Below are 42,924 nucleotides of genomic sequence, written 5' to 3'. Positions count from 1 at the left end.
TTCGGTCCTTGTTCGCCCTTCGGTTCTTGTTCACCCTTCGGTTCTTGTTCGCCTTTCGGGCCTTGTTCACCCTTCGGTCCTTGTTCACCTTTCGGGCCTTGTTCGCCCTTCGGTCCTTGTTCGCCTTTCGGTCCTTGTTCGCCCTTCGGGCCTTGTTCGCCCTTCGGGCCTTGTTCGCCCTTCGGGCCTTGTTCGCCCTTCGGGCCTTGTTCGCCCTTCGGGCCTTGTTCGCCCTTCGGGCCTTGTTCGCCCTTCGGGCCTTGTTCGCCCTTAGGTCCTTGTTCGCCCTTCGGGCCTTGTTCACCCTTAGGTCCTTTAAAGTTAGGATCGTTCTTCAAACTGTCCTTATCCAACGTAACCAGCGTATATATGGTTCCATCTTTTTCAATTTTTTGTGCTTTCAACCCGTCCCCGAAATCCATACGGAATGCGTTAAGCGGCATACTCCATGCTACTTTTCCCGGAGTATATGTATTCTTTACCACGTTTCCGCCGACATACACCGTCATCGGTACGGTCGCCAACGCTTTCAGCTGTGCCACGTTCACTGCGTCGGTATCTGCTGTTCCTGCCGCTACATTGATAATCTGTCGGCTTTCAATAATTCTGTTTCCTGCCTTATCGACTCCGTCCACACCTACACTGACAGCCGCTTTGGTGGCTCTCCATGTGGCTTCCAGTTTATTCTTCGCTTCCAGATCCTTTACGAAGTCTTGATGCTCTCCTTTCCATGTGTCAAGAGCCGCTTTCGCAGCTTTTCTTTTTTTCCCTGACCTTTTTGCGTCAAAATATGCCTTTGTCAAATTGTCGTATTCCACTTTTGATGCATTGATTGTTGTTGTCCAGTTATCATAGTCCGTTTTTTTGTCCAGCGCTTTCACTACATCATCAAGGGTCGTACCACCGGCAGATGCCAAATAGCCAACGGTTCCTGCTTTTCTGCCGGCTACTGTTCCTTCACCCAAAGCAACGCTTCCATTTACCAAGGCTATTGCTTCACGTCCTAATGCCATGGAATCGGTTTCTTGTGCTATTGCTTCACGTCCTAATGCCATGGAATCGGTTTCTTGTGCTATTGCTTCACGTCCTAATGCCAGGGAAGCTTCCCCTCGTGCTATTGATAAAGCTCCTAATGCCGTGGCAGATTTCGCTAGTGCCATTGCGTTACCTCCTAATGCCGTGGAAAACTTCCCATATGCGTCTGCAGTACGTCCTAATGCCGTGGCAAAGTCACCGTTTGCGATTGAGTCAGGTCCTAATGCCAGGGCCTCGTCCCCGTCGACTACTTGTGCTTTCCATCCTAATGCCAGTGAAGCTTTCCCTAGTGCTTGTGCTTCACATCCTACTGCCGTGGCAGATTCCCCTTGTGCTTGTGCTATGAATCCTACTGCCGTGGTACCGACATTTTGTGCTTGTGATGAAGCTCCTAATGCCGTGGCAGAGTCCTCTTGTGCTTGTGCGTCAGTTCCTACTGCTGTGGCAGAGTCCGCTTGTGCTTTTGCTATGAATCCTACTGCCGTGGAATCTTTCGCTTTTGCTATTGCTTGATCTCCTACTGCCGTGGACTCTTTCGCATTTGCGCATGCTTGAGCTCCTACTGCCGTGGCAGATTCCCCTTGTGCGTATACGAAATATCCTAATGCCATGGAATGGGCCCCTTGTGCTTTTGCTCCCACTCCTATGGCTACCGCACCTTGTCCTTTCGCACCGTCATTATTCCAGTTCGAATCTGCATCTTTATCCGCGCTGTCGACGGAGAAGTAGTGGACTATTTTCTTTTCTGTTTCCAGTTTTTGCAGGACAGCATCATAGACAGCCTGCTGATCCGGGGTCAGTGCCGCAACAACAGGTGATATACCTGCTGTCATAAAGCTCCCGAGGAGTGCCGTAAGAACTAAAGATTTCAGAAGTTTTAAGTTTCCTTCGGACGAAGAGCTTTTCCCGTGTCCCTTAGCAATTTCAGAAGCTACCACCCAGGTATTTCTGACTTTGCTCCAAACCAATTTGTAAATTTTATTCATACAATTTCTCATTTACAAGTGAAATCAGAGATACTCCCCAAAAATATCCCTTAAGAAATAAAATTTCCGCGGTTTTATTTTATTCCATCAGCAAAATTTAATCAAAAATTGCTTAATTTATTTTATGAAAAATATTATCAGTTGTCAATATATATGTTACACTTTGAAAAGTATTCCGACACAACTTGGTTAGGATTTTTAAATTAAGACTAGTCTTTACGGTTTTATTATATCCGGCTTCATGCTTTGCTACTTGTCTTATCAATTCTTGTTCGCTTGTAAAAACTTTTCTTCCATAAAGAATTTTTCCATCTTCTCTATGACTTCGCGCAACGTTACCATTCTGCCACGGTGCGTATGGTCCGGTCCTTCTTAACTCCATATGTAATGCTTTGACTATCTTTTCAAATGCACTATCCTTAGCGGTTCGATCCTCATCATTTACAAATTCATAGCCATTGTCTACTTGAATCATGCGAATGGGAAATCCCATTTTTTCCTCAATTTCCACTAGATATTTGCTCGTTTCATAGGGGCTCTTTTCTTTTACTATTTTCAGCACGCGTTTCCTGCTGTATTCCTCTCTTCCTGTTATTTGATACTATCTATTCCCGTAACTTGGAAAGCAAATACATTCATCCGGAACATATTTTATATCAATTTGAACTGTATCCCCCGGATAGTTGCCGTCCATTCTCTCGTATTTAAAATAACTTTTTCGGCGGATTATCAGCTTCTTATATCCTTTTTCTCTGCACCTCACGTAAACTTCGGCCAACCCATACACGCCGTTACGTCTTAGCAGCCGTTGTATTAAAGCCAATTCTTCTTTTTTTATGAGCCTTAGGACTACTATGCGGTCTTCTTGATGTAAGTGCCGGGATCCTGACGGTTCCATCATATTTTTTTAGATGAGAGGTCTCCTTTGCTACTTTTATGGTTGTGGTAAATCCTATTGTATCAAAGTACCTCTCTTTTTTTCTTTATTTCTATAACAGATATCTTATCACCTTACATACAAGAAAACCGGTGACCGATGCGGCGGATATATCTTTTTTTTTGCAGGACACCGTACGCCCCGCCAAACGATACCTTCTCCCTATATGCGGCATCTTCCCGGATATAATAACCCCTCGGCGTTGTTGTAAGAACAGTAACGCCGAGGGGTATTCATACGTGCAGTCAAAGTCGTATTTTACTTTATGTTTTTCATTTCTTCCGTCAATACTGCCGCCAACCGTTTTACACCTTCCACAATGCGGTCTTCCGGCATATTGGAATAATTCAGCCGAAAATGATTGCGATGACCGCCGTGCGGATAAAAAGGACCGCCCGGCACATAGGCCACTTTTTCCGCCAAAACCTTAGGCATCAACGCGGTTGCATCCATTCCTTCCGGCAGCGTAACCCACGTAAACAGGCCGCCTTCCGGATACGTAAAGGTAACGCCTTGCGGGAAGTATTGTTTCATCGTCTCACACATTAAAGTCCGTCTTTTTCCATATACTTGTACCAAATTTCGTACATGCTCATTAATATCATACCGCTTCATATAGTAATACGCCTGTCGCTGCGCAAAGGAAGAAGATTGTAAATCTACCGCCTGCTTTAATTTTACCGCTTTATCTAAAATTTCCGGAGATGCCGCCATCCAGGCAAGCCGCAAGCCGGGCATAAATATCTTTGAAAAAGAACCGAGAAAGATAAGTTGCCCCTTCGTATCCAGGGATTTCAAGGCCTTCATTTTTTCTCCGTCATACCGCAACTCGCCGTACGGATCATCTTCAATAATGGGAAAATCGTAGGCGCCGACCACTTTCATGAATGCCTTGCGCCGTTCTTCCGTCCAGGTAATCCCCGTAGGATTCTGAAATTCGGGAATGACATACATCAGTCGCACCGCCTTGCCGTGTTCCTGTAAAATCTTCTCCAACGCCTCCGGAATAATGCCCTGTTCATCCGTCGGCACTTCTATAAAGCGGGGGTGCTGTAAGGTAAACGCATTAATAGCGCCCAAATACGTGGGACTTTCCACCAGTACCACATCGTCCGGATCTAAAAAAATTTGCGATAATAAGGATAACCCTTGCTGCGATCCGGAGGTAATCATCAACTCTTCCGCCGAACAGTCCACGCCGAACGCCGTTTTCATATGTTCGGCAATTTTTTCCCGTAACGGCAAGTAGCCTTCCGTCGTACCGTATTGTACCGCCTGCATCCCTTCTTTTTCCAAAATTTCCGCATCCACTTTTTTCAATTCTTCAATAGGAAAAAATTCCGGTGCCGGCAACCCGCCGGCAAAAGAAATAATTTCCGGTTGCGTCGTCAACTTTAAAATCTCACGTATTTCTGATGCCTTTAACCCGCTTGCCAATGTTGAAAACTTCATACATCGTCACTCCTTTTTTTTGATTTCCCTACGTATTTACGGTATGTTCAGTATAGCACATTTATTACTTTTATTCAATTTTAATATTCCATAAAAATATACTCATAATTCGTATAAGCCTACAGTTTTCCCATATATATGCCGCCGGTACGCCATAATTTTATTTACTATAGTAAATAAAAAACTATCCTTCGTCAAGTAGTCGAAAAAAAAAGAAAGACCGACATACTGTCGATCTTTCCGATCCGTACTGTTTGAATTTTGTTCTTAGTCTACTTTCTTGAAGGAGCCTTTATCGGCACCGCACATCGGACAGATCCAGTCATCCGCCAAATCGGCAAACTTAGTCCCTGCCGCAATCCCGCAATCCGCATCGCCTTCCGCTTCATCAAAAATGTAACCGCAAACAGTGCATTCGTATTTATCCATGATAAACAACCTCCTAGAAAAATATACCTAACAAATATTCATTATTTCTTACCTAAAATTATAATAGCATATCCGGTCTTTTTTGGCAACTGTATTTTCTATATTTTTTCAAAAAATTTATAGTTGTCTTTTTATTTGTGAACGTAATATTTATTTAAGATAATCAATTTCATTATCTGTTTTATCACGATTTCATTCGTATCACCTATCTTTTTTTTACCCTTGTTTTTCTCTTTTTTTAGTCGCTGTCGCTTGCTGACGGACAATAAAAATCGCTAAAAAAAAGCCGTTCCGGTTTTATTACTACCGGAAACGGCTCGACTGTTATTTATTAATATTAATTATTTGTTTTATCACTGTGCCCGCACATGCGTATTCAAATCAATAATCCCCGCTGCATACGGTGCAATTTCATACGGATTAAAAAGAAAATGAATATTGCGTTGCCCATCGACGTAAAAATTTTGCGGCAACGTCTGTAAGCCTGCAAAGTCCGGTGCCAACGCATAGCCGCTCTGTCGCAACATGGCGTTAATCTTGGCCAAGGTCAACTGCGGCGCCGTTTCATCATTCAGCATATATTGCCACTGTACCTGCTTTCCCGTTGCTACATTAAAGGTCACGCCGTGTTTCCACGAAAGCGGATGGGCATCTCCCTGTGTATACGACATGCCCGTATCAATAATCGATACATAATCGCCGTCATTCAGCATAACTTGGTAAGCCCGCTTAATGCGACTATTGTCGGTCTGTCCGTCAAAATGCAGTGCTTCCCTATCTTTTTCATTTAAAAAATACTGATTCATCCGCAAGCCGGCCAACGCGCTTTCCGCTTCTATAGCCGGGTATATATACGTAAACTCGCTGCCGCCGCGACGTACGAAAATCGCTTCCTGCGGCATAATTTGTGCCGGCGCCGCAGCCGTCGCCAAGACGGCACCTGCAGAAAAAATAGCGCATACTGCCGCTAATATTTTTTGTTTTTTCATCTGTCACACCTCCTGTTTTACCCAGTATACTACAAGTCATTTTTTTTGGCTATAGGGTACTGCTTTCTTTATACGGACTTTGCCACACCGGTTAATTTTCGTTTTTCATCCGTCCCCAACCGAAAGAACTGATACACATTTTCCGCCACTTGTCGATTCATTCCCGGCACGGCCGCCAACGTTTCCACATCCGCCTGTTTCATTTCCTCCAGGTTCTTAAACGCCTGCCAAAGCGCGCGGCGCCGTTTCGGGCCGATCCCCTCAATGTGATCCAAAATGGAAACCAGTGCCCGCTTACCGCGCAAAGTACGATGATAGGTAATGGCAAACCGATGCGATTCATCCCGTATGGCCTGTAACAACTGTAATTCCGGCGTGTGATGGCTCAATATAACGGGGTGTGTCGTATGTTCTGTAAACACTTCTTCCAGCCGCTTTGCCAAACTGATCACCGGGGCTTCACAACCGGCTTGTCGAATCACCGGCAAGGCCGCATGTAATTGCCCCAACCCGCCGTCAATGACGATTAAATCCGGTACGGGCCAATCTTTTTCCCCATACCGCCGCCGCATAATTTCGGCCATGGACTTAAAATCATCCGGCTTGCCCTGTACCGTTTGCAATTTAAACCGCCTGTACTCCCGCTTAGCCGGCCGGCCGTTTTCAAACACCACCATGGAAGCCACCGTTTCCAGACCTTGTGTATGCGAAATATCAAAGCACTCCATCCGCAAAGGCAGTCGCGGTAAATCAAAAATTTGCGCCAACGCTTCTACGGCGCCCATGGTTTTATCCCGATCATGCTGCCATTGCAACCGTCGCTGGGCCAACAACAGCCGCCCGTTTTCTTCCGCCATGGTCAATAATTTTTTTTTCATTCCTCGCAACGGAATCGTTATCCGTACGGAGCGACCGCATCGCTTTCGCCACCGTTCCGCATACGCCCGGGGATGCGCTAAGGCGGCCACCACAATTTCAGCGGGGATTTCGCCGGCCGCGGCATAGTATTGATCCAAAACGACTTCGGTCAGCCGACTTTCCCTTTCTTCCGCACCGTTTTCCAGTGAAAAGGTTTCTCGTCCCAATAGCCGCCCCTGTCGTACGATATACACTTGTACGCACGTTTGCCCCGCTTCACTGACCAAGGCGACAACATCCATATCGCCGCCGCCTACCTGCGTGACATGCTGTTGTCCCTGAATCACCGTTACCGCCTGTATTTGATCCCTATATGCCGCCGCTTTTTCAAATTCCATGCGCGCTGCGGCCCGATTCATTTTTGCCGTCAACGTGACAACCAAATGTTTATCCCGTCCTTCCAAAATCGCCAACGCCTGCCGCACGGCCTGCGCATAATCCGCCTGCGTAATCTTTTGCGCACACGGAGCCGGGCAGTGCCGCAAATGGTACTGCAAACAGGGGCGATCCTGTCGCATGGTCCGACACGAACGCAATTGAAACGTTCGCTGTAGCAGCGTAATAATCCGATGCACGGCCTGCGCATCGGCAAAGGGGCCGAAATACCTCGCCCCGTCTCGAATCATACGGCGGGTCATAAATACCCGGGCATACGGTTCCTGTACGGTAACCTTAATATACGGATACGTTTTATCATCCCGCAACATGATGTTATACCGCGGATGATGCTTTTTAATAAGCGTGTTTTCCAATAAAAGGGCTTCCATTTCATTGGCCACCACCATCGTTTCCACATCCGCCGCCTGCCGCATCATTGCCGCCACTTTCGGCGAACGACGTGCATCCTGTCGCAGATACGAACGCACGCGATTCCGTAAGGCCACAGCTTTCCCGACGTAAATAATTCGTCCCTGCTCATTTTTCCACAAATATACACCCGGTTGTAACGGCAACTGCCGTATTTTATCCAACACCGCCTCACTCAACATCCTGCTTTTCTCCCCGGCGCATCCATTTTTCGGTCCGTGCCAATACGGGTTTTAAATAGTTGCCCGTATAGGAAGTACGTATACGACAAATCTCTTCCGGCGTACCGGCGGCGACTATCGTGCCGCCGCCGTCCCCGCCTTCCGGGCCCAGATCAATCACATAATCCGCCGTTTTAATGACATCCAAATTATGTTCAATAACGACTACCGTATCGCCGCCCTGCACCAATCGCTGCAACATTTCCAATAATTTATGAATATCGGCCGTATGCAGCCCCGTAGTAGGTTCATCCAAAATGTACAACGTACGACCCGTACTGCGTTTGGACAATTCCGCCGCCAATTTAATCCGCTGCGCTTCGCCTCCCGATAAGGTGGTAGCCGCTTGCCCCAATTGTATATATCCCAGCCCCACCTCTTGCAACGTCTGCAATTTACGGGAAATACGGGGAATGGCGGCAAAAAATTCCCTCGCTTCGGCAACCGTCATTTGCAACACTTGCGAAATCGTTTTTCCTTTATACTTCACTTCCAGCGTTTCCCGATTATATCGCTCGCCATGACATACTTCGCAGGGCACATACACATCGGGTAAAAAATTCATTTCAATCCGTATAATGCCGTCTCCGCGACAAGCTTCACAGCGACCGCCCTTAACATTAAAACTGAACCGCCCCGCCGCATAGCCGCGAATTTTAGCCTCCGCCGTTTGACTGAACAACTGCCGAATCGGATCCAATACACCCGTATACGTTGCCGGATTGGAGCGGGGCGTACGGCCGATCGGCGACTGATCGATATTAATGATTTTATCAATATTTTCTACGCCCCGTAAGGCCGTAAAAGCTCCAGGTCGGTGAATCGTACCGTACAGCGCTTCCGCCATGGCTTTATATAAAATATCATTGACCAGCGTCGATTTTCCCGACCCGGAAACGCCGGTCACTACGGTCAATACGCCCAAAGGAAAGGTCACATCCAGGTTCTTCAAGTTATGTTCCGCAGCTCCCAGGATCGTAAGCGACTTCCCGTTCCCCCGCCGTCGTACAGGCGGCAACGGGATATACTTCGTGCCGGTAATATATTGCCCGGTTACCGAGTCCGCACACTGTTCAATAACGGATACCGGTCCCTGCGCCACAATCCGACCGCCGCCGCTGCCGGCCGCCGGTCCCATATCGACTACCCAGTCCGCCGCTCGTATCGTATCTTCATCATGTTCCACTACAATTAACGTATTTCCCAGATCGCGTAAATTCTTCAAGGCTTGTAATAATTTATCATTGTCCCGTTGATGTAAACCGATAGAAGGCTCATCCAAAATATACAACACGCCCACCAATCCCGAACCGATTTGCGTCGCCAACCGAATCCGCTGTGCTTCTCCGCCCGACAACGTACCGGCCGACCGCGACAACGTCAAATACGACAATCCTACATTCTGCAAAAACTGCAATCGCGCTTTAATTTCTTTCAGTACTTGTTTGCCGATCAACGCCTGCCGGGGCGTTAACGACAGCTTTTTAAAAAAGGACAGCAACGCCTGCACCGACAATTGTGTCACTTGCGAAATGTCCAACCCGCCCAGACGAATCGCCAATGCTTCCGAACGTAACCGTGCCCCGTGACACGTACGACACGGCGTAACCTGCATAAAGCGGGCAAATTGCTCCCGCATCATATCCGTCGAAGCTTCACCGTACCGCCGCCGGACCATCGGACAAATTCCCTCAAAGGGCACGGAAAAAGTCTTACTCCGACCGTGTAAATTTTTATAAGAAAACACGCAAAGTTCTTCGGTTCCCCAAAGGAGTTTCTGCTGTACCGCCGGCGACAAATCGGCAAACGAAGCGTCTAAAGAAGCGCCGTGTTGTTCTAAAAATGCCGCCAACTGCCGCATAAACCATGAATCGGGATTGTTCGACAAGGCGGCGACCGCCCCTTGAGAAAAAGCTTTGTGACGATCGGGAATCACCAACCGTTCTTCCACTTCCATCGTACTTCCCAAGCCCGAACAGGCGGGGCAGGCGCCGAAGGGACTGTTAAAAGAAAATAACCGCGGCTCTATTTCCGGCAAACTCAGATGACACTCCGGACAAGAAAAATGCTGACTGTACGTCAATACTTCCCCCGTTTCCACATTAAGCACCCGCAGAATGCCGCCGCTCAATTTAGCCGCCGTTTCCAAAGAATCCGTCAGCCGCGCGGCAATGGAATCTTTCATTACCAACCGATCGACAATGACTTCAATCGTATGTTTTTTATTCTTTTCCGGCGTAATATCCTCACTTAACCGATAAACCTCCCCGTCAATGCGTACGCGCACATATCCGTCTTTAATGAGCCGGGTCAAAAGTTTCCGGTGCGTTCCCTTTCTCCCTTCCGCCACCGGGGCCATGACCATTAGTTTGGTTCCCGTCGGCAAGGTCATCACGGCATCGGTCATTTCCTGTATGGTCTGTTGCCTGATAGGCTTGCCGCACTGCGGACAAAATGCCTCTCCCGCACGGGCATACAGCAACCGTAAATAGTCATAAATTTCCGTTACCGTTCCCACTGTAGAACGGGGATTTCGTCCCGTCGTTTTCTGATCAATAGAAATTGCCGGCGACAGCCCCTCAATATAATCCACATCCGGTTTATCCATTTGCCCTAAAAACTGTCTGGCATAAGCGGATAAAGATTCTACATACCGTCGCTGCCCTTCCGCATAAATCGTATCAAAGGCCAGGGACGACTTTCCCGACCCGGACAAACCGGTAAACACGGTTAACGTCCGACGAGGAATTTGTACATCAATATTTTTTAAATTATGTTGTCTTGCTCCTTTAATGGTAATATACGTATCCGCCATCCTTCTTACTCCTTTTGCCGGGTCATAGAAAATACGGCTTTGCGATCCGGCCGTTTTACTTTCCGCTTATACCGAGCCTTCGGCATATCCCGCCCCCGCAGGGCCGGCGGTAACGTATCATCTTGCGAAAGATCCGCCAACTGTTGCCGCAAGCTTCCCAAGCGATCGCGCAATACCGCCGCCTGTTCAAACTTCAACTGCTTGACCGCTTCGTTCATTTGCCGCGTTACCGTACGAATAACCTTTTGCAAGGCTTCCGGCGTAAGCGGCGCCTCTTGTTGCGCACCGTACGGTCGAGGGGCTTCCGCCACCTTCGTCAGCTCGATTAAATCTACCACTTCTTTTTTTACCGTCTGCGGCACAATATGATGTTCCTTATTATAAGCCTCCTGTACGGCACGGCGTCGTGCCGTTTCCGCAATAGCCCGCCGCATGGAATCCGTCATGCGGTCGGCATACATAATAACCTTTCCCCGGGCATTGCGGGCCGCCCGTCCCATGGTCTGAATAAAAGCGGTATAGGAACGTAAAAAACCTTCTTTGTCGGCATCCAAAATAGCCACTAAGGATACTTCCGGCAAATCCAGCCCTTCACGTAATAAATTAATCCCCACCAGCACATCAAACTCGCCGGCTCGCAAATCGCGAATAATTTCGGCGCGCGCAAAGGTCGCAATATCCGAATGTAAATACCGGATACGGACTCCCATTTCCCGCATATACTCCGTTAAATCTTCCGCCATTTTCTTCGTCAACGTCGTGACCAGCACCCGTTCCTTTCGCTCCGTTCGCAAGCGAATTTCTCCCAACAAATCATCCAGTTGTCCGGCAATCGGACGGACTTCAATCGTCGGATCCGTCAACCCCGTAGGCCGAATAATCTGATGGGCCACATTCGTCGCCGCTTCCATTTCATACGGTCCCGGCGTGGCGCTGACATAAATAATCTGATTAATACGTTCCACAAATTCTTCAAACCGCAACGGGCGATTATCCAGTGCCGAAGGCAGCCGAAATCCGTATTCGATTAAATTTTCCTTTCGCGATCGGTCGCCGGCATACATAGCACGTAACTGCGGTAAGGTTACATGCGATTCATCCACCATAATCAAATAATCTTCCGGAAAATAATCCAATAATGTATACGGCGTTTCTCCCGCTTTTCGCCCCGCTAAATGGCGAGAATAATTTTCAATCCCCGAGCAATAGCCCATTTCCATCATCATTTCTATGTCATACCGGGTCCGCTGCTCCAATCGCTGCGCTTCCAACAGCTTGCCGTCCCGCTTCAGCTCCTGTAACCGTGCCGCCAATTCCGCCTCAATCGTCGCCACCGCCCGCGTCATCTTTTCCTTCGTCGTCACATAGTGACTGGCCGGATAAATCGCCACATGTTTGCGTTCGGCCACCACCTCTCCGGTCAAAGCGTCCACTTCGGTCAACCGCTCAATTTCATCGCCGAACATTTCAATTCGCACGACTGTATTATCAAACGACACGGGAAACACTTCAATCGTATCCCCGAGTACCCGAAAGGTCCCGCGTTGCAAGGTCATTTGACTCCGTGTATATTGCACGGCTACCAATTTACGTAAAATCTCCGTCTGTTCTTTTTCCTGTCCCAACCGCAAAGATACGACCAGTTCACTGTAATCTTCCGGATCGCCCAACCCGTAAATACACGATACGGAAGCCACAATAATGACATCCCGTCGTTCAAATAAACTCATGGTCGCCGAATGGCGCAGCTTATCAATCTCATCATTAATGGCCGAATCTTTTTCAATATACGTATCGGTGGCGGCAATATACGCTTCCGGCTGATAATAATCATAATAACTGACAAAATATGCCACCTCATTATTCGGAAAAAACTGCTTAAACTCGCTGCATAATTGTGCCGCCAAGGTTTTATTATGCGCAATAACCAAGGTCGGCTTTTGTACAGCCTCAATTACCTTGGCCATCGTATACGTTTTCCCGGTCCCCGTTGCGCCCAGTAATACCTGCGCCCATTGCCCGGAACGAATCCCCGCCGTCAACGACGCGACGGCCTGCGGTTGATCCCCGGTCGGAGCATACGGTGCTACCACATGAAACGGTTGCGAATCGTCATAATCCTTACTTAAATGTGTGTGTATATCCATGATGTTACCTCGAAAGCATTAAAAAATAACTATTATTAATTACTAAGTATATCATGGTACGTTGCTACTGTATAGTAAAAAGCCCTTTCCCCGGGCCCGGAAAAAACGCGGTCCATCCGAAGATGAACCGCGTTTTTTTCCTCTATCGTGCGGCGCACAGTGTACGTCCATTTAAAAATGATACGTTCCCTGTACCCGCAAATAATCCCCCAACGTAAACCGTTCCGGTCCATAAAGACTGTCCCGCTCATGAATCCCTTTAACGCCGAACGTATAGTAAGCCGCCAGAGAAAGATTTTTCTTCACCGCATAGTCACTGCCGACCGTAAAGCAGGATACACCGTCCAAATACCGATCCGGGACACTTTCCGTGCCGTTGCCGCCAAAGAAAGAACCGTGTTGGAAATATTTGTAATCTAAAAACATATGCCAACTTCCCGGACGCCGCCTGTCATACGCGCCGCAATCCAACCGATAGACCATAAAATAGGGAGCGTTACCGTCCGTATGCCCTTTTACAGTAAACACATTACTATGTTCCGGATGGTCATATACGGTAGATCCGTTGAGATACCGCGCCAAAGCCGTATAATTTTGCCCCGCTTCCGCGGAAACGGTAACCTGCGGCAACACTTTGACTTGTATGCCCAAGCCGATAACCGCCGCCCGCGTACGGAAGGTGCGGGGTACCACACGACCCGCTTGTACGGCACTCGTCGTGTACGCCGCATCGCCGACAGAATGCAACCCCCATACCTGCCAGCCCCAATGCCGATTCACTTGCCGTTTGAGTTGTACAAATGCGGCCCGTTGCAAAGAGGGCACGGCATCCTGTTGCAATATCATACCGTCTTGTCGCAGGCGATAACCTTGTTTACCTAAGCATTGCAAGGGCAGAGAACTGTCATTTTCCGGTTTCCATCCTTCCGGACCGGCCAGCCGTAACAAAACGGATTTCATTACCGGTGAAATCGTCGCTTTTTCCCATCCGTATACCGGCTGTTCATGCTGCACGGCCTGTACTTTTTCCCATGCAGTCGTGCGATCATATATAGAAGTCCGAGCCTTTTCCAATGCTTCTTGCCGACTTATTGTTTGAAATTCTTCCTTCCGTACCTTATCAAAAGCAATACCCCCACGTTGTCCTATAGAAGTTATGCCCAAATCCTGCAGCACGTCCTTACCCTTATACATACCGTAGCCGTAAAATTCCGTTTGTATCGTATACATTCCCGGTTTTATGATACCGGACTGACTGATATAACGCTTACCGTTGAAAGGCGTCTGCTTAATCTTATTTTCTGTATTCTCAAAGGCCGTTTGTCCCCATTTCCGCATGGTTTGTATATCCTCAATAGACGCCGTATTGCCGGTTGCCAGCGGAATAACTGCCGCCAAAAACGTTTGTTTCTTCCCTCGCGCATCGGTGAGCGTTATTTTTTCCCACATATAAGTATTTACCTCATATTGCCCCAAGGTAGCCAATGCGGACTTCGTCTTTTTTTGATACTGTTCATCGCCGTACGCATCCATCACGGCTTTATACTGTTTAAAAATCTTATATTCTTCCGCAAAATTTCCGGCTTTCACTAACGCTGCATATAAGGACCCGTAATCTTTCGTATATACCGCCCCGTTTTGATACCTTTCCGAGGCACTCGCATTCAAGGGCTGTATACCCAACCACTCCGATTTTGTCGGCGGTCGATAAAACGTGCCCCATAACGCCCGGGAATAAGCGGAATCTTTAATTCCCGTTTGTTGTGAAAAATCGCCGTACCCGACGCGAACTTGCATTCCCTTTCCCGTCCTGACGATCCGTACGCCGTCAAAGGTCTGTCGGAACCAATAGCCGCTTAGCCCCAGCGGTTCCTGCAAACGACCGACGGCGATATCCCACGTATTATCCCGTCGAGTAATTGCCGCCGTATCCACATGTTGCGCATTCAAGCCGCGCGAATCACTTGTATCATACGCCGTATCGCTCCCGGGCATACCGTCCGCACTGCCGGCAAGCGTCACATACGACCGTCTTCCCAGTTTTGCCGTCGCCTCTACTGACAGCCGCTGCGCAAACCCGTGTCCGCCTTTTTCCGCATAATTTTTATAAGCCGATCCTACCGTTGCCTGCGTTGTGACCCGTACGCCTTCAGGCTTATCCTTACCGGTAAACGCCTGCCACCGCACAGCATACGCGCCATGAACTTGCACTCCTGCCCGTTGCGGCAACGCCGGTTGGCCGATAAACCATGAACCCGCAGACGCCGCCGGACGACCGGACGTGCCGTTAGTCTTCCGTGCCGTTTTCGTCCGCACTTCACCGCCATCCAAAGAAAACCGTGCTCCCACCTTGTACGTCCGCGCCGACATCGCTTGCGCATCATCACGATGATCAAATAGATTATCGATCCCCACATATACTGCCGCCGCCGGATTTACCCGCTTTTGAATCAGCAAATTCCAGATACCGAAGGTCTTATTCTTATACGTCTGCAATTTTTTAGAAGAAAAGGTATATTCCAGTTCCTGATACCCCCGCCGGCCGGTGTGCCGCGGATCGGGAACGGTCGCGTCCTCTACTAACCGTTCTCGCCTATATCCCTCCGGCGACCGATGAAATTCATCCGTTAATTCCACATAATTGCCGTCATGACTGACTGTATTACTGTCCAACATATGTACATAATAGTCGCCCCAAAGCGTCGCTTTCCAGCCGTTATGTTCATATCCCAACGACACATCCACTTTATGCATCGGTTTATTTAACAAACGTTTCGGCATGTCCGGATCGCTCTCATTGATCGCCTGTACATACGTATATCCCAATTTTGCCCGCCAATGATGCAAAAACCGGTGTGCCAAGGAAAGTTCCACGCCCGTTATATGCGCCTGTCCCAAGTTTTTAAAACTATAGAGCATGTCCGGCGGCATGAGCCACGTATGCACGTCCTGCTTTCTGAAATGCAGTAACTGCCCCGTAAAATACACACTCATGTAATTTTTTATCCGATGATGAAACACATTGATCCGGGCTTCCGTATGCGGCGTTTCTTTTTCCCAGGCCACATCGAAATTAAGCGACGTTTCCGGCTTTAAATAAGGATTGCCGAGCCAATAAAATCCCAGCTTTCCCACCCCCAAATCATAGGGAGTGCCGCCGTACATTTCCCAATTGTAATACAATTCTCCCATACCCGGTTCCGCATAAGCCGTACCGACGTTCGCTTTTATGCGCGTATGTCCGTCTGTATCCAAGGCGCGGGTCAAGCCGATATTAAAAGAAAGGTGTGAGCCGAACAAACTGCTTTGATCCCGGCGTACAGACGACATGACCGTAGTCCCCGTCCCGATTTGCCGGAGATCCGACAGGAAAATATAGTGTTTAGTAAGTGCCGCCTTGCCGATAGTAAGCTGATTGTCCCGTTTATTATGTTCTTCCATAAACGTCTTTCCGTGCCACGTCAACGGAAACGCCCCGTCCTCCAATCCCTCAGGGTGAAAGGCATAATACCGGCGTACCATCTTATCGTCATCCCAGTCCCACTCACCGTCCTCATCCTTTTCTAAAATCTCTTTGTTACGTTTACCATTTTCCCGGCGAAGCTCCTCGGCAAACGCAGCTTTTCTTTTGTCTCGCTGCGCCTGTACTGTCGGATCTTCATTCTCGTCCTCTTCCTCTTTAGTATAATCGTCATACGTATATGCCGGTGCGAGGGAACGGGTTCCCTGCCGATACCCATACTGATCATAGACTAAATCCACACCCATATGACCGCTTTTATCTTTATAAAAAGGCCAATCATGTATATTCGAAGCAGGTTTTCCCACCCCTTTTTCCGTATATAAATTCTTATCATACTCCCACGGATCAATCGTTACCGCATGTGTCACCGGCGCATCCGACAAGCGGGCGCCTTCTCCTTCTTCCCGCGCATAGCCGCCGCCCCACGACAGAAGATGAGATGCATTGATTTGCGTCTGCGCCGCTACTTTTATCGTGCCCTGCGTATGCTGTAAGGTATCTAAATACACCAGCGTATTTTTCCCTTCAAACGGCGAAAAGGCGGCTTTGGAACCGATGGCCGTATCCGCTTCATGCAACTTCGCATACTGCATTTCTATTTGCCACTGCGTTTTTCCCCGACTCCGGTCTTCATAATATACGGCATACGTATTTCGGTTTATATTACGCGTGTATAATACTACCGGTTCCGGACTGTCATCTCTATGTTTTACAAACCGTTTCATATCTTCCCGCACCGTATCCGCAGCCATATGCAGCACTTTATCTTTCGCCGGTGCATACGAAACGAGCAGCCCCGTATTTTTAATATCACCATAATACCGCAAGGACGTACGGAAATCGCCCGCATAATTTATCGCCCCGCGAAATACCTTTTCACTATATATGGGCGCAATCGTTCGCCGACCGGCATACAACGCAAGCCGCCCCTTGCCGGTGCTCCCGCTGTCGGCACGTAAAAAATAATTTCCATACAGACTCCCGTCGGAAGCCGCTGCTTTTCGATTTTCCGCTCGTACTGTAAACGCCGCTTTTTTTGCAGCCTTTTTCGTAACAATATTCACTACCCCGCCCATGGCATCTGCACCGTATTTTGCCGAGGCGGCTCCCTGTATCACTTCTATCCGTTCTACATTGTCCGTTCCCAACCGTTGTAATTCATCACCGGCGCCATTATATTTGTCAACATTCCCCAAAACCGGTTGTCCGTCCACTAAAAGCAACGTATGTCGCGGCTCCGCCCCGCGCATGGACAACGTAACCCGTCCCATGGCATCCACTGTACGCACCATACCCGGCTCACTGAAAATCACTTCTTCTACCGATTTTGCCGCTTTATTCTCTATGTCCCGCTTACCGATAATCGTTGTCTCCAACGATTCCGACCGGGCCGCCGCCGTCGCCGCATCGGTCTTTACCACCACATCTTGTGTTCTCCCCGCATCCGTATACGCCGCCTGCACACCGCTCCCTAGAGTCAGTATGTACGCCGTCACTAACAAGGACAAGGAAGCATATGTATACTGTTTCATGACATACCTCGCTTTATATATTGAAAATAATTATCACTTTTAAAGTATATCATAAAACACGCTGTTTAACCACTCCTCTTACTGCGCTTTCCCTTTCTCCGCTGAAAACACCTTTCTTCTTCCGATTAACACCTGCGAAAGGTGCGACGACAGAATGTTATGTTCCCTACAAACGCCCCTTCTGCCGTCCCGTCACCGCCGGTATCCGCTCCTGCAAGGGATACACCTTATTACGTTCTATGCGTACCGCCTTTTTCCCGCAAAAAAAAGGTGACGAGAAATTTCTCTCCTCACCTTGTCCCTATGCCGCTCCTAAAAGCAACGCCCCGAAACGCTGCCATCCGTCTCCCGAACCGGTATATTCGTCCTTCGCCTTACCGCCTTCAGCCGCTGTGCCGTCGCTATATACCCGCCTGCTTTCCGGACACTTACCGCCTTTATTCTGCAGGCAGCGAACTTTTCAGGACAAAATCTCGTTTATAGTAATCAATCAATCCTTCTTTTTTCATTTTACTTAATTCGGAAGATAATGCACTCCGATCAACCGCCAAAAAATCCGCCAATTCTTGTCGGTTAAACGGCAGAGAAAAATGCGCCGCACCCTGTCGGGTCGCTTCTTCCGATAAATAAAACATCAGTTTCTTACGCATAGATCGTTGGGAAAGGTAATGAATTTTACGAGTAAGAAACATATTTTTTCTTGCCAAAATGGCCAGTAAATTCATCATGACCCGTTCTTGTGAAACCGCCGCTCTGGAACGGCAACGCCATATACGAAAAACATCAATAAAAAGCACTTCCGTCACGTCCGTACTGACTACCGATACAGTAGTCGCCATCTCCGGTTGACAGGCAAACGCCTCTCCGAACATTTGCGAAGGCGTCAAATGCGCAACAATATTACGGTTGCCCCAGTAATCTTCCTGCACAATGTGCGCGGCGCCGGACAAGACAATGCCCACATGCCGAATATGATCCCCTGTAAAAAATATAAAATTTCCCTTAGTATATCGTTGCAGTCGCGCTTGCATATCATGTAATAACAGAAGAATATCCGTTTTGGGAACTTGTTGAAATAAAGCGGTACGTTCAAAAATAGACAAGAATTTTTCCATCTGCCACATTCCTCCCCTATAGTGTATGTATTTTAATTGTACTATGGTATGAACAACAAAGAAAGACTTCTTCCCATATATGAAAAAAATTTTTATTCCCCCCATCTTCTAAAAAATAAATGAATGCCGCACGGCTGCCCTACCGATGTGTGTCCCTTGCAAATAAGTAAAACAGCCCGCTTATAACTAAGCGGGCTGTTTTACTTATTTGCCTATGTGTAGCACTCAGGGGGATGAGGCTATGCTCTTAGAATACAGATGTTTTCTAAAAAAAACAATAAAATCCATACGAATAACGCCTTTTTCCTACTCAACGGCAATATACCGCCACCAACGCTTCCCGGCAAGAAAAAGCGACCCGTATCCGACGATACCGGTCGCTTTTCCTGTGCATCTATAGTAAAGGAGAGTCATCCGCGGCTTATACACGCATCGTTTTGGTTTCGGCAAAACGTTGATGCCAAGATAAGGCTTCCGACAAAATATGCGGTGTATTGGCATGTTTCGTCGTCCCCATTGCCCGCTGAAAATAATCCGACAACATCGGTCGATAGTCCGGATGAGCACACTGATTAATAATCTTTAATGCCCGCTCTTTCGGACACAAGCCGCGTACATCGGCTAACCCTTGTTCCGTAACAAAAACATCCACATCGTGTTCCGTATGGTCAATATGAGAACACATGGGAACAATAGAAGAAATATCGCCGTTTTTCGCAATGGACTTGGTAAAGAAGAACGTTAAATATGCGTTACGGGCAAAATCTCCCGATCCGCCTATACCGTTCATAATTTTTGTCCCCAACACGTGGGTAGAATTAACATTACCGTAAATATCAAATTCCAACGCCGTATTCATGGCTATCACGCCTAAGCGTCGAATGACGCCGGGACTGTTGGATATTTCCAAGGGGCGGAAAATAATTTTTTTACGATATTCATCAATCCGATCATAAAACCGTTGCAGACCCTTTTCCGATAAAGTCATCGACGTGCCGGAAGCAAAATCCAGTTTTCCCGCATCAAACAAATCAAAAATCCCTTCTTGAATAACTTCCGTATATACCGTTAAGTGTTCAAAATCGGACCGGCACAGTCCTTGAATAACGGCATTCGCCACCGAACCTACCCCCGATTGAAGAGGTAAAAGATGCTTCGGTAACCGTCCTGCCGCCACTTCTTCATGCAAAAAGCGAATCAAATGCGCACTCATCGCTTCAAATTCGGCATCAGGAGGTGCCAATTTTGCCGGTTTATCCGGAATATCGCAGGGCACAATCGCCACAATTTTTTTCGGATCACACACAATATACGGAACCCCGACACGATCATCCGGATGAACAATAGGAATAACGTCCCGATGCGGAACCGGCTGTACGTCATACACATCATGAAACCCTTTCAACGCTTTGGGCTGGGTCGTATTCACTTCCACAATAATCCGGTCCGCACAATCCACAAATGCAGTCGTATTACCGAGTGAGGTGGTCGGAATCAAATACCCTTCTTCCGTAACGGCACAAACTTCCACAATGGCCATATCCAGCTTTTGAAAGAATCCGGAACGAACCATTTGTGACATATGACTTAAATGCAGATCCTCATATTGTACATCGCCGGCATTAATCTGCTGCCGCAAAGTGCTGTTAGTTTGATACGGAAGACGCTGTGCAATGCCGTTGACCGCCGACAACGCACCGTCTAATTCGGGACCTACCGAGGCGCCGGTCCATAAATTGATTTTAAATTTTCTTTTTTAATCCGCTCCGCCAATGCCAAGGGAACGGCCTTCGGATACCCTGCGGAAGTAAAACCGCTGGTTCCGATCGTCATTCCGGGCTTAATCAACGCCGCCGCTTCCTCCGGCGTTCGCACTAATTTCTGCAATTCCCTATTTTCAATTCGATCCGTTATGTTCATTTATACCGCCGCCTTCCTATTTCCCGTAATTACGAGCCAATTCCGAATTTTTATCCACTACTTCGGCATTAAATGTACGAATATCTTCGGGAACTTCCGGTAACGCATCCGCCGCCGCCTGCGTACACACGGTTGTACCGTGTGCCACATAGCGACCGGCCGGAATATGCACCCCGATAACTTGTGCCCCGTGTCCGATATACACATGGTCCGCCACCACACTGCCCACGACTGCCGCATTAAACCCGACAAATGTATCATGCGCCACTACGGAAGGACCGTGAATAACACAGCAATGACCGCAAGATACATGGTCGCCGATATAAATGGAATACGAACGTCCGTTTACTTCCTGCCGTTGTCCCATTAAGCCGTGTAATACCGCGCCGTCTTGAATATTACTGTGCGGGCCGATAAAAATCGGCATCCCTTCGTCGCCTCGTACAGAGGCCCCGGGACAGACCATAACGCCCTCACTGATTTCCACGTGCCCGGTCACCGTGGCGGTATCCGCAATATATGCCGTCGCCGCCACGGACGGCGCTTGTTCGCAAGTAGACCAATATGTTTTCGGTGCCTTTTGTAACATGTCATTTCCTCCTTGTCGCTAAATCAATCCCAACCAATGCCAATAGGTAAAGACGAAAACCAGTAATACGACTAATGAAATAATCGTAAAGGGTATCCCCATCTTGATCATGTCCTTTACTTCAAAAGCCTGTGTTGCATAAGGAATCATTGCTTGTGGAGAGTGTACCGGCAAAATAAAGGAGAAATACACGGTCATGGTCGCAATAAAAGCCATTCCCCACATAGGCAACGCGCCATTATGCAGACTTAGCAAAAACCCGATTACCGTAGGTACCAAAGCCGCGGCCGAAGATGTCGTACTGGCAAATGCAAAGCGAATAATCAGCAAAGCCGCCATAATGGGTACCATCATTAATAACGGGGGTAAGTGTTCCAGATGTAAATTACCTAACGAAACCTCGGCCAGCCAAAGGGCCGCTTCGGTATGCAACAATACATTTCCTAAGGAAATACCGGCGCCGAAAAGTAAGATCGTGCCGGCATCGACACGCTTGCACAAGTCTTTCCAACTGCCGATTCCCACGCCGGGAAACAACATGGCCAGAACGGATAAAATGGACACCGTATTGGCGTCAATATGATGGATTCCCTGGGTCATCCAAAAAAGAATGGTCACGCCGAAAATAATGGCGATTTTTTTCTCTTTTTTCGTCATCGGTCCCAATTCGACCAGTTTTTTTTCAATAAACTCCCGTCCGCCCGGAGCTTCGTCAAATTCAAACGTATTCAACCGAGTTACTAAAAAGTAAAAAATAATCAGCAAACTAACGGCATAAGGGGCAGCATAGATAAACCAATCCAACCACGAAATTTCATGATTCAACTGACTGCCGATAAACGATAAAGCTACCGGATTGGGAGCGCCGGAGGTCAATAAAAGCATCCCCGATACAGAGGACGTAATCGCTACGGTAACTAACAGCATGCTCCCGAATTTACTCTTCAAATCCAGTCCCAACGCTTCTACCAATCCGACGGCAATCGGCGTAATCGTCGCCGATCGGGCCGTCATGGACGGAATGACAAAACACAATAGTGCCATAAGCGCAATAATGCCGGCAAAAATATTGCGTACTTTAGTACCGAAAACACGTAATACCTGATACGCAATACGCCGTTCCAACCCGCAATGAATAATGCCGGCGGCCATAAACAGGCCCGCCGCCACCAACACCCAGCCGCCGTTAATAAAGCCGCTGAGCGCCAGGGGAATAGCTCTTCCGGTTCCCAGTAAGGGGCCCGACACGCCTTGTGCCGGCGAAAAGCCTAAAAACAAAGTTAAAAAGGCAATAATCGCCACGGCACTGACAGGGTAGGAAACCGCCTGTGTGACCCACATGATCACGGCAAATACCAATACACTGAGTGCCGCTTTGCCGGCTCCCGTCAGCCCCGGTACATCCGGCAGGAAAAAAATCCCCACCATCAATGCCAAGGCCGCTACAATAATAAAAATTTTTTTCTTGCTGAGCATAAAAAACCTCCTTCATATAGATTCCGCGTATATCCTGTTATCACTATAACAAGGAAATATTTAAATTCTCAACAAGAATCGTACTAACGACAAAAAAACCATGACAACCGCCAAAAAACCGGAAGAATCGGTGTTCTTTTTTTCACAAATAAAAAAAAAGAAAGAGGTTCTTCCTTCCGGAAGAACCTCTTTCTTACGACGTCTTACGCTTGTAAAATTTTTGTCAGTAATTGATTGACAACACCCGGATTGGCGCGTCCCTTGGTTTCTTTCATAATTTGTCCTACCAAGAAACCGATCGCTTTTTTCTTCCCGGCCTGATAATCGGCTACGGATTGCGGATTGGCGGCAACAATTTGCCGTACAATCGTCTCTAATTCTCCGGTGTCCGTAATTTGTACCAACCCTTGTTCTTTTACTACCGCTTCGGCAGTCTTATGAGAATTCCACATTTCCGGCAATACTTTTTTAGCAATTTTACCGGAAATCGTACCTTTATCAATCAATTGCAGTAATCCTGCCAAATCCGCCGGCGATACGGGAATCGAAACCATCGTAATGCCCTCTTCATTTAATTTCTTGGCAATATCGCCTAAAATCCAGTTCGAAGCGACTTTGGCATCGGCACCGGCGGCCACCGTTTCTTCAAAATAATCGGCCGTCGCCTTTTCCCCCGTCAATAACGCCGCATCATACGCCGACAACCCCATTTCCGTTTGAAAACGCCGCCGTCGTACATCCGGCAATTCGGGCAATTCCTTCCGTACCGCTTCAATATATGCCGGGGATACTTCAATAGGAATTAAGTCGGGTTCCGGAAAATAGCGATAATCGCTGCTTCCTTCTTTTATACGCTGTAAAACCGTAATTCCCTTCGCTTCTTCCCAACCGCGTGTTGCCTGTTGAATCGTACCGCCGTCTTCCAAAATTTGCGCCTGTCGTACAGCTTCATATTCAATACCTTTCTGTACGCCGCTAAAAGAATTAATATTTTTTATTTCCGTCTTCGTTCCCAAAGTATCCGAACCGACGGGACGAATCGAAATATTGGCATCACACCGCATACTGCCTTCTTCCATGCGGCAATCGGAAACGCCCAAATATTGCAAGATGGAACGAAGCTTTTCTAAATATGCCCGCGCTTCTTCGCCGCTGCGAAGATCCGGTTCCGATACAATTTCAATCAACGGCACTCCCGTTCGATTGTAATCGACGCAGGAAGAATCGGACGTATCAATAGTCGCCCCGCTATGTACCAATTTTCCCGCATCTTCTTCCATGTGAATCCGAGTCAAATGAATACGACGCTGTTTACCGCCGACTTCAATATCCACATACCCGTGCAGGCAAATAGGCAAATCAAATTGAGACGTTTGGAAATTTTTAGGCAAATCGGGATAATAATAATTTTTTCTATCAAATTTACTGAACGGCAATATATCACAATGTAACGCCAAGCCCGCTTTTACAGCAAAATGCAACACTTCTTTATTCAACACGGGCAAGACCCCGGGAAGCCCCAGGCAAACAGGGCATACATGCGTATTCGGTGCCGCTCCGAACGACGTACTGCACCCGCAAAAAATCTTTGTTTTTGTTTTTAATTCGGCATGCACTTCCAAGCCGATAACGGATTCATATTTCATGCTGATGTAACCTCCCCGACAGGCGACTGTTGTTGTAAGTCCGGCCGCTCCTGCTCAAATGTATAGGCAACACGGAGCAACGTTTCTTCCGCCAACGCTTTGCCGATTAATTGCATGCCCACGGGCAAGCCGTCTTGATACCCGCAAGGTAAACTGATTCCCGGTAAGCCGGCTAAATTCAACGTAACCGTGCATACATCGCCCAAATACATAGCCAACGGATCTGCCGTATGTTCGCCTATTTTAAAGGCGGTTCCCGGCGCCGTCGGGGTCAACAATACGTCACATTGCCGCAAAGCCTCTTCATAGTCCCGTTTAACCAAGGTTCGTACCTTCATGGCCCGTAAATAATACGCATCATAATACCCTGCACTCAACACATAAGTACCTAATAAAATACGGCGCCGCACTTCCGGACCGAAACCGGCGGAACGGGTTTTTTCATACATATCTACAATATTTTTTCCCGGTACGCGCAAACCGAACCCGACCCCGTCATACCGAGCCAAATTGGAGCTGGCTTCCGCCGGCGCAATAATATAATAAGCGGCCAAGCCATATTTCATATGCGGCATTTTGACATGCACAATTTCCGCCCCCAACGACTTATACGTTTCTATCGCTTCCGTCAATGCCTGTCGACAACCGTCGGACAACCCGTCTCCGAAAAATTCGTCGGGAATACCGATTTTCATGCCTTTAACATCCCGAACCAACGCAGTTTTATAGTCGTTATGTTCCCGCTTAATGGAAGTGGAATCTTTTTCATCATAGCCGGCAATGGCATTCAATACAATAGCACAATCCGTTACATCTTGTGTTAAAGGGCCGATTTGATCCAAAGAGGAAGCATACGCAATCAATCCGTACCGGGAAACCAAACCGTATGTCGGTTTCATGCCCACAACCCCGCAATACGCGGCCGGTTGACGAATCGATCCGCCCGTATCGGATCCCAAGGCCCATACACATTCACCGGCACCTACCGCCGCCGCGCTGCCGCCGGACGAGCCGCCCGGTACATAGTCGGTATGGCGGGGATTATGCGTCACCTGAAAAGCGGAATTTTCCGTTGAACTGCCCATGGCAAATTCATCCATATTGGTTTTTCCCAAGCTTATATAATCTTGGGCCGCCAATTTTTCAATAACCGTCGCATGATACGGAGCCTTAAAATTTTCCAGCATGCGGGAAGCGCACGTAGCCTGCTGCCCGCGAATACAAATATTATCTTTAATCGCCGCCGGAATACCGGCCAATTCGGAAACGGGCTTACCGGCTTTTATCTTGGCATCCACTGCCGCCGCCGTTTGTAACGCCTCTTCCCGCGTATCCGATAAGAATGCCCGGATTTGCGGTTCTACAGTATCCTTATGTTTTAAATAAGCTTCCGTCAACGCCACCGCCGTGAGTTCGCGCTGTACAAGTTTTTCATGCAAAGCATGTATCGTCATATTTTTCACGCTATCCCTCCTTAATCCTGCAAAACTTTCGGTACCTTAAAATAGCCGTTTTCCGGTTCCGGCGCATTTGCCAGCGCCGCTTCATGAGGCAGGGACTCGTGCGGCACATCTTCCCGCATAACATTACGCATCGTAACGGCATGGGCCGTAGGCTCCACATCCGTTATATCCACTTCCTTCAATAAATCCATATACGATAAAATATCACTCAGCTGTTTTTCAACAGCATCCACTTGGTTCTCTTCAATGTGAAGTCGGGATAACAGGGCAATTTTTTGTATTTCTTCACCGGTGATTTTCATATAGACACCTCTTAACCAAATATAATAGTCATTTACAACTTAAAATTATACCATTTTTATAGGGATACGGCTACTCTCTGTTCAGACGGTCACAAAATTCTTCTTCGCCTATTGTAGGTGTTCCCAAAGCTTTCGCCTTATCATACTTACTTCCCGGATCCGCCCCGCACACCACTAAGGTCGTTTTTTTGGTAACGGTTGCTGTACAACTGCCGCCGCGGGCCGAAATCGCCGCCTCCGCTTCTTTACGGGAAAAATGCTGCAATTTTCCGGTCAACACCACGATTTCACCGTCAAAAGACGTATTAATGAGTTGCCTTTTCTTTTCCGTCATACCGACTCCCGCAGCGGCTAACTTTTGTATTACCCGTACTTTTTGCGAATCCGCAAAATACGCCGCCACGCTTTCCGCAATTCGCGGCCCGATCGTTTCCACCGCCGTAAGCGTCGCTATATCGGCAGCGGCTAAGGCCTGCATGGAGCCGAAGGTTTCCGCCAAAATACGCCCCGCTTTAGCGCCGACAAAACGAATTCCCAACGCAAACAGCAGGCGGCCCAAGCCCGCTTCTTTAGCCGCAGCAATGGACTGTAATAAATTATCGGCCGATTTTTCACCAAATCCTTCTAACGGCAATATCTCTTCTTTGTGTAACAAAAAAAGATCCGCCACATCATGAATCAGGCCATGGTCAATTAACTGCTTGACAATCGCGGTCCCCAACCCCTCAATATTCATTGCCGGACGCGAAACAAAATGCGCGATTTGCTCCGCCACCATTGCCGGGCATGCGGGATTTACACAACGTACCGCCGCTTCTCCCGCTTCCCGTTGTACCTGTCCGCCGCAACTCGGACATTGCGTCGGCATCACAAAGACGACTTCCCGCCCGGTCCGTGCTTCCATAACCGGTCGTACCACTTCCGGAATAATTTCTCCCGCTTTTTGAATCAGCACCGTATCCCCGATGCGAATATCTTTACTGCGTATATACTCTTCATTATGTAAGGTAGCGCTCTTAACCGTCGTACCGGCCAACCGCACCGGCTGTAACTCCGCAGTCGGAGTCAGAACGCCCGTACGTCCTACACCGACACGAATTTGCAGCACCTTCGTCCGAGCCTGTTCGGGAGGAAATTTATAGGCAATTGCCCAGCGCGGAATTTTTACGGTATTTCCCAACATTTGTTGCTGAGCAAAAGAATTTACCTTGATCACCATGCCGTCGGTCGCATACGACAAGGTATCCCGTCGCGTATCCCACGTGTGAATATACGCAATCACGTCTTGTATATCCGTAAACGTTCGGTACTCCCGATTGACCGGAAAATGCAAGTTCCGTAAGGTCTGCAATAACGCTTCCTGACTTTCCGGCCGCCAATCGCTCGTACCTCCCAACGCATAGGCAAAAAAAGACAGCTTACGCTCGGCCGCCACTTGCGGATCTTGTTGACGCAACGAACCGGCGGCGGCATTGCGCGGATTGGCAAACGGTTCCAACTCGTCCGCCGACCGCTGCTCATTTAAGGCCCTAAAAGCGGGTATAGGCATGTATACTTCGCCGCGAATTTCCACATGGTCGGAAAGGTCCGAAATATGCAGCGGCACGGTGCGAATTGTCCGCACATTATGCGTAATATCCTCTCCTACATGCCCGTCGCCGCGCGTCACGCCCCGTACAAACCGCCCTTTTTCATAAATCAAATTGACCGCCAGACCGTCAATCTTTAATTCGACCACATACGCGACCCGCTCTCCCGGCAACTCTTGCCGCACGCGGGCATCAAACTCCCGCACTTCCTCATCACTGAACACATCTCCTAAACTTAGCATAGGCCTGTCATGGGTATATTTCGCAAAGGTGCCGGATATTTTCGAGCCGATACGCTGCGTTGGCGAATCGGGCGTTACCCATTGGGGATACTTTTTTTCCAACGTTTCCAATTCCCGGTATAACATATCGTACTCATAATCCGATACGGTCGGCGCATCCAATGTATAATATTGATAGCTTAATTCCGCCAACTGTTTCTTTATTTCCGCCAATCTTACTTTTTCTTGTTCTTCCCGTTTCGTCATCTCAGCCTCTCCTCACATTCTATACCTTTTCCAAAGGGGCGTACTTTACGACCACCTGTCGCAATCCTTGAGACGGAAACTGAATTTTTAATTGCATCCCTTCTCCTTCCCCGATAACGGCGACAACTTCCCCTTTTCCCCAAAGACGGTGTTGTACCGTATCGCCGACATGAAAATCCGTCGACACAACATTTTTTTTCGGTAAATGGGTCGTAATCGGTTTCGATAGAATAGATACCCGTTGTGTCCCGGCAACACTGAAATTTTCCCGATTTCCCGTTCCCGTACGGGACAGGCCTGCCGCAGGCTTATGTACGGTCATTAAATGAGGGGGAATTTCCGTCAAAAACCGACTCGGCAAATACGACGTAATACGCCCGTACATGGCGCGTGTAACCGCATTGGTTACATATAACTGCCGTTCCGCCCTGGTAATGCCGACATATGCCAACCGGCGTTCTTCTTCCACCGCCGCCGTCGACATTAATGTCCGCGCATTCGGAAACAGGCCTTCATCCATGCCGACCAAAAAAACCACCGGAAATTCCAGCCCCTTGGCCGCATGTAAGGTCATTAAGGTCACATTGGAATCATTTTCCGAAAAGGAATCCACATCGCTGACCAAAGCCACGTTTTCCAAAAAATCCTGTAAATTGCCGTCTTCGTTCGTTTGCAAATAATCCTTGGCGACGGACAATAATTCTCCCACATTCGCCTTTCTGCTTTCGCCCTGCACCTCATGCGCCGCTTCCTTTTCCAATAAAGCGGCATAGCCCGTATCATGCAATACGGCTTCCAGCAAGGAAAACACATTCAATTGCGTCGCTTTTTCCGCCAAATCGCACATAAGTGCGGTAAAATCGGCAATAGACCGTTTCGCCCGTGCCGTAATGTCGATCTCTTCCGCTTCCGTCAGCGCCATAAAAAACGAAATTTGCCGGTCTTCCGCATACGCGCCGATCTTCTCCAACGTCGTCTTGCCGATATTGCGTTTGGGTACATTGATAATGCGCAACAAACTCACGCTGTCCTGCTGATTTTGCAACAACCGTAAATAAGCCAACACATCTTTTACTTCCTTACGATCATAAAACTTCGTTCCCCCTACCATGGTATACGGCACAGCATGGCGCATTAATTTTTCTTCCAGTACCCGGGATTGCGCATTGGTACGAAATAAAATCGCCATATCCCCATACGGTTCGCCGCCGATTTCATGGCGATTATATATACAACCGGCCACATATTCCGCTTCGTCATGTTCGGTTTGCGCCGCATAATGAATGATTTTTTTCCCTTCTTCGTTTTCCGTCCACAATACTTTTTGCGGCCGTTCTTCATTATTTTCAATGACCGCATTGGCCGCCTGTAAAATCGTTTTTGTCGAACGATAATTCTGCTCCAACTTAATGGTTGCAGCATCCCCGTAATCCCGGGTAAACTCGATAATATTCCGAATATCCGCACCGCGCCAGGCATAAATACTTTGATCCGCATCGCCGACCACACAAATATTCCGCCATTTTTCCGCCAATATCTTGGTCAGTAAATACTGAGCCCGGTTCGTATCCTGATATTCATCCACTAAAATATATTGGAACCGCTGTTGATATTTTTCCCGTATTCCCGCATCTTCTTTTAATAACCGCACAGCGTACGACAATAAATCGTCAAAATCCAACGCATTGCTTTCTTTTAATTTTTGCTCATACAGACGAAAAACTTCCGCCACTTTTTGTTTATAAAAGTCCGCTGCCTGACGGGAATATTCCGACGCCGTATATAGTAAGTTTTTCGCTTCCGAAATCGTCCCCAATATAGTGCGAGGAGGAAAATTTTTTTCATCTAAATTCAGTATTTTGACACATTCTTTGACCACCGTCAATTGATCGGTACTGTCATAAATCGTGAAATTACGCGTATAGCCGAAATGTCCGTCTATTTCAAAACGCAATAATTTGGCGCAAAACGAATGAAACGTACTGAGCCACATGGATTTTGCCGTTTCGCCGACTAACTTTTCCACCCGTTCCCGCATTTCTTTCGCCGCTTTATTCGTAAACGTAATCGCTAAAATACGATACGGCGCTACGCCTTTTTCCAACAAATACGCAATCCGACAAGTTAATACTTTGGTTTTTCCCGAACCGGCGCCGGCGGTAATCAATAAAGGGCCTTCAGTTTGACGCACCGCTTCCGCCTGTCTTTCATTCAGCCCTAAAAACATAGATTCCATTTTCTCCTCCTATACGGTCAAAAAAAGTCTCACCTTATGATGAGACTTTTTTTCTGTACTTTATTTCATCGCATCCAATAAAGGCGGCACAATCTGTTTTTTACGACTCATGACATGAGGTAAAAAGACTTCCTGTTCTACAACATCTTTGGAAAAAGCTTTGGCCACCACCTCTTCCATGGGACCGGCAAAAATAAAGTTCGTCGCTTCTTCTATAATACCGGTAATCATTAAAAAGGAAGCGGAAAAATCCTTCGATGCCCGCAGCCGTTCCAAGGCCGCCAATAATTCGTTCTTTTGTGCCAACAAATCCGACGTATCCATCACCTGTACCTGTGCAACGGTAAACGTATGAACCCCGTCGGAAAATTCTTTCATATCATTGTGTACAATCTGATCGGGCGTCAAATCGGAAACATTCGCACCGGCTTTGAGCATTTCCATCCCGTACGTCTGTATATCCACGCCGGCAATATCGGCCAATTTGGCCGCCGCTTCTTTGTCCTCTTCCGTACAGGTAGGCGAACGGAACAACACCGTATCGGAAATAATCGCCGACAGCAATAATCCGGCAATTTGTTTCGGCACGGCAATTCCCGCCTGTTCATATAACGCCGTAACAATGGTCGCCGTACAACCTACCGGACGGAACAAAATAAATATGGGGCCTTCCGTCATTAAGGTTCCGCCAATACGATGATGGTCCACGACACTGACAATTTCCGCTTCCTCAATACCGTCAATAATTTGTTTCCGTTCATTATGATCCACCAGCATAACTTGCTGCTTATCCGCTTTTTCTACACATCCGGCACAAATCATGCCGATATACCGGTCCCCGTCAACAACAACATAATGGCCTTCTTTCGGCACATCATGCCCGTTATGCGCCGGCGAAAAAACCGTTTCCGGCATATAGACCAAATCTTTAATACGACTCAATTCTTCGCCTGTAACCGTTTTAATAAATTCATCCGCCAAAGCGGCTTTGGCCACCACGCCGACAAACCGCTCCCCGTCGACTACGGGCGCTTCTTCCGGATGGTACGCGGCAAACCATTGTGCGGCATCTTTCAAACTGGCGGATACGGGCAACGGCGGAATATCCCGCCGTACGGCCTTGCCCACTTTCACATACAAATCGGTCACCAAAGGCTGCGGTTCCACCTTAAAATACTGCAAGGCAAACGCGGATTCTTTATTTATTTCTCCGGCACGTACAGGAATCGCATTTACCCCCTGTAATTCCTGTAACTTGGCATACGCAATAGACGTGCAAATGGAATCCGTATCCGGACTTTTATGGCCGGTAACAAAAATCTGTTTGGACAACAAAATCACCTCATTTAAACTTCTAACTGCTATGGTTCCCATTATACCATATACCCTTCCTCTTCGGTAGTATATACGGCAGAATCGTCGTACCGTAAAAAAAGAAGGGGTTCCGAAGAACCCCTTCTTTTTTTATCATAAGTAACTACTATGCGGATAGCTTAGTGATGGCAACCGCCGCCGCAATCACTGCCGCACCCACAACTGCAAGAATTTTTCTTCTTATAAACATTGCGTGCAGCTGCAGCAATAGCAGCAAATACGATAATTCCTACAATAATGTTTGCCATAATAATTACTTCCTTTCACTACTACTCTTATTTTGCACTCTTCTTGGCACCCGCCGCCTGTTCTATAGCTTCTACAACAGCAAGCGGATCATTTTTTTCCGGCGTTGCCGGTTTCTTGAAGAACAACAAATAAATGAAAATGAGCGCTACAATAATAGCCGCTACCGTAGCCGGACCGAACGCACCGGTCGAAACCCACAAACCGAAACGATAAATCATCAAGCAAACGGCATACGCAAATACGCATTGGTATATAACTGCAAACCAGGAGTATTTAGCGGACATCATTTCACGACGCATGGCGCCGACGGCAGCCATGCACGGTACGCACAAGAGGTTAAAGACCATCAGGCTGTATCCGGCCAACGGCGTGTACGTATTGTGAAGCGTCTGCCAAATGGCAACGCTGTCATCGCCGTCAACACCGGCAAAGCCGTACAATATCCCGAAAGTGCCGACCAGGTTTTCCTTCGCCATCAACCCGGTAATGGAAGCAACCGTGGCTTTCCAATCGCCGAAGCCGAGGGGAACGAAGATGTGCCCGATAACCTTACCGATGGAAGCCAAAATCGAATTACTGATGTCGTCCACCATCGCTAAATGCCAATCGAATCCGGACAGGAACCAGACAATAACCGTAGCCAATAAGATAACCGTACCGGCCTTCTTAACAAATGCCAGGGCCCGATCAATCATCGTGCGAACAACATTCAACGGACTCGGAATATGGTACGCCGGCAATTCAATAACAAACGGCGTCGGATCTCCGGCAAACAATTTGGTTTTCTTCAAAATAATACCGGATACGACAATCGAAACCATCCCCAAGAAATATGCCGACGGCGCGACCCAGGTAGAATGCGGGAACAAAGCGCCGGTGATCAGTGCGATGATCGGCAACTTGGCGCCGCACGGCATGAACGTGGCCGACAATACGGTCAACCGCCGGTCATTATCGCTTTCAATCGTACGCGAAGACATAATCCCCGGAATCCCACAGCCCGTCGATACCAGGACCAGAATAAAGGATTTACCGGATAAGCCGAACTTACGGAAAATACGGTCCAAAATGAAGGCAATACGCGCCATATAACCGCAGTCTTCCAAAATAGCCAAACAAATAAACAAGACCAACATCTGCGGCAGGAAGCCGAGCACCGCACCGACACCGGCAATAATACCGTCCATGATCAGCGAATGCAACCATGCCGATAAGCCGATATTGGTCAATGCCGGATCGACAATCCCCGGAATAATATCGCCGAAGAGATGGTCGTTAATCCAGTCCGTACCGGCGGTCCCGATCGTGGAGATAGATAAATAGTACACTAAGAAGATAATGCAGACGAATATAGGCAGCGCCAAAATCCGATTCGTAACAATCTGATCGACACGGTCGGAAACGGTTAAGCCGTTCTTATTTTTCTTAACCAAACACTGTTCGATCAACTTGGCGATGTATTCATAACGGGCATTCGTGATGATCCCTTCGCTGTCATCGTCTTCCTGCGTTTCACAGTCCGTAACGATAGTATCGATTTTGCTTTTCGTAGCCGCATCCAAGTCCAACGCTTTCATGATTTGTTCATCACGTTCAAAGACTTTCGTCGTATACCAACGCATGCCGTCTTTATCCGCTTTATCCGCAATCAAAGCGCCGATTTCATCCAACTTGCCTTCCAATTCCGGCGTATACGTATGATGAGAAACATGCGGTTTCTTTTCCTTGGCCAATTCTACAGCCCGTAATGCGGCCGCTTTAATGCCTTCCCCTTTTAAAGCCGAAATGGGAAATACTTCACAGCCCAGTTCATCTCCGAGCTTTTTCATATCAATCGTATCGCCGTTCCGTTTAACAACGTCCATCATGTTCAACGCCAACAGTACCGGTACGCCCACTTCCACCAACTGCGTAGTCAAATACAAGTTACGTTCCAAGTTGGACGCATCGACGATATTCAAGATAACATCCGGGCGATCGTTAATAATATACGTACGTGCTACAATTTCTTCCGTCGTATACGGCGACAACGAATAAATGCCCGGCAAGTCTTCTACAATAACATCTTTATTGTAGCGCAGACGTGCTTCCTTTTTTTCAACCGTAACGCCCGGCCAGTTCCCTACGTGCTGGACACTCCCCGTCAAGGCGTTAAACAATGTCGTTTTCCCCGTATTAGGGTTACCGGCAAGTGCAACTCTAATTGTCATAATTCCCTACTCTCCTTTATAAAATTTCTACCATTTCCGAATCGCTCTTACGAATACTGAGTTCATAACCGCGTACTGTAAGTTCCAACGGATCCCCCAATGGTGCGGATTTCCGGACAAATATTTTTGCACCTTTCGTAATCCCCATGTCCAAAAGCCGGCGTCTTAACGCGCCGTCACCACGTACTTTCGCAACGGTGACAGTTTCTCCGACAGCCGCATCTCGTAAATTTCTCATGCAAGCCTTCTCTCCTTTCATACTTCGAGGATAATACGATTAGCCATTACTTTATTCATGGCCAGCCGCGAGCCCTTTACTTCGATAATCAAGTTACCCGCAACTTCATTAACAGCTTTTACCGTGGCACCTACAACCAGCCCCAGATCCGCTAAATGGTGTATATCCTTCGGTTTCCCGTGAATGGATTTTACGACACCGCTTTCGCCACGTTGCAACATTGATAATGGCATCTTCGCTTCCCCCCCTCTTCAGTAATATATCGGAAGCACTGCCCCGTTTCTTCCTACTTGTAAAGACGAGCGTGCTACCCCTTTAATAATAATACATGAATTATTCCGTCTTTTGTGTTCTGATATTGACTTCTTATCCTATTATTTTTATTCTAAAATATAAGGTAATCAAAATGAAATTCAACATCAGTGACATATAAAACATTGTATGGTATAATCAAAATCAACAAACCGACCTATAACGAAAAAAAAGAGAGGGGGGGATCCTGATGACACCGGAAGAGTGGCAGGCCATAAAAAAACGAGATACCGCCTATGACGGCAAATTTCTATACGGCGTGACGACTACCAAAGTCATTTGCCGTCCTTCCTGCGCTACCCGACATGCCGTGCCCTCTCATATTGTCATCTTTTATGACCTTCCTTCCGCTCTGCAGGCCGGCTATCGTCCCTGCTGCTGTTGCCGCCCCGACTGCCCCGAATGGAAAGGCGCCAAAAAAGAATTGGCGGAAAAAGCAAAAAAATATATTCACCTGCACTATACGGAAAAATTTTCGCTTCGCGCCATAAGCGCCGCCTTATTCGTAAACTGCAACTACTTAGTCCGCATTTTTCATGAAATAACCAATGATACCCTCTTATCTTACCATCATCGGCTGCGTTGTCAGGAAGCCAAAAGATTACTGCTGCAGGACGAATACTCTATTGCCTATATCAGCACGGCCGTCGGCTATTGTTCCCCATCCCACTTTGCCCGCATCTTCAAAAAATACGTACACCAAACTCCTTCCGCTTATCGCATGCGACAACAACAAAGCAAAAGAAAATGAGTATCTTTTCTTTATCAGCGGCACTTTCACCGCTATATCCTACCTGTCCGTACCGGACAGGTTCTTTTTTATTTGTATTTTATTGCCATTTATTCTTTTTTTTATACCTTTATTCCCTTTGTTGTTTTGTTGCATATTTATTCTTCTTTTTGTTCTCATCAGATTATTTTCATTACTTATTTTTTCTATCATTTCTTTTTCTTACCTTTATTATACTATGAGATTAATTGTGTTTTCTTGTTTTTTTATTAGTATCCGCCCATCTAAGCCGTTACCGATATAATACACGAATTGTCAAAAAACAAAGTTCTATTTTTCTTTATACGTTTTTTTCAACATATAGCGAAAACCATGCCTTTTTTATATACTTTTATAAAAATTTACTTTTTTTCAATTTTCCGCGACTCTTAAAATAGACTCGCATAGATACTCCCGTCGAAAAAAAGACAACAAAAAATGCCTATTTTATAAAAATAGGCATTTTTACCATATTTACCGATTTTCCAACGGATCCGGTCCGTACCGATTCATACCGCATGTACCGCGAACAAACACTAAATAAAATCCTAAAATAATATTTAACAGCGGTATAAACGTCAGGAAATAAAGCCATCCGGAACGATTCAAATCATGAAATCGGCGAATAGTCAAACACGCACAGGCGACCACACACAGAATCAACACCGGAAACGCCACAATCAAGTTCACGGGAAACCAAATCGCATCCAACATGGCGGAAGCCGCCGTTCCCACCATCCCGGCCGCTAAACAACCGAAAATATACGGTTTGCGATTCAACCGATCGTGATACGAAAACAAAAAGCGACGCCAATCGCCTTCCTTCGCAGTATCCCGAAACGCTTGTTGTTCCTCATAAGGCTCCTGTTGTAACATAGCCTGACAAAATGACTGCATCCGTATTCTTCCTTTCTAATATGCGGCGGGTGCCAACCCGAATTTATTTTCTTCCGTTGCGCCTTTCGCCATGACCAGGTAAACCGCAAGGGCAATGTTGATTCCCGGAATGACCCCGGCAATCATACCCCAACCGGTTTTATTCAAATCATGAAACCGACGAATCCCCAGCATCAAGCTGGACACCCAGGCCGCCATCGCCAACGCATAGCCCAAAGCGGTTAAAAGCGTACCGTCCTGAAAAACCTGTGTAAACAACACGCCGGCAATTCCCGTAGCCAATACTCGCCAAAAATACTGCTTTCTATTTAACCGTCCGCGATAGGAAAAAAATCGTTGTAAAAAAGCTTCTTCTTTATATACAATGCGAGTGAACTCTTTTTTTCCTGCCGCTTCCATGGTTTCCATCGTTTCCATCTGCTATCTCTCCTTACCTCTTCCCCCATTAGCTGCTGCCGCCATTCCTACACCGAACACACCTACCGTTTTTTAGGTGCCGTATGTATATAAAATTATTTTATGAATGTGTAACAGCTTTATTTATATTATAGCAGTTGTTTGTGAAATGTAAAACATAGTAGGCACTATTTTTTTGATTTGCATTATCATAATTATCGGCTATTTCCCGTATTTCTCCATTCCTTCCTGTTATTATGCGATTATCATTTATCATATCATTTTGTACTATGCAAATTTGGCAAATGCACGGTATTACATATGTTTTCCGGTTATATGTAGAAAACCGCTAAAAACCGGCGACAAAGAACGGCAACCATAGCAACTAAGCCTCGCTCCCGTTCCTCACCGCCGTTCCCCCCGTATCCGCACCCGTAAAGTAACCCGCATACGCGTATCGCCGCTTCCTATCCTATGCCGCCGACCGGTGATCCCGTGCTTTTTCCGAAACCGCGTCCCGTCGCGCCGCACGCCGCGAACCGCCTGCCGCCTGCACGCCGCTCCCATTTCAGCGTGCGTTTTTATATTTTTTCACAAACCGCGCCATACGCCCTATTGCTTCGACAATCGTTTCATACGAAGCGGCATAAGAAATTCGCACATGTCCGGCACCGGCCGCACCGAACGCGGATCCCGGCACGACCGCCACTTTTTCTTCCGTCAGCAACCGTTCACAAAACTCCGTATCCGTCATCCCCGTAATGCGTATATCCGGAAACATATAAAAGGCCCCTTGCGGTTTCGTCACGGCCAACCCCATGGCCTGCAACCCATCGTACAACACGCACCGCCGCCGATCATACTCCCGGCGCATGGTTTCCGCCGCTTTTTCCCCCTCCTGTAAAGCCGCCAAACCGCCATACTGCGCTTGCGTATTGACACACATGACCGCGTACTGATGCAACTTTGCCAAAGGTGCCAACCCCGCTGCCGGTGCACATAAAAACCCCAGTCGCATGCCCGTCATCGCCCACGCTTTGGAAAACCCGTTGCAAACAATCGTCCGTTCCCGCATTCCCGCCAACGCCGCAAAGGACGTAAACGGCACCTGCTCATACATAAGCCGACAATAAATTTCATCCGTCACCACCAATACATCATGTTTCCGGACAAATTCCGCAATCGGTGCCATTTCTTCTCGGGACAACACGGCACCGGTAGGATTATTCGGATAGCCCATGAGCAACATTTTAGTGCGCGCCGTCACCGCCTTTTCCAAATCCGCCGCCTGCAATTTAAACCCCTGCGCCGCTCGGGTCGGCACGGGCACGGGACAGGCGCCGGCCATTTCCGCCACCGCCGGATACGACACAAAGGCAGGTTCGGGAATCAGGACTTCGTCCCCTGCCTGCAAATACGCCATAGCCGCCAACATCAACCCTTCCGACACGCCGGCGGTCACTAAAATTTCCCGGTCCGGATCATACGTCAACTGATGCTGTCTTTGCATATAGGCGCCGATTTCCCGCCGCAACGCCGACATCCCCGCATTGGCCGTGTACCCCGTCTTGCCGTCTGTCAAACTTTTTTGCATGGCGGTCAACACTTCCGGCGGTGCCGTAAAATCAGGCTCGCCGATACTTAAAGACAACACCCCTTCCAGTTGTGCCGCCAAATCAAAAAACTTCCGAATGCCCGAAGGTTTCATAGCCGCCACCTTCGGAGTAACCTTTTGTTGCCAATCCATAGCATCACCGCCTACCTGTATTTACTATTTATATTATAGCATGATTGTTTGACATTTTCCCATTGCATTACAAGAATACAGTTTCTTTTCATCGCTGCTCGGACCGTCGCCGCCACGACAAGCGCCCGTATGCTTTCCGCAAAAAAAGCACAGATTATTCTTTCGCAAGAAAAGCCGTGCTTTTTATTTATATATTAAAAATCATCGTCAGCATTATATATAAAATGTATATATTTTACAGGGGTAACATTAATTCAGCATACTTCATTCCACTAAATATTCCACCCGCCGTACGACCTGCCCGCCGCGCACATACACGCGCGGCACACGCCGATTAATATTACAAAGGATTTCATGATCAATCGTGCCGATTGCGGCCGCCAACTCTTCCAACGGCAAAGACCCTTCGCCCTGCGTACCGAACAATACCGCCTCATCGCCGATCTGCACATTCGGCACGTCCGTTACATCAATCATACATTGATCCATACAAATATTCCCCACTTGCGGAACACGCCGCCCGTGCACCAAAACCTCCGTACGATTGGACAACAGACGCGGATAGCCGTCGGCATAGCCGACGGGAATCGTGGCGATGCAAGTTTCCTTCGTCGCCTGAAAATGACGGCCATAACTGATATACTGCCCTTTATGTACCCATTTCACATGCGTAATACAACACCGCAACGACATCACCGGTTGCGGCGTAAACGACGTACATGCCACCGTACCCGAAGGATGATAGCCGTATTGAAGAATCCCGGGACGAACCATATTTTGATGAAACGCGGTTTGTGACAACAAACCCGAACTACTGCAGCAATGCGTATATACCGGACGAATGCCGACCTCCGCCAAAGCGGTTAAAAACTTCGTAAAACACTGATACTGCGCCTGCGTATACGCCCGATCCGCCGGCGTATTGCTGTCGGAAACGGCAAAATGAGTAAATACCCCTTCCAATTGCAGCCCCGGAAGCGCCGCTATCGCTTGAATTTCACGAATACCGTTCGCATTCGGTTCATAGCCGATACGCCCCATCCCCGTATCGACGGCAATATGAATATTCACCGTGCGATGCTGGGCCTGCGCGGCACGAGAAAACCGCAGCGCATCTTCATACCGAAACACGGTCGGTTCTACTCCGTATGCCGTCAATTCTTCCGCCCGATGTCCGTCCGTATGTCCCAAAATAAGAATCCGTCCGGTAATGCCGCCTTGCCGCAACTCGACAGCTTCCCCCAGACAGGCGACCGCCACTTGATCCGCACCGTGCCCTAAAAACACCTTGGCCAGTTCAATCGCGCCGTGCCCGTACGCATTGGCCTTGACAACGGACGTCACACACACCTGCGGACCGACTAACCGACGAATGCCCCGGATATTGGCAATGGCCGCATCCAAATCGATTTGTGCCCACACCGGACGTTTCGTAAAATTTTGAATCAATGTATTCGTATCCAATGTTTCTCGTTCCTCTCCTTATCCGCTTGCCGAAATCGCCTATTACAGGAATTTATTATACCACATATTTTCTCGCATAACGCAATATTTCCGTATATTTTTTTCATTACTTTGCAAATACTGTCACCTTTTTTTCGGATGTATGCCGCGTTTCGCCGTTACCCGAACCTTACGCCGCCGCCGCATGGCGAATTCTGTTTCCCTATACGCCGCCCGTCCCGCAGTTTTCGGAATACTTGCGGCAAAAAAAACGTCTCCCCGGCCGCGACTGAGGAGACGTTCCGCCATGCTGTATCAGTTTTTAACTTTTCGAATATCTCCGAACGGACGAATCAACGCATACACACGCGCCAATAAATGCAAGCGATTTTCCCGGATAGCGGGATTTTCATCGAGAACCCGCACCGTATCCAAAAACGTACGGATTGCGTCCATGCCCGTCCGCAAAATCCGCAAAGCCGCCTCAAAATCATACGCCGCATACACCTTCGGCAAAGCCGCTTCCATTTGCCGGCAAACGGCCCATAAGTCGCGTTCCGCCGCCGCTGTAAAGAGCGCTTCCGTCACTTGCGTAGGCGTATCTTCCCGGACCATATTACCTACACGGGTATAGGCCTGCAAAAGATCTTCCTGCTTCAGACGCCGCGCCGTTTCCAAAGCCTCTACGCGCCGTTGCCCCTGCATGGCGTTTAACGGATGCCCGGCCATGGCGCCTTCAATTAACGAGGCTTCATGTCCCCGGTCTTGGAAAATATTTTTTAACCGCAACGCAATAAACGCTTCCAATTGCTTGCGCACGTCGCCGGCCGCTTCGTCCGCCGCTGCATACCCGGCCGCTGCAGCATCCAACAGCGTGTCCATATCCGCATCCCATTGCCGCTGTAAAAGAATATGCAACACGCCGATGGTTTGCCGACGCAGGGCATACGGGTCCTGTGAACCGGTCGGAAGTTTTCCCAACCGGAACATTCCGACCAGCGTATCGATCTTGTCGGCCACACTTAACACACTGCCCATCACCGTCTGCGGCAAGTCGTCCCCCGCATACCGCGGCAAATACTGTTCCTGCAGAGCCGCGGCCACGGCCTCGCTTTCCCCGTCCAACTTGGCATATTCCTTGCCCATAACGCCTTGCAATTCCGTAAATTCCATGACCATTTGCGTCGATAAATCCGCCTTCGCCAACAGGCAGGCGCGTTCCAGCTGCGCATCTTCCAGCCCCAACTGCAACGAATGATTCAAATACACGGTCAACTTTTGCAGCCGCAATGCCTTATCATACAAGGTACCCAAGCCGTTTTGAAAAACAATATGGCGCAACGATTCCACATGCGCCCACAACGACTGCTTCCGATCTTCCGTAAAGAAAAACTTGGCATCGTCCAATCTTGCCCGCAACACCCGTTCATTTCCGTGCCGCACCGTATCCAAATAGCGCGCATCGCCGTTCCGCACGGTAAGGAAACGATTCATGAGCCGTCCCGTTGCGGCCGAATACATGGGAAAATACCGTTGATGATCCTTCATGGGCGTAATAATAACCGCCTCGGGCAACTGTAAATACGCTTCATCAAAAGAGCCGCAGAGCACGGTCGGATATTCCACCAAATACACGACTTCTTCCAACAGCACGGGATCCACCGTCTGTTTGGCACCGGCCGCCGCCAGCTCCCGACATAATTCGTGTTGAATATACGTTTCCCGCTCTTTCGGGTCCACCATAAGAAAATGGTCCCGCGCCGTCGCTTCATAAGCCTGTGCCGACGGAATATCGAAATCGCCGTCACCCAAAAAACGATGCCCGCGGCTGCGCCGTCCGGTCGTCACGCCGGCCAACGTAAAGGGAATCACCTCTTCCCCGAAAAGCGCTACCAGCCACCGAATAGGACGAATAAAGCGAAACGTTTCCCGGCCCCACCGCATGCTGTTGGGAAACGACAAGTGCTGAATCAATGCCGGCAACAACGATGGTAACAGCGTCTTGGTCGCCTCGCCCGTATGCGTCACTTCGGCAAACACATAGCCATCTTGCACGCGAAGTGCCGTCACGTCCAGACCCAGACCGCGCGCAAAGCCGAGCGCGGCTTTCGTCGGCGTACCGTCCGCCGCGTACGCAATCCGGGCGGACGGCCCCTTATGTACGGTAGTTACGGCGTCCTGCATTTCCGCCGCCGCCGTGACCAGCAAAGCCAAGCGCCGCGGCGTCCCTACCGTACGCACGGCGTCGAAGGGAATATGCGCCTCCTGCAAGGCCGTCGCGGCCGCTTCCCGCAACTGCCGTAAAATCCCCGGCATCGCATGCGCCGGCACTTCTTCCGTCCCTATTTCCAAGAGAATATCCTTACTCATTTCGCTGCCTCCTTTTTCAACAAGGGAAATCCCAGCGCTTCCCGCTGTGCCAAATAGGTTTTGGCACACATGCCGGCCATCTTCCGTACGCGCCCGATGAACGCGGCGCGTTCACTGACACTGATGGCGCCGCGCGCATCCAACAAATTAAACGTATGCGAGCATTTCAACACATAATCATACGCCGGAATGACCAATCCTTTGGCGGCAATGCGTTGCGCTTCCTTTTCATAGCGATCGAACAGTTCGAACAACATGTCCGCATCGCTCAACTCAAACGCATACGTCGATTGTTCCACTTCAT

At 48.2% G+C, this 42,924-nt stretch carries 31 protein-coding genes and 1 pseudogene (1 of these 32 cut by a window edge); 1 reads left to right on the top strand and 31 read right to left on the bottom strand.

Translation table 11 applies throughout. From position 1 onward, the window contains the following. The 23 genes and pseudogenes from HMPREF1039_RS07880 to HMPREF1039_RS00430 form a co-directional block, all read right to left on the bottom strand. Positions 1 to 2,021: ESPR-type extended signal peptide-containing protein (locus HMPREF1039_RS07880; RefSeq protein ID WP_007390396.1), on the bottom strand; the 2,021-nt coding region annotated here is incomplete at its 3' end. Between the two features lie 112 nt (positions 2,022 to 2,133). Next, on the bottom strand, positions 2,134 to 2,583 hold the full coding sequence (locus HMPREF1039_RS07635) for a hypothetical protein (protein ID WP_007390353.1): 450 nt from the start codon (positions 2,581 to 2,583) through the stop codon (positions 2,134 to 2,136). Between the two features lie 633 nt (positions 2,584 to 3,216). Then, entirely contained in the window at positions 3,217 to 4,410 is a 1,194-nt protein-coding gene (locus HMPREF1039_RS00525) for an aminotransferase-like domain-containing protein (protein WP_007390358.1), read from the bottom strand. Positions 4,411 to 4,677: 267 nt separating this feature from the next. Continuing rightward, positions 4,678 to 4,839 carry a rubredoxin gene (locus HMPREF1039_RS00520; protein WP_007390360.1) on the bottom strand — a complete coding sequence of 54 codons (162 nt, stop codon included), beginning with the start codon at positions 4,837 to 4,839 and terminating at the stop codon, positions 4,678 to 4,680. 353 nt (positions 4,840 to 5,192) lie between these two features. Then, positions 5,193 to 5,828 carry an RsiV family protein gene (locus HMPREF1039_RS00515; protein WP_007390365.1) on the bottom strand — a complete coding sequence of 212 codons (636 nt, stop codon included), beginning with the start codon at positions 5,826 to 5,828 and terminating at the stop codon, positions 5,193 to 5,195. Positions 5,829 to 5,896: 68 nt separating this feature from the next. Next, entirely contained in the window at positions 5,897 to 7,735 is a 1,839-nt protein-coding gene (gene uvrC / locus HMPREF1039_RS00510) for an excinuclease ABC subunit UvrC (RefSeq protein ID WP_007390419.1), read from the bottom strand. Beyond that, positions 7,725 to 10,589, bottom strand: a complete 2,865-nt coding sequence (gene uvrA / locus HMPREF1039_RS00505) for an excinuclease ABC subunit UvrA (protein ID WP_007390333.1) — start codon at positions 10,587 to 10,589, stop codon at positions 7,725 to 7,727. The genes uvrC and uvrA overlap by 11 nt, the downstream gene beginning before the upstream one ends. A 5-nt stretch (positions 10,590 to 10,594) precedes the next feature. Continuing rightward, positions 10,595 to 12,736 carry an excinuclease ABC subunit UvrB gene (gene uvrB / locus HMPREF1039_RS00500; protein WP_007390373.1) on the bottom strand — a complete coding sequence of 714 codons (2,142 nt, stop codon included), beginning with the start codon at positions 12,734 to 12,736 and terminating at the stop codon, positions 10,595 to 10,597. Positions 12,737 to 12,907: 171 nt separating this feature from the next. Beyond that, positions 12,908 to 17,791: a TonB-dependent receptor plug domain-containing protein gene (locus HMPREF1039_RS00495; protein WP_083811850.1), complete on the bottom strand. Its 4,884-nt coding sequence runs from the start codon at positions 17,789 to 17,791 to the stop codon at positions 12,908 to 12,910. A gap of 437 nt (positions 17,792 to 18,228) precedes the next feature. Continuing rightward, positions 18,229 to 18,906, bottom strand: a complete 678-nt coding sequence (locus HMPREF1039_RS00490) for a Crp/Fnr family transcriptional regulator (protein ID WP_007390348.1) — start codon at positions 18,904 to 18,906, stop codon at positions 18,229 to 18,231. A 421-nt stretch (positions 18,907 to 19,327) separates the two neighbouring features. Beyond that, positions 19,328 to 20,826, bottom strand: a pseudogene (locus tag HMPREF1039_RS00485) (acetyl-CoA hydrolase/transferase family protein). A 16-nt stretch (positions 20,827 to 20,842) separates the two neighbouring features. Then, positions 20,843 to 21,415 (bottom strand): LbetaH domain-containing protein, encoded by a 573-nt coding sequence (locus tag HMPREF1039_RS00480; RefSeq protein WP_007390400.1) that lies wholly within the window; start codon positions 21,413 to 21,415, stop codon positions 20,843 to 20,845. Positions 21,416 to 21,433: 18 nt separating this feature from the next. Next, entirely contained in the window at positions 21,434 to 22,891 is a 1,458-nt protein-coding gene (locus HMPREF1039_RS00475; protein ID WP_007390341.1) for an SLC13 family permease, read from the bottom strand. 203 nt (positions 22,892 to 23,094) lie between these two features. Then, complete coding sequence (gene gatB / locus HMPREF1039_RS00470; protein WP_007390339.1) at positions 23,095 to 24,537, bottom strand: Asp-tRNA(Asn)/Glu-tRNA(Gln) amidotransferase subunit GatB; 1,443 nt, start codon at positions 24,535 to 24,537, stop codon at positions 23,095 to 23,097. Beyond that, the gene (gene gatA / locus HMPREF1039_RS00465) at positions 24,534 to 25,991 is read right to left on the bottom strand and encodes an Asp-tRNA(Asn)/Glu-tRNA(Gln) amidotransferase subunit GatA (protein ID WP_039891574.1); all 1,458 of its coding nucleotides are present in this window, start codon (positions 25,989 to 25,991) and stop codon (positions 24,534 to 24,536) included. Before gatA ends, gatB begins: the two co-directional genes overlap by 4 nt. A 20-nt stretch (positions 25,992 to 26,011) precedes the next feature. Then, positions 26,012 to 26,302 (bottom strand): Asp-tRNA(Asn)/Glu-tRNA(Gln) amidotransferase subunit GatC, encoded by a 291-nt coding sequence (gatC, locus tag HMPREF1039_RS00460; RefSeq protein ID WP_007390335.1) that lies wholly within the window; start codon positions 26,300 to 26,302, stop codon positions 26,012 to 26,014. Positions 26,303 to 26,372: 70 nt separating this feature from the next. Continuing rightward, positions 26,373 to 28,379 (bottom strand): NAD-dependent DNA ligase LigA, encoded by a 2,007-nt coding sequence (gene ligA / locus HMPREF1039_RS00455; protein WP_007390363.1) that lies wholly within the window; start codon positions 28,377 to 28,379, stop codon positions 26,373 to 26,375. A 19-nt stretch (positions 28,380 to 28,398) separates the two neighbouring features. Next, positions 28,399 to 30,615 carry a DNA helicase PcrA gene (gene pcrA, locus HMPREF1039_RS00450; RefSeq protein WP_007390390.1) on the bottom strand — a complete coding sequence of 739 codons (2,217 nt, stop codon included), beginning with the start codon at positions 30,613 to 30,615 and terminating at the stop codon, positions 28,399 to 28,401. A 60-nt stretch (positions 30,616 to 30,675) separates the two neighbouring features. Then, the gene (locus HMPREF1039_RS00445) at positions 30,676 to 31,989 is read right to left on the bottom strand and encodes a manganese-dependent inorganic pyrophosphatase (protein ID WP_235720011.1); all 1,314 of its coding nucleotides are present in this window, start codon (positions 31,987 to 31,989) and stop codon (positions 30,676 to 30,678) included. Positions 31,990 to 32,108: 119 nt separating this feature from the next. Further along, positions 32,109 to 32,237: a FeoB-associated Cys-rich membrane protein gene (locus tag HMPREF1039_RS07710; RefSeq protein ID WP_007390342.1), complete on the bottom strand. Its 129-nt coding sequence runs from the start codon at positions 32,235 to 32,237 to the stop codon at positions 32,109 to 32,111. 27 nt (positions 32,238 to 32,264) lie between these two features. Next, the gene (gene feoB / locus HMPREF1039_RS00440; protein ID WP_007390351.1) at positions 32,265 to 34,448 is read right to left on the bottom strand and encodes a ferrous iron transport protein B; all 2,184 of its coding nucleotides are present in this window, start codon (positions 34,446 to 34,448) and stop codon (positions 32,265 to 32,267) included. Between the two features lie 16 nt (positions 34,449 to 34,464). Continuing rightward, on the bottom strand, positions 34,465 to 34,686 hold the full coding sequence (locus HMPREF1039_RS00435) for a FeoA family protein (protein WP_007390386.1): 222 nt from the start codon (positions 34,684 to 34,686) through the stop codon (positions 34,465 to 34,467). Positions 34,687 to 34,703: 17 nt separating this feature from the next. Beyond that, positions 34,704 to 34,919, bottom strand: coding sequence for a FeoA family protein (locus HMPREF1039_RS00430; RefSeq protein ID WP_232217162.1), 216 nt, complete (start codon positions 34,917 to 34,919; stop codon positions 34,704 to 34,706). Positions 34,920 to 35,188: 269 nt separating this feature from the next. Between HMPREF1039_RS00430 and HMPREF1039_RS00425 the strand changes: the two genes are divergently transcribed. Further along, positions 35,189 to 35,749 carry an Ada metal-binding domain-containing protein gene (locus HMPREF1039_RS00425; RefSeq protein ID WP_007390376.1) on the top strand — a complete coding sequence of 187 codons (561 nt, stop codon included), beginning with the start codon at positions 35,189 to 35,191 and terminating at the stop codon, positions 35,747 to 35,749. A gap of 492 nt (positions 35,750 to 36,241) precedes the next feature. On the opposite strand, the gene HMPREF1039_RS00415 is transcribed toward HMPREF1039_RS00425, so the two are convergent. From HMPREF1039_RS00415 to glyQ, 8 genes are all read right to left on the bottom strand, one after another. Further along, positions 36,242 to 36,664: a DUF805 domain-containing protein gene (locus HMPREF1039_RS00415; protein ID WP_007390364.1), complete on the bottom strand. Its 423-nt coding sequence runs from the start codon at positions 36,662 to 36,664 to the stop codon at positions 36,242 to 36,244. Positions 36,665 to 36,679: 15 nt separating this feature from the next. Then, positions 36,680 to 37,081, bottom strand: a complete 402-nt coding sequence (locus tag HMPREF1039_RS00410; protein ID WP_007390362.1) for a DUF805 domain-containing protein — start codon at positions 37,079 to 37,081, stop codon at positions 36,680 to 36,682. Between the two features lie 384 nt (positions 37,082 to 37,465). After that, on the bottom strand, positions 37,466 to 37,627 hold the full coding sequence (locus tag HMPREF1039_RS08070; RefSeq protein WP_007390378.1) for a hypothetical protein: 162 nt from the start codon (positions 37,625 to 37,627) through the stop codon (positions 37,466 to 37,468). A gap of 1 nt (position 37,628) precedes the next feature. Continuing rightward, positions 37,629 to 38,807, bottom strand: coding sequence for a pyridoxal phosphate-dependent aminotransferase (locus HMPREF1039_RS00405; RefSeq protein ID WP_007390415.1), 1,179 nt, complete (start codon positions 38,805 to 38,807; stop codon positions 37,629 to 37,631). Between the two features lie 264 nt (positions 38,808 to 39,071). After that, positions 39,072 to 40,271 carry an alanine racemase gene (gene alr / locus HMPREF1039_RS00400; RefSeq protein WP_007390361.1) on the bottom strand — a complete coding sequence of 400 codons (1,200 nt, stop codon included), beginning with the start codon at positions 40,269 to 40,271 and terminating at the stop codon, positions 39,072 to 39,074. Positions 40,272 to 40,394: 123 nt separating this feature from the next. Continuing rightward, positions 40,395 to 40,559 (bottom strand): hypothetical protein, encoded by a 165-nt coding sequence (locus HMPREF1039_RS08065; protein ID WP_176603325.1) that lies wholly within the window; start codon positions 40,557 to 40,559, stop codon positions 40,395 to 40,397. Between the two features lie 6 nt (positions 40,560 to 40,565). Further along, a complete protein-coding gene (gene glyS / locus HMPREF1039_RS00395; protein ID WP_007390403.1) occupies positions 40,566 to 42,620 on the bottom strand; it encodes a glycine--tRNA ligase subunit beta in 2,055 nt (684 codons plus the stop codon). After that, positions 42,617 to 42,924 carry the 3' end of a glycine--tRNA ligase subunit alpha gene (gene glyQ, locus HMPREF1039_RS00390; RefSeq protein ID WP_007390336.1) on the bottom strand. 574 nt of this gene lie beyond the right edge of the window, so only the last 308 of its 882 coding nucleotides appear in the window; its start codon lies beyond the right edge, outside the window; it ends in the stop codon at positions 42,617 to 42,619. Before glyQ ends, glyS begins: the two co-directional genes overlap by 4 nt.

The organism is Megasphaera lornae (genome assembly GCF_000214495.1).
Classification (GTDB): Bacteria; Bacillota; Negativicutes; order Veillonellales; family Megasphaeraceae; genus Megasphaera; species Megasphaera lornae.
Note: the sequence above shows the minus strand (reverse complement) of the source record. Positions and strands in the feature narration are given on the sequence as shown.

Bases quoted from the DNA above. Each gene is read 5' to 3' on its own strand.
- HMPREF1039_RS00490 (WP_007390348.1), bottom strand. From the start codon at position 18,906: ATGGAAAAATTCTTGTCTATTTTTGAACGTACCGCTTTATTTCAACAA.
- HMPREF1039_RS00410 (WP_007390362.1), bottom strand. From the start codon at position 37,081: ATGGAAACGATGGAAACCATGGAAGCGGCAGGAAAAAAAGAGTTCACT.
- uvrA (WP_007390333.1), bottom strand. From the start codon at position 10,589: ATGGCGGATACGTATATTACCATTAAAGGAGCAAGACAACATAATTTA.
- uvrC (WP_007390419.1), bottom strand. From the start codon at position 7,735: ATGTTGAGTGAGGCGGTGTTGGATAAAATACGGCAGTTGCCGTTACAA.
- HMPREF1039_RS00405 (WP_007390415.1), bottom strand. From the start codon at position 38,807: ATGGATTGGCAACAAAAGGTTACTCCGAAGGTGGCGGCTATGAAACCT.
- pcrA (WP_007390390.1), bottom strand. From the start codon at position 30,615: ATGGAATCTATGTTTTTAGGGCTGAATGAAAGACAGGCGGAAGCGGTG.
- HMPREF1039_RS00520 (WP_007390360.1), bottom strand. From the start codon at position 4,839: ATGGATAAATACGAATGCACTGTTTGCGGTTACATTTTTGATGAAGCG.
- HMPREF1039_RS00415 (WP_007390364.1), bottom strand. From the start codon at position 36,664: ATGCAGTCATTTTGTCAGGCTATGTTACAACAGGAGCCTTATGAGGAA.
- HMPREF1039_RS00435 (WP_007390386.1), bottom strand. From the start codon at position 34,686: ATGAGAAATTTACGAGATGCGGCTGTCGGAGAAACTGTCACCGTTGCG.
- ligA (WP_007390363.1), bottom strand. From the start codon at position 28,379: ATGACGAAACGGGAAGAACAAGAAAAAGTAAGATTGGCGGAAATAAAG.
- uvrB (WP_007390373.1), bottom strand. From the start codon at position 12,736: ATGGATATACACACACATTTAAGTAAGGATTATGACGATTCGCAACCG.
- HMPREF1039_RS07710 (WP_007390342.1), bottom strand. From the start codon at position 32,237: ATGGCAAACATTATTGTAGGAATTATCGTATTTGCTGCTATTGCTGCA.
- HMPREF1039_RS00445 (WP_235720011.1), bottom strand. From the start codon at position 31,989: ATGGGAACCATAGCAGTTAGAAGTTTAAATGAGGTGATTTTGTTGTCC.
- gatC (WP_007390335.1), bottom strand. From the start codon at position 26,302: ATGAAAATCACCGGTGAAGAAATACAAAAAATTGCCCTGTTATCCCGA.
- feoB (WP_007390351.1), bottom strand. From the start codon at position 34,448: ATGACAATTAGAGTTGCACTTGCCGGTAACCCTAATACGGGGAAAACG.
- HMPREF1039_RS00425 (WP_007390376.1), top strand. From the start codon at position 35,189: ATGACACCGGAAGAGTGGCAGGCCATAAAAAAACGAGATACCGCCTAT.
- HMPREF1039_RS08065 (WP_176603325.1), bottom strand. From the start codon at position 40,559: ATGGCGGAACGTCTCCTCAGTCGCGGCCGGGGAGACGTTTTTTTTGCC.
- HMPREF1039_RS00475 (WP_007390341.1), bottom strand. From the start codon at position 22,891: ATGCTCAGCAAGAAAAAAATTTTTATTATTGTAGCGGCCTTGGCATTG.
- glyS (WP_007390403.1), bottom strand. From the start codon at position 42,620: ATGAGTAAGGATATTCTCTTGGAAATAGGGACGGAAGAAGTGCCGGCG.
- HMPREF1039_RS00525 (WP_007390358.1), bottom strand. From the start codon at position 4,410: ATGAAGTTTTCAACATTGGCAAGCGGGTTAAAGGCATCAGAAATACGT.
- HMPREF1039_RS00430 (WP_232217162.1), bottom strand. From the start codon at position 34,919: ATGCCATTATCAATGTTGCAACGTGGCGAAAGCGGTGTCGTAAAATCC.
- gatB (WP_007390339.1), bottom strand. From the start codon at position 24,537: ATGAAATATGAATCCGTTATCGGCTTGGAAGTGCATGCCGAATTAAAA.
- gatA (WP_039891574.1), bottom strand. From the start codon at position 25,991: ATGACGATACATGCTTTGCATGAAAAACTTGTACAGCGCGAACTCACG.
- HMPREF1039_RS00515 (WP_007390365.1), bottom strand. From the start codon at position 5,828: ATGAAAAAACAAAAAATATTAGCGGCAGTATGCGCTATTTTTTCTGCA.
- HMPREF1039_RS00480 (WP_007390400.1), bottom strand. From the start codon at position 21,415: ATGTTACAAAAGGCACCGAAAACATATTGGTCTACTTGCGAACAAGCG.
- HMPREF1039_RS08070 (WP_007390378.1), bottom strand. From the start codon at position 37,627: ATGGGAGCGGCGTGCAGGCGGCAGGCGGTTCGCGGCGTGCGGCGCGAC.
- HMPREF1039_RS00495 (WP_083811850.1), bottom strand. From the start codon at position 17,791: ATGAAACAGTATACATATGCTTCCTTGTCCTTGTTAGTGACGGCGTAC.